Here is a 57671-nt window from a genome sequence, read left to right as displayed (position 1 = left end):
AAATTTAGCTCCTAATGATTCAGCTTGTTCTTTAGTTTCCATTCTAATATCGGTAGCTTCTACAACTGCACCTAAACGTTTTGCTGTTGCAATAGCTTGTAAGCCAGCCACACCAATACCATAAATAAGTACTCTTGATGGTGTAATTGTACCAGCAGCAGTCATCATTAAAGGGAAAATTTTTGTCATTTCATAAGCACCTTTTATAACTGCTTTATAACCTGCAAGGTTATTTTGAGAGCTTAATACATCCATATCTTGTGCTCTTGTTATTCTTGGCATTGCATCCATTGAAAATGCAGTAGCTCCTTTTGCAGCTATTGCTTCAATTAATTTTGTGTTTGAAATGTGAAATAATTGACTCATTAATATATGGTGACTGTCAATTAACTTTAAATCTTCTTCATCAAAAGGGTTGATTTTTATAAGTATGGTTGCTTCTTTAAAAACAACACCTCTTGCTTCTACGGTTACTCCAATTTCTGTATAGTCTGAATTTTTGTATGAAGAGGCTTCTCCTGCGCCTTCTTCAATAAGAATTTTAAAACCTTTAGCAATCAATTGTCCAGCAATTTTAGGGGAAATAGCAACACGCTTTTCACCATCTTTATGCTCTTTTAATATGCCTATTTTCATAAGATTAGGTTATTTTATAATTTATAGATTTGTTTTAATTATTTTAATTTTTAAAACTATTTTTTACATGAGAAATTTTAATTATTTGTAATTAAAATTGTAGTAGTTAATACTAACTATATAATGAATTGACAAAGGTAAACTTAAATATTAATTGATTACTAAAAGTTGATAAAAATCACACATTGTTAGAATCTATTAAAAATGACTGTTATTTGTGTATTTATGTAATTAATGTTACTATTTATTGTATGTTTTTTTAATTCTTAATTTAATTCTTGAAAATATTTAATATAGATATATTTGTAAAGCTTTAAAATTAAAGTAATGAGTTTAAAAATTACATTTTTAGGAACAGGAACATCACAAGGTATTCCTGTTATTGGTAGTAATCATCCAGTTTGCTTATCTTCAGATCAGCGTGATAAACGTTTGCGAGTTTCTATTTTGGTAGAATGGGAAAATTATAGATATGTTATTGATTGCGGTCCAGACTTTAGATATCAAATGTTAAGAGCTAACGTAACTAAAATAGATGGAGTTTTAATTACGCACGAGCATGCCGATCATATTTTAGGAATAGATGATTTACGTCCGTTTTGTTTTAAAATGGGAAAAGTTCCAATGTACGCTCTAGAAAGAGTAATTAAAGATTTATCTATACGATTTAATTATATTTTTAGAACGGAAAACAGGTATCCAGGAGCCCCAAGTGTTGAGCCTATTTTAATTGATAAATTACCTTTTAAATTAAATGGTTTTGAAGTTGTGCCTATTGAAGTAGATCATGGAGGACTAAAGATATTAGGATATAGATTTGGTAAAGTTGCTTATTTAACGGATGTTAAAACTATTTCTGAAATAGAAAAACAAAAACTTCAAAATTTAGATGTTTTAATTTTAAGTTGTATTCGGCATAAGGAACACCATTCGCATTTAAATCTAGAAGAAGCATTGGCACTTATTGAAGAGTTAAAACCAAAAAAAACATATTTAACACACATAAGTCATTTATTAGGTTTTCATGCTGAAGTTGAAAAAACACTTCCCAAAAATGTGTTTTTAGCGTATGATGAATTGGTGTTGAAAGTCTAAAAAAACACCGTATTATGTATAATTTGTAATAAATTTATACGGTGTTGTGCTTTTGTACTTTATTCCGATTTATAAACTTCTAATTCGATTTCTATCATAAATTCGGGGATTGCCAATTCTTTTACTCCAAGCCAAGAGCCAGTTGGAAATTGTTTGGTGTATATTTCAGATCTGTAACCTGCGTTTTCAAGAAACAATGGCATATTGGTTGTGAAAATATTTTCCACAACTACGTCATCAAATGTACAGCCATAGTGTTTCAGTATTTTTTCTAAATCTGTGTAGCAGTTTTTCATTTGTTGTCCTAAATCTCCAATTGCTGTCGGATTTCCTTCATTATCCATACTTACAGCTCCAGAAATTTTAATATCATTTCCAATTTTTACAGCGTGAGAATATCCGTAAGCTTTTTCTACTTCTGGTCGAAGCAAAAAGTATTCAGGTTTTTCAGATTGAACAACAACTTCTTTTTCTTGCGAAATTCCAGTAAATGCAAAAAGCATTATACCGCAAAGCAACACTGATAATCCAACTTTTTTAGCTTTCATAATTATTTGATTTAGGTTAGTTAATAGTTATATATCTACACTTAATAAGATATTAAATGATAGTGATGTTAAATTATGGGATTGTATGGTGGAGTTGTGTGAAAAAATTCTCTTTTTTTAGGTGTAAAAAGGAGATAATGATTTTTTTAATTAGTGTAATATAAAAAAAAACATGAATTTAAACAATTAATATTCTGATAATTAATTGTTTAATGAATTTAGTTCTTGTCCGTAATCAAATTGTAAATCTTCATGAACACCTTGAATTTTCTTTTTTAAGGCGCTAATTTCTCTATCAAAAATATTCTCTAAAACAGTATATTTTTTAATTGAAGGTTGAAAGTTTTTCATTTTTTTACAGAAGTAGAGTAGTAGCTCAATTTCTGTTTCTTTCTTTTTAGAGTAGCGTATATATTTTTTTATAATACGAAGAATTTTTCGCACACTTTTTTTAATGTAGAAGTACGATTTTGTGTTTATTTCATTAAACAATTCATCTACTTCATTTTTTACAGATTCAATAAAGCGTTCTTCGTTAGATTTTTCAAAAAGTAAATAGGTAAGTAGTTCTTTATTTTCTTTTTTAAATTTGGATAAACTTAAGCAGAGTTCTACTAATTCAGTTTGTGGAATGTGTTTTAATTCGTTTTTAAGTTCTTTTACCGAAGCAGTTTTCATAAATAATATATTAGGCAGAAAATAAATCAAACGATTCGGTTTCTTCGTAGTTTTCAGTATTTAAATTAAGAATAGAAGTTTCGTTTTTTAAATAGGAGGTTAAAATACGGTGCGCATCATTATTATCGTTATGTGGTTCTAATTTATCAATATAGTTTTTTACAGATGTTGAAAAATCTTTTTTTGAAGTATAGCCAAAACCTTTATAAATTCCCTTTAAAATTAAAATAAAGGCCATTTCGTTTTCAGTTCTTCCACTTTCTTGTATTACAAAATTCTGATTTTGAAATTGTATAGAATTTATAGCTTCGCTAACTCTTAAATTGTAAAGGGCAACACTTTCTTTTTCGCTACAAACACCTCTACATTTTTTTATTTGATGATGAAAACAAGAGGTAACATTAGATTGTAAATGGCAATATTTAGGGCACAATTCAAATTCGTCACATAACTTTTCTAAAAATTCTCGGCATTGTGTGGTATTGTAAAACTTTAATAATGGATTTGAAATTAATTTTAACTTATTGAAAGCTAAATGTTTAATTCCGTTTCTGTCCTCGTATGAGAATAATCCAATACTTTCTTGAGATCTGCGTTGTGCTCTATTAAATTTTGGATAAATCCTTTTTATTTCAGAAGATTCTAATAATAAAGCAATAAGCTCGTTTCCAGTTTCAGTAAATGTGATATTTGAAGTTTCTAAACACATGTTTACTTCTTTTTTTGCTTTATCGTAGAAATGACTTATAACACGTTTTTTAATATTGTTTGCTTTACCTACATAAATAATTTCGTTTTTTAGGTTTTTAAAATAGTATACTCCAGTGTTAGAGCTTAAACCGTCAATTATTTTTTTTGAGAGTAGTGGAGGTAATGTAGCTTGTCTAGATTTTGGATTTAAAAACGATTGAAATACTTGTTGATTATTATCTAATTTTAATAATTTTTCAAACAGAATGGTTGTAGCTTCGGCATCGCCTTTTGCTCTGTGCCTATCTTTAATTACAATGTTTTGAGTAGTGCATAAAGCTCCTAAACTATATGATTTTAACCCTGGAATTAATTTTCTAGACAATCTAACGGTACACAATTTTTTTCTTTTCCAACTAAAGCCTAAATCTTTAAATTCTTTATGAATAATGTTATAATCAAAATTAACGTTATGAGCTACAAAAATGCAGTTTTCAGTGATTTCATTTACTTTTTTAGCTATTTCAAAAAACTTTGGAGCATTAGCAACCATAGCGTTGTTAATACCTGTTAAATTTGTAATAAATGGAGGAATTGAACATTCGGGGTTTACAAGTGTTGTGTATTCATCAATTAATTGTTCTCCATTATGAATAAAAATTGAAATTTCTGTTATTTTATTTGTGTGTCCCGTAGTTTCAATATCAACAATTGCGTACATTAATTCAGTGTTTTTTGTAGTTCTTTTAATTCAACACCTAATTGAGTGAGCATATTTGCAATACTGCTTATTTTTAGTTCGTGCTCATCATATTCTTGTGTGTTTATACTGCATGTAAATTCCCAAATTTCTAAAACATCTTGAACTGGTAAATAATATGGATCGTATTTTTTATTGTCAGAAACCATTAAAAGCATATTGTGTTCTTCAATTTGTTTAAATACTCTTTTGTATACCATTCCTTCACTTTTAGAAAGAATAATATAGGTTTTTCCATTGTTAATATAATTTACATTTTCGATAAAACGTGCAACTATGTACGAGCCGCTTTTTACAGGTAGCATAGAATCTCCTTTAATTGGAAATGCTCTATGTGTTCCTGTTGGTAAAAAAGGAAGTTTAATTTTGTTTAAATGCTCTATATATTCTGGATCGGAATAACCACGCAAGTAACCAGCAGAAGCTTCTTCTGGAACAATTTCAATTAATTCTTCGTTTTCAGAATCTACAGTTATAGGAAATAATACTCTTTCATTTCCAATTTTTATAAAACTATCTTCTGATGTACTTGTTAAATCGTTTTTTATAAGTGCATCAATTGGAATGTTGAAAAAATTAGAAAGCTCTATTAAAAAATCTACTGGAGGTGTTGCTCTATCTTCTTCATAAGAGCTAATTCTTGAGCGTGGAACATTAAATTCTTTAGCAAATTGTTCTTGTGTTAAGCCTTTTAAAGCTCTTAAATGTTTAATGTTGGTAGTAAGTTTATTCATTAAGCTAAAATAATTGGAGTTGATTGCTAATAATTTTAGCTAATATATAAAAAAACTTTTACACACAAGTATAAGGGTTTTAAAATGTATTTAAATTTGCTTTACAGTTGTATGTTGTAACCAAAAAAAACTCTTACTACTTTTTAGTAGTAAGAGTTTTTATATATAATTAACAACGATATATTATTTGTTGTACATTTCTTTATAATATTGAGTTGCCATTCTTGCGCTTGTAAATTCAGGAATTACATCATCAATGCTGTTCCATACAATTTCTTGCCATTTTTTCTTTTTACCATAATATGTTGGTAAAACTTCATTTTCTAAAATGTCAAATAGATTAGCACAGTCTTGCTCGTCTTGTTCCCAAACTGGCAGTTTGTGATCTAATGCTGGTAACACAAAACAGTTTTTACCGTTTTTCTCAAATTCAGGAATCCAACCATCGTTAATAGATAAGTTCACTGAACCATTAAAAGCGGCTGTCATTCCACTTGTTCCAGATGCTTCACGAGTAATTCTTGGTGTGTTTAACCATATGTCAGAACCTTCTTTTAACAATCTAGATAAGTCCATTTCGTAACCAGTTAAAACAGCTAAATTTTTAGATTTTTTAGAGTAGTTTACTAAATGGTTAAAAATATCAATAGCATAGTAATCTTTTGGATAAGGTTTACCTGCCCAAATAATTTGTATTGGATATTTTTTATTTGATAATAGTTTTTCAAAACGTTCTAAATCGTATAAGAACATATCTGCTCTTTTGTAGCCTGCAAAACGTCTTGCCCAAACAATAGTAATTACGTTAGGATCAAATATTTTTTTAGTTTGCTCTAAAACTTCTTCAAATAATTCTTGTTTAAGTTCTTTTTTACGCTTTTTAAATTTTGGGGCACTTTTCTTTTCCCATGCTTCTTTAATTTCATCATCTTGCCAGAAATTTTGATTTTGTGCGTTTGTGATAGGAATTATTTCACTAATACCTTCGTAATCTTTCCACATATCGTTAGAAACAACAGCGTGTAGTTTAGAAACAGCATTTGAGCGTTTAGACATTCTTAAAGCAGAAACAGTATAATTAATCATACCATCGTTTACCATTTCTTTTCTTAATTCTTGTTCTGAAAGTGTTCTTCCAAAGAAACCACATCTGTTTAAATGACGGCCATCACGTTCTTCATTTCCAGCTTTTTCAGGTGTATGAGTTGTAAATACCATTTGGTCTTTAGTAACACCTTTATCACGTAAATAATAAAAAGCAGGTAATGCATGCCCTTCATTTAAGTGATAAATATCTGCACCTCCTAAAGCTTCAACAACTTTAGCTCCTCCAATACCTAAAATAATACTTTGAGAAACTCGTGTTAATTCATTAGAATCGTATAAATGATTTGTAATTGTTTTTGACAAGTGATCGTTTCCTTCAACATCTGTACTTAAAAAATACATTGGAACACATCCAAATATTTCTGGTTTTAATACGTATGCTCTAACTTTAACTCCTGGGTTATCATGTAAAGGTACTTCAACTTCAATTCCAGTATCTTCCAAAAAGCTATAAGATTTTTCAACAAAGTTAGCTCTCATTGTTTGATCTTCATTTCTACCTTGGTCATAGTATCCATATTTCCAAAGCATTCCAATACCAATCATATTTTGTTTTAATTCATATCCAGATCGCATATGTGAACCAGCTAAAAATCCTAATCCTCCAGAATAAATTTTTAAAGCTTGGTGAATTCCAAACTCCATACTAAAGTAAGCTACTTTTTTATCAAACTTTTTTGCTGGTTTATATGGGTGATGCCATTTACTATATTCGCTAGCCATAATTTTCATGATTTTAAATTAGCGGCAAATTTATGAATAATAAATTATTTTAATCTGTTGATAATTAACATATTTATCTATTTAATAGTTGCAAATTTTAAATTTTTATACATAAGTATGTTTATAAGTTAATATTAAAGAATATTAAGTTAACATTTATGTTGGAATTTAATTTGATCTAAAGGTGTTTATATAGAACTAAAAAAAAATGAATGGTGATTTATCTAAATTTTAATAATTATGTATAACTATTTGAATTAAAAATATTACTGAATAACTATTTAATGTTTAATTCTTGTGAGAAAAATACATTTAAAATTTCAAAATTTGATTTTTTTAGCATTTTATTCAAAAAAAATGAAGTGTATTTTACTGCTTACTAGAAAAAACATATCAAATTTCAATTGAAATTAAGCGTTAAACATGATAATTATCATAATAACTAAAAATAATTTAAAATATTTAAAATTACCCAGCTACTAATTTCAAACGTTTTAGTAGCTATACGCCTCATAAACAAAGGGTTTTTGGTGTTTTTTAAAATGTTAAAATAGGTATTTATTAGAACTAAATATTGTAAATTTGCAGTATAAATAAAGACTAGTAACTCTTAAAATTAAATAAAATTAAAACGATGGAAATAAAAAGTTTTAAAAAAGGAATTTGGACCAAAGCTGTAAATGTAAGGGACTTTGTAATTAACAATGTTACACCTTACCATGGAACTCATGAATTTTTAGTTGGACCAACAGAAAAAACTCAAAAATTATGGGAAGTTTGTAAGCAAGCTGTTGAAGAAGAGCGTCAAAATAATGGAGTTCGATCGTTAGATACTGAAACAATTTCAACGGTAAGTGCCTTTGAAGCTGGATATATTGATAAAGAAAATGAAGTAATAGTAGGTTTACAAACTGATGAATTACTTAAAAGAACAATGAAACCTTTTGGAGGTTTTAAAGTTGTTCAAAAAGCATTATCAGAACATGGTGTTGAACCAAACCAAAACTTAACAAACTTGTTTTCTAAATATGTAAAAACACATAATGATGGTGTTTTTGATGCATATACTGCAGAAATTAAAAAATTCCGTTCGTTAGGTTTCTTAACAGGTTTACCAGATAATTATGCTCGTGGTAGAGTTATTGGTGATTATAGAAGAATTGCTTTATACGGAATTAACTTTTTAATTGAAGCTAAAAAAGCCGATAAAGAAGCAATTACTGGTCCAATGACGGATGCTGTAATTCGTTTACGCGAAGAAGTTGCGGAACAAATTAAAGCATTAAAAGAAATGATTGAGCTTGGAGCAATTTATGGATTAGATTTATCTCGTCCTGCTGAAAACGCTCAAGAAGCAGTACAATGGACATATATGGCTTATTTAGCAGCTGTAAAATCTCAAGATGGTGCAGCAATGTCTCTAGGTAACGTTTCAACATTTTTAGATATATATATTGAACAAGATTTAAAAGATGGAGTAATTACTGAAGATGAAGCTCAAGAATATATCGATCAATTTGTAATGAAATTACGTATGGTTCGTCACCTACGTATGGCTGCTTACGATGAAATTTTTGCAGGAGATCCAACATGGGTAACTGAAGCAATTGGAGGTATGTTTGCTGATGGAAGAACTAAAGTTACAAAATCTTCATTCCGTTTCTTAAATACGTTATACAATTTAGGCCCATCACCTGAACCAAATATTACTATTTTATGGTCAGCTACATTGCCTCAAAATTTTAAAGATTATTGTGCAAAAGTATCAATAGATACTTCATCAATTCAATTTGAGAACGATAACTTAATGAGAGAAAACAGAGGTTCTGATGATTATGGAATTGCTTGTTGTGTATCTTACCAAGAATTAGGAAAATCTATTCAATTTTTTGGAGCACGTACAAATTTAGCTAAAACACTATTATTAGCTTTAAATGCCGGACGTTGTGAGTTTACAGGAACTGAAGTTGTAAAAGGAATTCCAGAATATACCGATGAGTATTTAGACTTTGATAAAGTAATGGCTAACTTTAAAATAGCAATGAAAGAAGTAGCACGTGTTTATAATGATTCTATGAACATTATTCACTACATGCACGATAAATACTATTATGAAAAAGCTCAAATGGCTTTAATCGATACTAATCCAAGTATTAATATTGCCTATGGTATTGCAGGTTTATCTATTGTTGCAGATTCATTATCAGCAATTAAATATGCTAAAGTGAAACCAGTTAGAAATGAAGAAGGTTTAACAGTAGACTTTAAAATTGAAGGTGAATTTCCATGTTATGGAAATGATGATGATAGAGTTGATGAATTAGCTTCTAAAGCAGTTGCTGATTTTAATAATGAATTAACACAGTTACCAGTTTATAAAAATGCTGAACCTACAATGTCAGTATTAACAATTACTTCTAATGTTTCATACGGTAAAAAAACAGGAGCAACACCAGATGGTAGAGCTTACGGAGTTGCATTTGCACCAGGAGCTAATCCAATGCACGGACGTGATAAAAACGGAGCAATTGCTTCATTAAACTCTGTTTCTAAAATTGACTATAAAGATTCAAAAGATGGAATTTCTAACACATTTTCAATTGTACCAAAATCTTTAGGAGCAACTGAAGAAGAAAGAATCGACAATTTAGCAACTACTTTAGATGGTTATTTCTCAAGAAATGCACAACACTTAAACGTAAATGTTTTAAATAAAGAAACATTAATTGATGCAATGGAAAACCCAGGAGAATATCCACAATTAACAATTAGAGTATCTGGTTATGCTGTTAATTTTGTTAGATTAACAAAAGAACAACAATTAGAAGTTATTACACGTTCGTTCCACGAATCAATGTAATTAACTGATAAATATTAAAATTGAGCATTCAAAAATTAAAATTATATCTATTTTTGGGTGCTTAATTTTTTTTAAATAAAACTACTACTACTATTAAAACTACAGAAAACACATTAAGAGTCCATTCAATAGAATCTTTTGGAACACATGATGGTCCAGGAATTCGCATGGTTATATTTTTACAAGGTTGTAAGCTAAAATGCTTATACTGCCATAATCCAGATACTATTGAAACGTCAGGTGGAACTGAATACAAAACTGACGATTTGGTTGAATTAGCCTTAAAAATGAAACCTTATTTTGGAAAAAAAGGTGGAGTTACCGTTTCAGGAGGTGAACCTTTATTACAATCAAAAGAATTGATTCCCTTTTTTAAAAGATTAAAAGAGGAAGGAATTCACACAAATATTGATACTAATGGAAGAATACTAAATCATTTTACTAAAGAATTATTAGATGAATATGCTGATTTGGTGATGTTAGATATAAAACACATGACTGAAGATGGTTATGAGTATTTAACAGGAATGCGTAATAAAGAAACCACATTTACCTTTGCCAAACATAGAGAAGCTTCAGGTAAAAATATGTGGTTACGTTATGTTTTAATTCCTGAAATAACTAACAAACCAGAATTATTACATGCAATGGGAGCGTATTTTAAAAATTACAAAACCATTGAAAAAATTGAAATTCAACCTTACCATAAATTAGGAATTCATAAATGGGAAGCATTAGGTTGGGAGTATCAATTAAAAGATGCTAGAGAAAATACAGAAAAGGAAATAGAAGACGCTGTCGCCATTTTGGAACAGTATTTTAAAGAAGTGAAAATAAATTAATAGTATGAATACCCCAAAAGAAGTTATAAGTATAGTTAGTCAATTGGCTTTAAATAAAGGAAAGTATAAGGTTAACAAAACTTTAGTACTTGCATTTTTAGCTGGAGCATATATTGCTTTTGGAGGTTTATTAGCTATTGTTGTTGGTGGTGGAACACCAGGTATTGCAGCAACTAACCCTGGAATTACAAAGTTTCTTTTTGGAGCAATGTTTCCTGTAGGTTTAATATTAGTAGTTGTAGTTGGAGCAGAACTTTTTACAGGTAATAATGCCTATTTTATTCCTACAATTCTAAATAAAAAGCAGCCAATAAAAGAGATGTTTAAAAATTGGGGATTGGTTTATTTTGGAAATTTTATAGGCGCTGTTTTTGTAGCATATGTAATAACACATTTAACACATATTGTAAGTGCTTCACCTTTTATTGATTCTGTGCATGGCATTGCAATTGGAAAAACAAGTCATACGTTTTTAGTTACTTTTTTAAAAGGAATAGGTGCAAATTGGCTTGTTTGTTTAGCCGTGTGGCAAGGTATGGCAGCTAAAAATACAATGGGTAAAATGGTTGCTATTTGGTTACCTGTAATGACCTTTGTTACTTTGGGTTTTGAACATAGTATAGCAAACATGTATTTTATTCCTCTTGCTATTTTTGAAGGAGCAGATATAACTTGGACAACGTTTATTGTAAAAAATTTAATTCCGGCCACACTAGGAAATATAGTTGGAGGTGTTCTTTTTGTAGGAATGCCGTATGGTTATTTATTTGGAAAAAGTAAGCTGTAAATTTTAAGTTATAGAATTTTTTTTTGAAAATGATAGCCTAAAATTTTGTAATCTTGCTTAAAGTAAAACTTATGAGATTTACTATTTTGCACTTAGGTATTAAGTTCTACAGTATTACATTTATTATTTTTTGCCCAGAGCTCAATTTCGTTTAAAAAATCCTTTCCAAAACCTTTAGATTGATAGCTAGAATCGATAATAACATTGTCAATTTCTAATTGTTTTCCACTATACAATCTTGTGGTTAACCAACCACTAGAAACTCCAATTAATTTAGCTTTAATATAAAAACCAAAACAATAATAATTTTCTATTTTAAACATCTCTTTTTGACGTTGTTCTAAAATTGTTTCTGAAATAGTAGGATTTAATTGTTTTACTAACAATAGAATTTTTGGAATATCTATAGGTTTAAGTATCTGAATCATTAATTAAGTTATAAATTAAGAATGTTAAAATTACAAAAACTTATTTATTGTGGATATTTGAGTTTTTAAAATTTTATGCTAATACTTTTTATTGTAGATTTAGAACTAATCAACGCTTAATTGTAGTTAAAAAATATAGTTCTGATTAGTGATACTAATTATTTTATAGTAATTTTACAGTACAATTTTTATGAAGAAAAAAGATATAATAAATTACCCAATAAAATTTGAACCTATTCTAAAAGAAAGAATTTGGGGAGGAGAAAAGTTAATTACTACGTTTAAAAAACAATCTAATAAAAATAATATTGGAGAAAGTTGGGAGATTTCAGATGTGAAAGGTGATGTTTCTATTGTTTCAAATGGAGCACTTAAAGGAACCACGTTAAAAGAATTAATAAAAACATATAAAGAAGATTTTGTAGGTAGTAAAGTCTACAAACAGTTTGGAGAAAACTTTCCAATTCTTATTAAATTTATTGATGCTAAAACACCTTTATCTATTCAGGTACATCCAAATAACAAATTAGCAAAAGAGCGCCATAATTCATTTGGTAAAAATGAAATGTGGTATGTTATGGATGTTGATAAAGATGCTGAACTAATTGTAGGGTTTAGTAAAAATGTTTCTGAAAAAGAATATGTTGAAGCATTAAATAAAGGGAAAGTTTTAGATATTTTAAATTCAGAAAAAATTATAACGGGAGATACTTTTTATATTCCAACCGGAAGAGTTCATGCTATTGGTGCAGGAACAGTTTTAGCCGAAATTCAACAAACTTCTGATGTTACTTACAGAATTTACGATTACAATAGAGTAGATGCTGCTACAGGTAAAGAGCGTGAATTGCATACTGAATTAGCTTTAGAAGCTATAGATTATAAACTATACAGTACATATAAAACAGATTATCAGTTAATAAAAAATGATTCGTCTAAATTGGTACATTCACCATATTTTAAAACAGATATTATACAATTGTCTGGAGAATTAATTAAAGATTATAGTCAGTTAGATTCCTTTGTAATATATATGTGTGTTGAAGGTGATTTAATACTTACATGCAATAATAAGGAGTATAAATTAAATAAAGGTGAAACTATTTTAATCCCAGCAGTTATTAATTCTGTAAGTTTAAAATCCGATAATTCAACACTTTTAGAAGTGTATTTGTAATTTTTTAACTTATTTAAAAACACCCAATATTATAGTTTAGTATCTGAAAATAAGATGATTAAAAACTAAAATCACTATTATTTTTAACTGTTTTGGACAATACATAATTTATTAAAATAAAATGTTTGTAAAGTAAAAAAAGCTTAACTTTAAACATTAAAATATCTGATATGGTTATAAATTATTGTCCAATTTCAGAGAAAGTATTAAATAAAAATAGTTATGAGACTTTACAACAAGTACATTCTTCCTAAAGTAGTTGATTGGACTTGTAGACAAAAATCTACCATGAACCAACGAATAGAGTTAATTTCATTAGCTACTGGTAATGTTTTGGAAATTGGAGTTGGTTCAGGTTTAAATTTACCTTTTTATAATGGAGATAACATCAAGCATTTAACTGGTATTGATCCATCAGTAGAAATGTGGAGAAAGAGGGTTGTAGATACAACAACCTTACCATTTGTGTTTAACTTTGAAAAAGCATTTGCCGAAAATATCCCCAAAAAAAATAATAGTTTTGATACAGTTGTTATTACATACACACTTTGTACAATTCCTAATATAAATAAGGCTTTTAAAGAAATACGAAGAGTTTTAAAACCACATGGAAGATTATTGTTTTGTGAACATGGTAAAGCCCTTAATAAAAATATTCAAAAGTGGCAGAATAGGATTAATCCGTTTTGGAAACGACTTGGAGGTGGATGTAATTTAAACAGAGATATTCCATTAATTATTGAAGAAAATGGATTTAAAATAACTAAAATGCAGGCAAAGTATATTGCTGGGTGGAAAATAGCTAGCTATAATTACAGTGGAATTGCTGAACCAAACTAATTTGTTTAAATAAGTAATACAATTATAGGGGAAAACTAAATAAAAATTAGAGGTTTCTGCTATAATTTTATTTTTGATTTATTGTTAATAAACCTTAAATAGAAAGGCAAAATTTGATTATAAAGTATAGAATTATTAATAATTATGAATGTTAAACATACATAAAAATATTGGTAAAGGTCAGTCTTTTCCTATTGGTGCATCCATACAAAGTAATGGAGTTAATTTTAGTATTTATTCTAAATATAGTACTGGAATTGAGTTATTATTATTTAATAATATAGAGGATAATAAACCAAGCCACATAATAGTTTTAGATAAAAAAAAGCATAAAACAGATTTTTATTGGCACATTTTTATTGAAGGACTTAAGGCGGAGCAAATATATGCATTCCGAGTGCATGGTCCATTTCTTCCAGATCAAGGCCTTCGTTTTAATCCAGAAAAAGTATTACTAGATCCTTATAGTAAATTAGTAGTTACTCCAAAAGGATATCAGCGCGATTTAGCTATAAAACCTGGTGATAACTTAAGCAGCGCCATGAAAAGTGTTGTTGTAGATACTAGCGTTTATAATTGGGAAGGAGATCACTATCCTCGTCGCTCTTTTTCAAAAACCATTATTTACGAACTGCATGTTAAAGGTTTTACAAAACATCCAAATTCAGGTATTGAAAATTCTAAAAGAGGTACCTACGCTGGATTAATTGAAAAAATACCCTATTTAAAAGATTTAGGTATTACAGCCATAGAACTTCTTCCTATTTTTCAGTTTGATGAGCAAGATGCTCCAAAAGGAAATATAAATTATTGGGGGTATAGTCCAGTATCTTTTTTTGCACCGCACAGCTCTTATTGTTCCTCTAAAAATATAATGGGACCTTTAGATGAATTTAGAGATATGGTTAAGGCTTTGCACAAGGCAGGTATTGAAGTTATTTTGGATGTTGTATATAATCATACTTCTGAAGGTGGAAAAAACGGACCAACTTTTAGTCTTAAAGGTATAGAGAATAGAACTTATTATTTGTTAGAAGGAGAAACTTATAGTTATGGTAATTATTCTGGCTGTGGTAATACTATTAATCCTAATAATTCGGTAGCACGAAGAATGATTATGGATAGTTTACAATTTTGGGTATCAGAAATGCATGTAGATGGATTTAGATTTGATTTAGCTTCTATTTTATCGCGTGATGAGTTAGGAGTTCCTCAAAAAAACCCTCCAATACTTTGGGAAATTGAATCAGATCCAATTTTAGCAGGAACTAAACTTATTGCTGAAGCATGGGACGCTGCTGGCCTTTATCAAGTTGGAACTTTTATTGGTGGTAAATGGAAAGAATGGAATGGTAAGTTTAGAGATGATGTGCGTAGTTTTATAAAAGGAGATGAAGGTGCTATCTCAAACTTTGCAGCCAGAGTATTGGCTAGTCCAGATATATATGGCAGTAAAAATAGATCGGTCGGAACAAGTATAAATTTTATTACATGCCATGATGGATTTACATTGAATGATTTGGTTAGCTATAGTGAAAAGCATAATGAAGCTAATGGAGAAAATAACAGAGATGGAAATAACGATAATTTAAGCTGGAATTGTGGAATTGAAGGGTTAACAGCAGATTCCTCTATTATAAAATTAAGGGAACAACAAATAAAAAATTTTATGGTGGTTACCCTACTTTCTTATGGTACTCCAATGCTTTTGATGGGTGATGAAGTTGGAAGAACGCAATTAGGAAATAACAATGCATACTGTCAGGATAATGAAATAAGTTGGTTTAATTGGGAGCTTTTAGAAACAAATAAACATTTATTTAGGTTTATTAAAATGTTGAATATGTTTAGGATAAATAGAGATTCTAGTAAAGACGATGTTGAGCCACCGTTATTAGAATTTCTTCAAAAAAGACGAAAAATAGACTGGCATGGTGTTCAATTGGATAAACCAGATTGGAGTTCAATATCGCACAGTTTAGCTGGTACCGTAAGAACCAAAAAGAATGATCCTATTTTGTATATTGTATGTAATGCTTATTCAAAGGATTTAGATTTTGAAATTCCAGAGCCTCAAAATTTTAAAAAAAAGAATTGGTATCGAATAATTGATACTTCCTTATCATCTCCTGATGATATTGTTTTACTTAATAAAACCAAAATTATTAACGGAAAGTATTATACTGTAAAAGCACGATCTATAATTCTTCTTATAGCTCCCTAATAATTTTTATTTTTAATTAATTTGTATAAACTTTATCTATAAATTTTGAATTTAATAATCTAGCAACTGCCATATAGTTTGGTTTAAATTTTATTTTATCACCAACTTTATATTTTAGGTGTCCTGCTTTAGTTTTATTATCGCCTACATCAATCACCAACATATCAGATGTAATACCTACAAACGAAATTGTAGTATCTTTAGTTTCAATATCTTCTTTATCAACATCTAACATTCCAAAGTCTAAAATAGCTTTGTACGATTTTTCTGTAATATCATTTTCTTTAAAATCAGAGGTGTGGCCTATGTTTGCATGGTTAATAATTCCATCAGGAACAAGATTTTTTTCTTCAAGTTCAATAATGTTCGCATAAAATTCAAAAGTATCTGTATTTAATTCTTTAAATTGCTTACCATCTAATGGGCTAACACCAAAAAAAGCAGCTTCTCCAATTCTAAAATGATTGATGTCTTTTGGTATGCTATTACTTTCTATTAAAGGAAGTGTTATTGAAGTACCACCCGAAATAAACTTTAAATTTTTATTAAACTTTGTATTAATAAGTTCTTTATACAGAAATAACTGAAGTAATTTATCAAATGTTGGTTCAACACCATACATACAGCCTAAATTTGATCCAATACCAATTACTTCAATATTTGATAAACGAAATACTTGATTGTAAAAATCTATAATGTTTTCTCTATTTACACCTTCTCTTAATTCCCCTAACTCAATCATAATAATAATTTTATGAGTTTTATTTTTTCTTTTAGCAGCTTTATTTAGTGCTTTAATGGTAGTTAGAGAAGTGTTTAAAGAGATATTTGCATATTCTACCACATCATCTACATAAATTTCAGCAGGAGGTTTTATATAGATAGTTTTTATATTTGGATTTACTTCACGAAGGTTTCTTAAACTAGTTATTCTAGAGTCACCAATTGAGTTAATTTTATCAATTACATCTTTTGTTAAAATTGTTTTTAAAAAAGTTTTATCGCCAGAAAATACTTTTGTAATTAAACTCCAGGCTATGTTATGTTTTTCAAAGTATTTACTTAAGAACATGATGTTGTTCTTTATTTTTTTTGAGTGAATTATTAGTTCTGCCACTGTGTTTTTTTAGAATAATAAAATTGAAATATTATAAAAGTTACTATTTATTTTCTTCTAGATAAAGTAGTTCTTTATATTGAGCTTTAATTAATTGCTCTCGTTTTTTTATAGATGGTTTTTTAAACTCTTTTCTTTTACGTAGCTCTTGAAGTACTTTAGTATTTTTATATTTTCTTCTATATCTTTTTAAGGCTCTATCAATGTTTTCGCCGTCTTTTACTTTTGTTATTAGCATATAATTATTTTTTAGTTTTATTTAACCTCATTTCTAAATAAGGGGTTGTAAACCCTAATTTTTCATATAGAAATTTGGCAGGATTATTTTTTTCTACGTGTAAAGCAATATCACCTTTGCAATTATCAATAGTATATTGCATTAGTTTTTTTCCTAGACCTTTGCCTCTGTAGTTTTTATGTGTAGCTATATAAACCAGTATGTTTTCAGGAATATACTCATCCATTCCCGTTTTATTAATAACTACAGCTCCAATAATGTTTTCATTTTCTTCCAAAGTAAATATGTAGCCACCCAAACCTGTTCGCTCTTTTGCAGCGTAGTCAATGGCTTTTCTAATTGCTTTTTTTGGGTCTCCATATTTTTCTAAATGTTCGAAAAGAAAATTTGAAACTTTTTCCATTTCTAATGGAGTTATTCTGTTAAAAGCATCGTATGTAATAAATTTCATATTTTAGTTTTAGATATATAAATGGCAGTCGTCTTCATTTTTAATTTCTCCATAATAAGTTTCTCTATATTTATGAAGTGTTTTTAGAGGGATTCCTAATAAGTATCTTTTAATATAAGTAACTCGGGTTATTAATCTTCCCATTTTTGGTGAAAACCTATTTTCAGTTCTAGTTTCTCTTTTGATATAAAATAATTTCATTTATTTAGATGTGTTTATACTACTATCAGCTACTAATACAACATTAGTATTGATAATAGAAATGTGAATAAATTACACATAAAGTGTATTTATATAATAAAAATTTATAGGGTAGTTACTGATTAATCAGTAGAAATGAAATTACGTTGTAGGTGGTATAAATTTATCCGATTGAACACGGAAAATAAGAAAGTTAAAACTAAAAATACGTTTATTTTTTTTGTCTTGAAGTTTTTTAATCATATGGAACAAAAGTACAAAAATATTCACAGTTTATCAATTATCTAAAGAAGTAATTTTAGAAATAAACTTTCAACTACTTTAAAAAGAGCTATATATTAGTGTAAATTGTTTTACTTTATAAAAGTATATAAATTTAAAAACGTTTAACATATTTTAAAATTAGTTAAACATTATGTATCTTTATCAAATAATTTAATAAAAAGAAATATGTTTGGATTATTTAAAAAGAAATCAGAAGAAGAAAAGCTACAAGCTCAATATCAAAAGCTTTTAGAAGAAGCACATAAATTATCTACCACAAATAGAAAAATGAGTGATCAAAAAATTTACGAAGCGGAAGAGGTGCTAAAGAAACTTGAAAACTTGAATTAATATAGTTTAATTTAAAATGGAAAACATAAAGAAGCCTGATAATGTAGTGTTCGATTCTAAAACTGAAAAATATGATGCAGCATTAAAACCTTATGCTACTTCAGTTGGAGCGCCAGTTATAACTACAACTGATACAATTGGATGGAAAAATAGAAGCATTAACAAAGTAAACCATAAAGTAGAAGCAAAATTTTTAGAGTTAAAAGCTGAATATGAGAAAATGATGCAAGAATTTGAGTACAATAAGCTCATTTTTGAAGCTGAATTTAATTTTGAACCTATTATTGGTGAAGTTTATTATTTATATAAAAGAGACAATGGTAAAACATTTTTATCTATTATAGCACCTCACGAATGTAGTTTTAACGCTTTGGGTATTTTTTATTTAAACACAGACCAAATTTGGGAAAAAATATAATTTTTTAATGTCTACAGAAACAAATCAATTTACAGAATTACAACTAGATCGTATTATAGAAATGGCTTGGGAAGACCGTACACCTTTTGAAGCTATCCTTTTTCAGTTCGGATTACTAGAAAAAGAGGTAGTTAAAGTAATGCGGAGCAATTTAAAGGAGTCTAGTTTTAAACGTTGGCGTAAACGTGTAAATAGTGGTGTTAGTTGTAAACATTTAAAAAAACGTAATTCAAATATTTCCCGTTTTAAATGTTCACGCCAAAAGGCAATTACAGGAAACAAGATAAGTAAACGATAAATGTAATTATCAAAATCAGACTATCTAAATTATAGTTTTATTACTTTTATTTGGTACTCTTTGTCTAAATAGATTTTTACTAGATAAATTCCTTTTTTGTTATGGGTTAAATCTAATTGTACTGCAGAGTTTGTTACTTTATAAGTATTGGATTGTACCAATTGTGAAACAGTATTAAATACGTTAACTTCAACTTCAGTTGTATCTGTTTCAATAGGAATTGAAACGAGACCTTTAGATGGGTTTGGATATGCAATTAAGCTATTAAATAATGCTATTTTTTGTGTGTAAACACCTTCACACTCATTTTTAGTTTTTACTGCAATAGAATCTCCAAAATTAACTTCTATATTAAAATTGTTTAAATAAGTTTCAAATTGAAATTTTTCATTTTTAAACACTTTATAGGGTAAAGTTCCTTTAGTAACTTCAACAGTTAGTTGTTTATTATTTAAACTAGATTTTCCTGAAATTTGAGTTGCTTCAGCTATTTCAATAGTATAACAATATGGTGATGTAACACCTATTGCTTCAATACAAAATTCATAGAATCCAGGTTCTAGATTATTTAGCGTTTTTTCAGAAGTAAAATTATATGTTTCACTATTAAAATTAAGTGTGTAATTTTGATTCTCAATAGCGGTAATTACTAATTGACCATTATTTGTATTGGGACATGTTTCTCCTATTACTTCAATTGTAAAGTTGTTAGAGTCTAAAAGCTCACAGCCATTTGCATCAACAATTGCTCCAGCTAAAGTATTTGGACAGTTATCATTTTCATCTAAAATACCATCATTATCACTATCATTTGGTGTTTCTGAAATAGAGGTTCCAAATACTCTTAACTCTAATAAGCTAATCCAATCTCCAGTATAAGTTTCAGAACCAGTAACTGTAATTTTAACAAAGCGTCCGTTAATACTAGAAAAAATATTAATATTAGGATTTAATTCTGTTGTTGGTGAAGTGTTTGCAGATCTATCTACAATAGTAGTATAAGTCCCATTTTCTGTAGATGAAGCCGCGATAGTATATTGATAATCTCTTTCTGAATATGTGACTAATTCTGTTCTTTCTAATGAATAAATTTCACCTAAATCTATAATAGCAGATTGCGGAAACCCAGAAACCGACCATCTTGTAGTTGTTAAGCCATCTACAAGGTTGGAAGCTACATTATCTCCATCGGGTGTCCCAGTTCCTGAAATTGATTTGTTTAAAGCAATATTTGAAATTAATGCAGAATTATATACGTTAATAATGCTTGTATCTGTATAACTTCCTTCTTCAGATGTTACTGTAATTGTAGTGCTGCCTTCTGAAACAGCAGTTATAACTCCATTTACATCTATACTAGCTACATTGTTGTTAGAACTACTGTAGTTAATTCCTGAATTTGTTGCACTTACTGGGCTAACTAATGCTGACAATTGGTAAGTGTTACCTACTAAAATATCCATAGTAGCTGGAGATACATTTAAACCAGTAACAGTAACATCATCGTGTTCAACAAAAAAATCATAAACTAAAACTTCTCCATAATTATTCGGATCATCGGTATCGTCTCCTTCTTCATCTGCATTACTTTGGGTATAATTTCCAACTTTAAAATAAGAATCGTTATAATCTATGTCCATAACATAATCATTACCATTGTCTTTTATTAAGTATGAAGCCGCATTTCCATTATTGTAAGCAGTTAAAAGGTTGCCATCTTCAGAATAATAACAATAATGTTTGCCTTCAACAACTAAAAAAATTACTTCATGAATGGTTCCTAAAGTGTAATTTGTTTTTATGGTTACATCGTCTCTTAAAACTCCACCATTAAACGATAGGAAAAGGTGAGAATCTTCAAGTCTCATAACCATTGCATCATCAATACCGTCATCTTTATTTCCATGTATTTGAGTAGCTACTAATTCGGATTTATTAATTGGTAAATGTGTTATAGCTTGTTTTACGTAAACCATGTGAGAACCTTCAGTAGTCCAATAAATATCAACGCTTCCATCTTGCACTCTTTCTCGAAGTTCTGATCGTATATTATCAGAATTTGGAGTTGTTCCATTATCACTTCTAATAGGTGTTTTAAAAACTATAGCATCTTCAGTATCGTTTACATAAAAATATTCATTATTAGGTTCACCACATAACGTTTTATCTTCTTCTCCGTTTGGATATGTAATTTTCCATTGATTACAATTAACCATAAGATCAGATGGTACTACTTGTGCTGTTAAGTAAGAATTAAAAAAAACTACTAAAACAAGCAGTTTAAAAAAAAGGATACGACTTTGAAAATATGTTTTCATTTTAAAATCTATTAGGTGCGTTAAAATTGGTTAACCAATTTTATGTTTGCAATATACTCAAAAATATTTTAAAAAATGTAGTGATGTAATAGAGTTAACAGATGAACATATTAAATCAATAAAAAGAACAAGAAAGTACAAATATTTTCATGTTTTATTGTCCTTTTCAAGAGTTACTTTTAATAAAAATTATAACAAAGCTATTCTAGAAATTTCAAATAGTACAAGTATACTTTCGGGGTCAAATAATTTATGTTTTTTAAAAAAGCGAAAAGGAAAATAGGAAATTTTAGGTTTTCAGAATATTTCTATTTATTAAATTAGCTGCTTAAAAAATATTCAAGTTATAAAATTTATGTATTTACTTTACCAATAATGTTTTCAACAGATTTTATTTTTTCAGATAAACATTTACTTTTACCTTTTCTTATATCAAATTTTAACGATGAATACACGCGATCACAATCTGGTTCTAAAACATTATAACACTGTTGAACAACAGCTAAAGCTTCAGCTAAAGTTTCTGTTTCTATAATAGTTCCCATTGCTGTAAGTTGATATGTAACTCCGCTTTCACGTATTAGTTTTATTATTCTACTTACATAAGGGCTTATACTTTCACCTTTGTTGGTTGGAAACATTGCAAATTCTAATAGTACTGACATTTATTTAATAGATTTTTTTGAGTCTACAAATATAGCGAAAGTGATAGGTTTTTATTCTTTAACAATAGAAAATGTAGAGGTGGAGCATTAAAAAATAGGTTAAAAGTAGTTCTAATAACTATTTTTTAACCTATTTTAAAGTTTAAAGAATTAATAAAATGTTATTCTTTAGTTTTAGCTTTTTTAGCGCCTTTTGGAATAGCATTTTTATAGAACTGATCTCTTAATTTATGATAGCCTTTATAACCAGCCATATTTGAAGGAATGTTATCCTTGTTCCATTCTTTCCATTTAGAAAGAAGTTCCTCTGCACGTTCAGAATTACTCTCAATAATATTAGAAGATTCAGATTTATCGTTTGAAAGATTAAATAATTCAGAATTTTTACTATCCTTATCTTTCACGTGTTTCATTCCATTAGAGTCTAGCACAGAAAAATTAGATCCACTTCTCCAAAATATAGCATTATGAGGAGCATCTTTTTGTTTGTTTAAAACAAAAGGAATTAAATCAACTCCTTCCATTTTATTCGAAGTTAAAGCATTAGCTCCTGCAACTTCTACAATAGTTCTAGATATATCTAAAGAATTAACCGGGTAATTGTATGTGCCAGCAGGTATTTTTGCAGGCCAAGAAGCAATGAAAGGAACATGGACACCACCATCATAAAAATTTCCCTTGCCACCTCTAAAAGGTTTATTGCTAGATCCATTTCCTTTAGTTGGTTGTTTTGCAGAAGAAATTGGACCACCATTATCACTTAAAAAGAATATTAAAGTGTTTTCATAGATTTCATTTTCCTTTAAAGCATTAATTACTTCACCAATTCCTCTATCCATAACATCTACCATTGCAGCATAAATTCGACGTTTTCTATCTTTAATATGGCTGTATCGTTCAATATCTGCTTTAGGAGCTTGCAAAGGCATATGCGGAGCGTTGTAGGAAACATATAAAAAGAAAGGATTATCTTTATTATCATTTACAAATTTTGCAGCATCTTTACTTAAAGCAGTTGTAAGGTAACCATCAAAACTTGCAGGTTTTTTGTTTCTAACAAGTCCTTGTAAATAGGCTTCCCAAACACGTTTTGTTAAATCAATTTGAAAATAATCGTGTCCACCACCTAGAAAACCATAAAAGTAATCAAACCCTCGATTGTTAGGATGATGTTTATCTGAAGCTCCTAAATGCCATTTTCCAATAGCTCCAGTTGTATAACCAACTTCTTGTAATCTTTCAGGAAATAGCTTTTCATCAGGGCTAATTCCCATCAATGGATTTGCTGGATCGTAAGCTGGATTAGTTTCAAATCCAAACCTATAGGGATAACGACCAGAAAGTAAAGCAGCACGACTAGGTGCGCAAAACGGATGGTTTGCATAACCTTGTTCAAAAATAACTCCAGTTTCGGCAATCTTATCGAGGTTAGGAGTTAGTATATCTTTTGACCCTGTAAAACCAGTGTCTTGATAACCCATGTCATCTGCCATAAAAATAATAATATTCGGTTTGTTAGTATTTTTTTGAGAAGCTACATTAAAAGTTATTAAAAGTGCTAATGTAAGTAGAGGTGCTATTTTTTTCATTGTTAATTAGGATATGCTCTTTGGAGTTCGGTTAATAAACATAACAAATATATATAATATTACAATTAACTTTATTCTAAATAAGTATGTTATTAATGTATATATTGTGTTTTTTTACATATAACATATAATAAAAAAGCTAACTAATTTATAGCTATCTTATTTATTTAATCCGTTTGTTTTTGAAATTGTTACAACAAAGTAATTTACTTGTTTTATGCGTAAAGGTTGTTTGGTTTTACTATAATTAGTATATTTATTAACCTTCTATCACATTTTCAGCTAATTAACATTGTTATTTTAAATAGTTTTCACTAAATTTGCACTCCTTTTTACGAGAACAGATTTGGAAAGGAAAAAAACTAATTTTTATATAAACAATCTCTTGGAGTTGTAATCGTTTAAAAATCTGTATAACAATAAGATACAAATAATAATCATCAGCAATATGTCTGAAGAAACAAAAAAAACTGAAGAGCAAGTAGAAGCTACTGAAGTACAAAAAACTGAAGCGCCAGCTACAGAAGAAGTAAAAAAAGAAGTTGAAGAAGTAGCAGAAGCTCCTAAAACTGAAGTTAAACCTGAAGAATTTTTAGAAAATTTTGACTGGCACAAATACGAAGAAGGTATTGAAGCTGTAGACGAAGAAAATCTAAAAGCTTTTGAAGCAGCTTTAGAAGGTACTTTAGGATTAGTTAATGAAAGAGAAGTAATTGACGGTACAGTTGTTAGAAAAACTGAACGTGAAGCAATTATTGATATTAACTCAAAATCAGAAGGTGTTATTTCATTAAACGAATTTCGTTACAACCCAAATTTAGCTGTAGGTGATATAGTTGAAGTATTGGTTGATAAAAGAGAAGATAGCACAGGTCAATTAGTATTATCTCACAAAAAAGCAAGAGTAATTAAAGCTTGGGATAGAGTTAACAACGCTCACGAAACTGGTGAAGTAGTTAACGGTTTTGTTAAGTGTAGAACTCGTGGAGGTATGATTGTTGACGTATTTGGTATTGAAGCTTTCTTACCAGGTTCTCAAATTGATGTGAAACCAATTAGAGATTACGATCAATACGTTGAGAAAACAATGGAATTCAAAGTTGTAAAAATCAACCAAGAATTTAAAAATGTTGTTGTATCTCACAAAGCACTTATTGAAGCTGATATTGAAATTCAGAAAAAAGAAATTATTGGTAAATTAGAAAAAGGACAAGTATTAGAAGGTGTTGTTAAAAACATTACTTCTTATGGTGTATTTGTTGATTTAGGTGGTGTTGACGGTTTAGTTCACATTACAGATTTATCATGGTCTAGAATTAACCACCCAAGTGAGGTTGTTGAATTAGATCAAACATTAAACGTTGTAATTCTTGATTTTGATGATGAGAAAACAAGAATTCAATTAGGATTAAAACAATTAAACGCTCACCCTTGGGAAGCGTTAGACGATACTATTAAAGTAGGTGATACAGTAAAAGGTAAAGTAGTAGTTATTGCTGATTACGGTGCATTTATTGAAGTAGCACAAGGAGTTGAAGGATTAATTCACGTATCTGAAATGTCTTGGTCTACACACTTACGTTCTGCACAAGACTTTGTAAAAGTTGGTGATGAAGTTGAAGCACAAGTTTTAACTTTAGACAGAGAAGAACGTAAAATGAGTTTAGGTATTAAACAATTACACCCAGATCCATGGGCTAATATTGCTGAAAAATACCCTGTAGGTTCAACACACACTGGAACTGTAAGAAATTACACAAACTTTGGTGTATTTGTAGAGTTAGAAGAAGGTATTGACGGATTAGTATATATTTCTGATTTATCTTGGACAAAGAAAATTAAGCATCCATCAGACTTTGTTGCTGTTGGTGATAAATTAGAAGTTCAAGTATTAGAATTAGATGTTGAAGGACGTAAATTAAATTTAGGTCACAAACATACTACTGAAAACCCTTGGGATAAACACGAAGAAAAGTATGCAATTAATTCACTTCACGAAGGTACTGTAAAAGACAAGAGTGATAAAGGTTTAGTAGTTACTTTAGAAGAAGGTGTTGAAGCATTTGTACCAAGCCGTTTTACAACTAAAGAAGATGGTTCTAAAATTGAAAAAGGAGAAACTTTACAATTCAAAGTAATAGAATTTAATAAAGAATTCAGAAGAATTGTGGCTTCTCATACATCAATATTCAAAGCTCAAGAAGAGAAGAATATTAGAACAGCTCAAAAGAAAGCCGATTCAGCTGAAAAAACAACTTTAGGTGATTTAGGTGGTGATTTAGCTGCTTTAAAGAAAAAAATGGAAGGAAAATAAAATTTTCATTCTATTAATATCATATTAAAACTGCATCAATTTTGGTGCAGTTTTTTTTTACCCTACATTTAAATAAAACTATATTTGTAGTTATTAAAAAAACACTATGTCGTTAATAAAATCAATATCGGGAATACGAGGAACTATAGGTGGAGTTGTAGATACTAATTTAACTCCAATAGATACTGTAAAATTTGCAGCAGCTTATGGAACTTGGTTAAAAAAGAATTCAAATAATAGTAAACTTACAGTTGTAGTTGGGAGAGATGCTAGAATATCAGGAAAAATGGTAAGTAGTTTAGTTTGCAATACATTAGTAGGTTTAGGAATAAATGTAATTGATGTTGGGTTATCTACTACACCAACAGTTGAGGTTGCGGTTCCGATGGAAAATGCTGATGGAGGAATAATTATTACAGCCAGCCATAATCCAAAACAGTGGAATGCACTTAAATTATTAAATGAAAAAGGAGAGTTTTTAAATGCTCAAAACGGAGAAGATGTTTTAAAAATAGCAGAAGATAGTTCGTATAATTTTTCAGAAGTGGATGATTTAGGAGTGTATAAAAAGAAACAAGGTTATATTCAAAAACATATAGAAGAAGTTATAAAATTAGAGTTAGTTGATGCCGAAGCTGTTAAACAAGCAAAATTTAAAGTTGTTGTTGATGCAGTAAATTCTACTGGTGGAATTGCAATTCCTGCTTTATTAAAAGAGTTAGGTGTTGAATGTGTGGAATTATATTGTGAACCTAATGGACAATTTCCACATAATCCAGAACCTTTAAAAGAGCATTTAACAGAAATTTCTTCATTGGTAGTTAAAGAAAAAGCCGATTTAGGAATTGTTGTAGATCCAGATGTAGATAGATTAGCATTGGTTTGTGAAGATGGCTCTATGTTTGGAGAAGAATATACATTAGTTGCTTGTGCAGATTATGTATTAAGTAAAGTAAAAGGTAACACGGTTTCTAACTTATCATCGTCTAGAGCATTGAGAGATGTTACTGAAAAACACGGAGGAACTTACGAAGCAAGTGCAGTAGGAGAAGTGAATGTAGTAAATTTAATGAAAGAGAATAATGCAGTTATTGGAGGTGAAGGTAATGGTGGAATTATTTATCCTGAAGCTCACTACGGAAGAGATTCTTTAGTTGGAGTAGCATTATTTTTAACGCATTTAGCTCATTTAAAAGTTTCATGTAAAGCATTAAGAGCATCGTACCCAAATTACTTTATGAGTAAGAAAAAAATTGAATTAACAAAAGATGTAGATGTAGATGCAATTCTTATTCAAATGGCCTCTAATTATAATAATGAAGACGTAAGTACTATTGATGGTGTTAAAGTTAATTTTGCTTCGGAATGGGTTCATTTACGTAAGTCTAATACAGAACCAATTATTAGAGTATATACAGAAAGTACATCGCAGAAAAATGCAGATAATTTAGCTGATAAAATTATTGCCGAAATTAAATCTATTTAAAAAAATAAAAATTTTTCATTATGAAAAAAATAGTAGTAGCATTTTGTATGCTAGCATCTATTGTTGTTTTTTCTCAAAACAAAGAAAAAAATCCATATAGAGATGTTGAGACTAATAAAGGTAAATTTTTCTTCTATTGGGGATGGAATAGAGCAAATTATTCTACATCTGATATTACTTTTGAAGGAGATGGCTATAAATTTAGTCTTGAAAATGTAAAAGCAGATGATAAACCAAAACCATTTGGAATTTATTATTTTAAGCCAGATGAATTAACTATTCCTCAAACAAATATGAGATTTGGTTATTATTTTCATGATAATTATTATGTTACTTTAGGAGTTGACCACATGAAATATGTGATGCGTAACAATCAATCTGTAAATTATAATGGAAATTTACCTGTTGGTAGTGAAATATATACTTCATCAGGTAGTATTATTAATTTAGATGAAGACTTTTTAACTTTTGAACATACCGATGGTTTAAACTATGTTAACGTTGAAATTAATAGAAGTGATGTTGTAGATGAATGGATTAAGTTAAAAACAAAAAACATTGATATTAACTTAATTGAAGGGTTTGGAGTTGGTGTTTTATATCCAAAAACAAATACTAAATTGTTAGGGAAAGAACGTTATGATGAATTTCATGTTTCTGGTTATGGAATTTCAGGACATGTTGGTTTAAATTTGACATTTTTTAAACACTTTTTTATTCAATCTAATATGAAATTTGGATATATAAAAATGAACGATATTAGAACAACAGCAAGTTCAACAGATTCAGCAAAACAAGATTTTACTTTTTTTGAGAATATGTACGTATTTGGATATAAATTTAATTTGTAGGAGCTTTATCTTTGTGTTTAAAGCGTTTATGCGTCCAAAAATAATAAGCAGGTTTAGTGTTAACTTGTTTCTCAACCTTATTTAAAAATATGTCGGTTAATTCATAATTGGCATATTTTTTTGCGTTTTCGGTAATTAGTTCAAAAGTAATTTCGTAATAACCACGTTTTATTTTTTCTACATTCATATAAAGAAAATTCATATCATACTTTTTAGCAAGCATCTCGGCTCCAGTATGAATAGGTAAGTTCTTTACTCCAAAAAATTGACCCCAATAATGTGTTTTTTTAAGTTGAGGTGATTGATCACTTAATAAACCATACATAGCTTGTATATTATTTGTATGATTGTAATCCATTTCCTTAATTATTTTTGATGTTTGTTTTAATAATACTCCAAATTTTCCTCTCGATTTTAAAATAGCATTATTTAAATAAACATTGTTTACTTTAGTATATGCAGCAACACCTTTATATTTTACTAATTGATTTAAACACATAATCCATTCCCAGTTAGCATAATGTGCACCTACCAAAATAGAACTTTTACCATTGTTATAGAGTTCATTTAAAAAATCAACATTGGTATATTTATATCTTTTATAGATTTGTTTTTCTGAAATAGTGAACGATTTTATCATTTCCATAAAAACATCAACAAAATGGTGATAGAACTTTTTTCTAATTAGTAAAAGTTCTTTTTCTTCTTTTTCAGGAAAGGCAAGTTTTAAATTATCTAAAACCACTTTTTTTCGATACCCAACAAGATAATATACTATTACATATAAGAAATCAGAAAATAAATAAAGAATTCTAAAAGGTAGAATCGATATAATCCAGATAAGTGGATAAACAAGTATATATATAATTAAATCCATAATTCGAAATGCAAATATCGGATTAAATTTTAAAATGAATGTCATAACTTTTTTATACATTCGTTTTTAATAAGAAAATAGACGTATGAATATAGATAAAGCACTTTTAGCAATTATAATTATTAACGTAATTGCTTCCATAAAAGGATTTAGTGATCAAGGATTTTTCGATAAATTTAAGTTTCAAATTGGAGCCATAAATAGAGGAGAAAAAATTAGAATGTTAACATCAGGTTTTTTACATGTTGATGTTATGCATTTAATTTTAAACATGTATGTATTGTATATATTTGCTCCAATACTTATAGGCAATTTAGGAGTAATTAAATTTTTAATTATTTACTTTGGAAGTTTGTTGGCAGGAAATTTATATACATTATTTTTTCATAAAGATGAATTGTATTACAGCGCAGTTGGAGCTTCAGGAGCAGTTGCAGGTGTAATTTATGGAGCTATTTTATTAGATCCAACCATGAAATTATTTATGATTCCGTTACCAATTCCAATACCAGGCTATATTTTTGGATTGGGGTATTTACTGTATTCTATTTATGGAATGAAAAAACAATTGGGTAATGTGGGACATTCAGCGCATTTAGGAGGTGCAATTGGAGGTTATGCTTTAATGTTGCTTGTATTTCCGGCAATATTCTCAATAAGTTTAACAACAGTACTACTTTTAGGAATTCCAATAGTGTTGTTACTTGTATTTGGGCATAAACTAAAATAAAAAAAGCCAAACTAAAAGTTTGGCTTTTTTTGAGCGAGAGACCGGGCTCGAACCGGCGACAGTCAGCTTGGAAGGCTGAAGCTCTACCAACTGAGCTACTCTCGCATTGGTGAGGCAAATATACAATGCTTTTGCATTTTAGCAAACGTTTTTTAAAAAAAAATAGAATAAATTTAATCTTTAAATATAGTTAGTTTAATATCAAAGTTTTAGAAAATAATACTTACTCAAACTTTTTTTTATGAAGGTGATTTTTGAAACAAATAGGTTGTATTTAAGGGAGTTTTTACCATTTGATGGAGCTAATTTCTTCCGTTTAAACAATAATCCAAATGTAATTAAACATACAGGTGATGTTTCTTTCAAATCTTTAGAAGAAGCAAACCAGTTTATTTTAAAATATTCTGATTATAAAATTAATGGATTTGGGCGCTGGGCTGTTTGTTTAAAAAATACGAATCAATTTTTAGGTTGGTGTGGATTAAAATATGATGAACCTAAAAATGAAGTTGATATAGGGTTTCGATTTTTTGAAAAAGAGTGGAATAAAGGTTATGCAACAGAATCTGCTATTGCATGTTTAGAATATGGTTTTAATGTTTTAAATTTGAGTAAAATAGTAGGTAGAGCATACAAAACTAACAAAGCTTCAATAAAAGTTTTAGAAAAATGTAACATGAGTTTTATAAAAGAATTTATGTATGATAATGAATCCGCAGTTTTATACCAAAAAATAAATGATAGAAGTTAAGCAAATTAGCACAGAAGATACGTACAAAATTCGTTTAGAAGTGTTACGTAAAAATATTCCCAAGCCATTTAAATTTGACGGTGATTTTGATAATGATACTATACATTTAGGAGCTTATAGTAATAATAATTTAATTGCAGTTTCAAGTTATATGAGAGTTATAAATTCTAACTTTAAAGGTTTTCAGTACCAATTAAGAGGTATGGCAACTTTAGAAAAGTTTCAAGGACTAGGAGCAGGAAAAGCCATGATAGAAAAATCATTTTTAATTTTAAAAAATAAAAACATTAACTGTATTTGGTGTAATGCACGTGAAATTGCTGTACCATTTTATAAAAAACTAGGATTTAATATTTTTGGCAGTAAGTTTGATATAGATTATATAGGTACACATTATGTAATGTATAAATATTTATGATAAAAAAAAGTTTGTTTTTAGTACTTTGTTGTATTCATTTTTTTGGATTCACTCAAAATAGTTATTCTGAAAAAGCTTTAACAGGTAGAGGCGATTTAGAGTTGGTTGGAAAAAATTATAAACTTCAGAAAGAGGTTTTAGATGCCTTTCAGCAAATGAAAAAAGCAGCGTTAAAAGATGGGATTAAAATTAATATTGTTTCAGCTTATAGAAGTTTTGAGAGACAAAAAAGTATTTGGAATAGAAAATACACTTCTTATATAAAAAAAGGTTATTCTCCAGAAAAAGCAATAGAGAAAATAATAGAATATTCTACTATTCCAGGAACTTCAAGACACCATTGGGGAACAGATATAGATATTATTGAAGGAGGTAAAAAGCATATTAAAAATGTATTGAATGAACGTAATTTTGAAGGTGATGGAGCTTACTCTAATTTAAAAAAATGGATGGATAATAACGCTAATACTTACGGTTTTTATTTAGTATATACCAACCAAGTAAATAGAAAAGGCTTTAAGTTTGAGCCATGGCATTATACCTATAAGCCAATTTCTAAACCAATGTTAAAACATTTTTTAAGTATAGATTATAAAAAAATATTAAAAAACAATAAACTTAAAGGCATTGAACATTTCACATCGCAATTTCTAAATAAATATAAAAAAGAAAATATTTTAGATATTAATCCAAATTGTTTTAACTAAAATATTTAAATTTAATAAAATTGTAGTATTTTAGCGAGCTGTAATTGATTAATAATCAATTGTAAAAGTTAATTTTTAATGCCGTTTAACTCCAAAATAATTAAATTGATAATACGGAAATTTTATATTTTCATCTTTTTTTATTCGCTAGTAATTTCAGCACAAGAATCCGTAAAATCATCAAAACTTATAGAGCAATTATCATATAGTATTACTGATAGTGCAAGAATATCTGTTAATTATAAATTAGGAGAATATTACTTAAATTCTAAAACAGACTCTTCATACTTTTATTATTTAAGAGCACTTCAATTAGCAGAAAAAATAAAAGACACTATAAGTAAAGGTTATATTCTTCATGATTTAGGTTATAAATATGATATTGACAGTAACCATAAAATAGCTTTAGAAACTTATTTTAAAGCTAAAGATAGATATATTTTAAATAAAGACTCTCTTGGAATAGCTCAAATTGAAAATAATATAGGTTATTGTTATATGCATTTATTTGATGAAGATAAAGCAATTGGACATTATTTAGAGTCTATAGCCTTGTATAGAAAATTTGAAGATGAAGAAGGTATAGCACTTAATTTAACTGATATAGCTAGTTTATATTACGATTTTGAAAATTATGATTTTGCAATAAAAAAATATAAGGAAGCATTAGAAATTTATAAAAAATTAAATGATTTAGAAGGTATATCTGGAACATACACAAACATAGGAGGAGCAGTTTCTGATAAAGGTAATTGTGATGATGGACTAGCTTACTTTATACAATCTATAGAGATTCAAGAAAAAATTGGAGACACATTAGGTTTAGCTATTAACTATAATAATATTGGAGATTGTTATATTCAAATGAAGGAATATAAAAAAGCGTTGGAATATTTTAAAAAGGCAACAGAATTTAATACAATAGCAAATAGTAGGGATCTTGAATCAATTATACATTTAAATAAAGCACAGGCTGAATTAGATTTAAAACAATATAAAAAGGCAATTGAGACATCTAAAAAAAGCCTTGAAATCTCAAAAAAAATTGGAAATACAAACTATTTAATAGATAATTACAAAAGTTTAGCTACTAGTTATGAAATGATTGGTAACAAAAAATTATCTTTAGAGTATTTAAAAAAATATAGAAAACTCCAGGATAGTTTAATAAAAAAGGATAATAAAAAGAAAATTAAATTATTTAACGCTCTTAATAATCTTGAAAAATCAGATTCTAAATTAAAAGAACTTCAAAGTAAAAAAGAGATAGCAGATTTAAAGTATAAAAATGAAAGAAAACTTATTTATTTTCTTATTGCTGCATCTACTATTTTTTGTATTCTACTTATTATATTAATTAATCAACAAGCAGAAAAAAAGAAGGCCTATAATTTACTTGCTTTTAAAAATCATCAAATAAGAAAAATGAATCAAGAAATAGAGATTCAACGTGATGATTTAAAATCTTTGAATGTTACAAAAGATAAGTTTTTTTCAATTATTGCACACGATTTAAAAAATCCATTTAATTCAATAAATGGGTTTTCAGAATTAATGATTGAAAATATTGGAATGTATCCAGAAGATAAACAATTAAATTTTTTAAAAATAATAAAAAAGTCTGCAGGACAAGCTTCTGAATTGTTAGATAATTTGTTGATTTGGGCAAGTTCTCAATCTGGTAGTTTAAAGTTTTCACCTTCAACAATTAACTTATACGATATAGTAGAAAGTGAAATTTCTTTATTGCATGTTCAAGCAGAAAAGAAAGAAATTTTAGTAAAAAATTCTATTGATGGAAATGTAAAAGTTTTTGCAGATGAAAATATGATAAAAACTATTATTAGAAATCTTTTATCAAATGCAATAAAATTTACAAAATTAGAAGGATTGATTGAAATAAATGCTAAATATACCAATAGCCATATTGAAATTATAATAAAAGATAATGGTTTAGGGATGAGTGAAGAAACAATTTCAACACTTTTTAGTTTAGAAAATAAACTAGTAAAAAAAGGTACAGCTAATGAACATGGTACTGGGCTAGGCCTTATTTTATGTAAAGAGTTTGTTGAAAAACACAATGGAGAAATTTGGGTAAATAGTAAGTTAAATAAAGGAACAGAATTTGTGTTTACGTTACCAAGTATAAAAAGTTAGAAAACAGTTTTTTGTTTACAATAAATTTACTTCAACTTATTTTAAATGTTTTTTAATTAATTGTAATAGATTGTTTAATTGAATAGGTTTAGAAATATAATCATTACAACCTGCATCTATAGCTTTTCGTTTATCATTACCCATTGCAAAAGCAGATTGAGCAATTATTACAACACTTTTACTTATTTTTCTAATATTAGAAGTTGCCTCAAAACCATTCATTATAGGCATTTTAAGATCCATTAAAATTAATTCTATAGTAGGGTTGTTAGTGAATATTTCAACAGCTTCTTTTCCGTTTGTGGCTTTAAAAATAGTGGAGCTATAATCTACTAAAACGGTTGTTAAATAAGACATTGTAATTTCATCATCATCTACAATTAGTATTGAATGTTTTTTCTGAATTTTAATGTTTTCTTTTTCACAATCTTTACTTATAATTTCGTTTAGTTGTTTAATATTTGAGGGAATAGTAAAATAAAATGTAGAACCTTCTAACTCCTTTGATTTTAACCAAATTTCACCACCTAACATTTCAACATACGATTTTGTGATTGATAATCCTAAACCTATCCCTTCGTATGCATTTTTGTCATGAATATCTGCTTGAACAAACCTATCGAAAATTGCAATTTGTCTATCTTTAGGAATTCCAATTCCGGTATCTTTTACATAAAACTCTAGCATATTTTCTTTTGTTCTATAACCAAATTCAATACTCCCTTTTTTACTGTATTTAATGGCATTTTTAATTAAATTACTTAAAATTGCGTAAAGTTTTTCTCTATCGGTATTAATTAAAAAGTCTTTATTTTTTGGGAGTGAGTTAAATTTTAAGGTTATTCCTTTATTTTCTGCTTCAGGTTTAAAAAATGTTTCTAAATATTCTAATTCTTTATAAATATTTATTTCAACTAGTTTAGGTTTTATTTGGCAAGTCTCTAATTTAGCAATATCCATTAAATCATTTAATGTACCAAGCATTCTTTCTCCACTTTTAGTAATTATATTAATAAACTTTTGTTGTTTTTCACCTGTAAGATCTTGATTTTTTAATAATTCAGAAAATCCCAAAATACCATTCATTGGTGTTCTTATTTCATGAGAAATATTATGAAGAAAAGCAGTTTTTAATCTGTCTGATTCTTTTGCTTTTTCTAAAGCTGCTTTAAGCTCGTCTTCAATTTTTTTATTTTGAATTGATTTTGCTATTTGGTCTGAAACAAATACCAAAAGATCCTTATCTTTATTATTATATATATTATTATTTTTATAGTGTTGGACTGCTAAAACACCACTTATATTTCCATTAATTGATAGAGGTACACCTAACCATTGATTAGGAATTGCACCAAGAACTTTAATTTTATTTGATTTAATTAATTTAGAAATAGTTGTAGAATCAGCTAATAAAGGTTTTTTTGTTTTTACAATATATTCAGTTAAAGAATTACCTAATGGAATACTTTTAAAACTATCTTTTTCATCGCTAAAAAAAGGTAGCGTTATTTTTTTACTTTCATTATCAACAAGTGCTACATAAAAATTTGTTGTATCTATTATTTCATGGAGTTCTATTTTAATTAAGCTTATAAGTTCATTTAAATTGTTTGCAGTATTAACTGTATTTGAAATATTATATAGTGTTTTTTGTATTTTTTGATTTTTTATATGTTCAGAAATATCACGTTGAATTGCTAAAAAACCAATTAATGTATTGTCAGAATTAATAATTGGGTCAAAGGTACTTTCAATAGGTACTATAGTTCCATCTTTACATTTGTTATTGTACTTGTAGTTAGAAATACTTTTTTTATTCAATAAAGTTTCCCAAAATATTTTGTAATTAAGTTGAATAGAGTCTTCAACCTTTAAAATTCTGGGTGTACATTTTCCAATAACCTCTTCAGGTTGGTAACCATATAATTCTGTAAATTTTGGATTTATAAAAGTAAAAATCCCATTTACGTCGGTCATAAAAGCAGCATCATTAGAATTTTTAAAAATCATATTCATTTTTAAAAGATTTTCTGATGTTTCTTTGTTAAGTTTAATTTCTTTTTTTAATTCTACAGTTCTTTCAGCAACCAGTTTTTCTAAATTTACATGGTATTTTTTAAGCTCTTTTTCAGAGTTATATCTATGAAGTGTATTTTTAACTGTTATAGGAAGCATTTTAAGATATAAACCATCTACATCTTTAATTAAATAATCATAAGCACCCTTTTTTAGAGCGTTAACTGCAATTTCTTCACTACCGGTACCTGTGGTAACAATTATTGGAATATCTATGTTTAATTCAAGAATTTCAAAAGCTGTTCCATCACCAAGAAAATAATCTGATACAATTGCGTCAAATTTTTCAGTTTTAATAAATTTTATAGCTTCTGAAATAGAATTTACTACAGTATATGTGTAATTAAATTCTGGAGATTTAGCAGAACGTTCAAATGCCATTTGGTCTACTTTATCATCTTCAATTATTAATAGATGTTTCATTTTTTTAGTAGTTAGTTTTGTTTGGTAATTCGCTTAATGTCCAGTATAATTCAATTGTTTTAATTACTTCAACAAATTGGATATAATCAACAGGTTTAATCATATAGCCTGCAACTCCAAGTTTATAGCTTTCAATTTTATCTTGTTCCGCTTTTGAGGTGGTTAATACTACTGCTGGTATTAATTTTAATAAATCATTTTTTTGTCTTTCTTGTAGAAATTCTATACCATTCATTTTTGGCATATTTAAATCTAATAGAATTATTCCAGGTTTGTTATTTTTAGAATTATTTAAAAATTCTAAACCTTCAATTCCGTTTTCACGTATATGAAGAGGGTTGGTAATATTAAGTTCTTTAAAAGCTCTTTTAATTGTTAACACATCAATTTTATCATCTTCTATTAATAAAATTGATAATTTTGATTTTTTCATAGTTGGTACAATTTATAAATTATTTATTAATTGGTAATGTAAAATAAAATGTTGAGCCTTTTTCTAATTCTGATTTAATCCAAATTTCACCACCATAAATTTGTAATATTCTTTTTACCAAAGTCAATCCAATACCTGTTCCTTCTTGGTTGTCACGTGATTCTAGACGTTGAAAAATTTGAAAAATTCTATCGTGGTATTTTTCTTCAATTCCAGGGCCATTATCAGACACATAAAATTGCCAGTTGTTATTAATTTTTTCACACCCAATATTAATAATACCTTTAGGTTTATCTATAAATTTAATAGCATTATTTATTAAATTTTGAAATAGTTGCCCAAAACGTGTGGGGTCTCCTGATATTTCAGGAAGTTTATGATCTATAGTTATTTTAATATTTTTTGGAGGATGTAATGATTGAATAACTTCTTTTACAATAGTATTTAAATTTATTGGGATTTCTTTTTCTCTAGCTTTTCCTGCTCTTGAATATTTAAGTACGCCTTCAATTAAGTTATCCATACGTTTAACTCTACTTACTAACATAGCTAAATGTTCTTTTCCTTCAGCATCTAATTTGTCTGAATAATCTACAGATACCCAATGGCTTAATTGACTAATAGCTCGTAAAGGAGCCTTTAAATCGTGTGATACAATTTGTGCAAAATCTCGAAGTTCTCTATTTGAAAACTCTAATTGAGCTGTTCTTTCAGCTATTTTTTCTTCTAAATCTTCAGTATATTTTAATATTTGATTTTTTAAATTGTTTTGATGAATTACAATTGCTAATTGATTACCAATTTCTCTTAATATTTTGATATTGTTTTTTGTAAATATTTTTATAGATTTTGAGAAAATTGCCATTGTTCCAACTAATACGTTTTCAGAAGTTAGAGGAATTACTATTACTGAATTTAATCCAAAATCCATTGCTTTTTTTACTAAACTAGATTTTATAGGTAAGTTGTTTAAATTTTTAATAATTTGATTATTACCCTTAAATAAAAGTTCTTTATCTAAAAAATCGAATTGTGAAGCTGGTACAAATTCATTAGGAACATTTAAATCTGGTATTTCCGTATTAACATTTAAAAATTTAAAGGCATCTATATTTTTATGATATTCAGTAATTGACGCATGGGTATATGGTATTATTTTTTTTAATTTAGATAACACATTAATTGCAATTTGCTTTGGGCTATCAGCATTTAAAATAGCAGAATCAATATTGTGTAATATTTTTAACCTTTTGTTGAATTCTAGTAGTGCTTTTTCGCTATTTTTTCGATCTGTAATATTTTGAAAAAATATTGCTAATCCATCATTTGAAGGAATTATTTTATTTTCAAACCACTCATCCATTGGAGAATAATAATCTTCAAAAATTATTGGTTTTTGAGTTTCTGAAGCTTTATAATAATTTTTATAAAAAGGTTGATTTATTCCTTCAGGAAATTCTTTCCATATATTTTTATGAATTAATTCTTCTGGTTTTTTTCCAAAAATTTCACCGGCTTTTTTGTTTACAAAATTATAATTCCACTCTGGATCTAAAGAAACAAAACCATCAGTCATGTTTTCTAAAGTATTTAATAGTATGTTTTTAGTTTTGTTTAATTCTATTTTAGTTTTTTTCTTTTCGGTAATATCTAACCCAATTCCAATTTTAGTACCATTTTCTAATATAATATTTGTCCATTCAGTATTTAAAACGTTTCCTTTTTTAGTTGTTAATGGAAATTCTTTCCATTCATTTGGGGCTTTTAACATAAATTCTTCTGCTTGTTTTCTAATTTTAGGATCTGGATAAAAAAGTTCCATAAAATTAATTTCTGAATTATCTTTAGCTGTTACTCCAAGTTTTGTTTTAAATTCTTTATTTAAAAATAGCATTTCAATATTAGGGTCATACAAGGTTAGCATTACCGGAATATTGTCAATAATAGCTTTTAATTGAGTTTTTTCATTTAATAAAGCACTTTCAAGTGTTTTGCGTTCTGTAATATCTTTTACAATAGCTAAAATAGTACCATCAGGCATTGATGTTGCTGTAACATCAGCTGAAAATTCAGAACCATTTTTTCTTTTAAATCTCCATTCTTTAGAGTGTGTTTTATTAGAGATTATAGTTTTTAAGGCTTTATTGATATTTTTTATTTCATTTTCTATAAGAATTTCTGAAGAGTGAAAGGAGGTAATTTGCTTATGTGTATACCCTAACATTTTACACATAACAGTATTTGCATCTATATACCAACCATCTTTATTTGCTATTAAAATTCCTTCAGGTGCATATTCAAATAAGGTTCTATATTTTTCTTCGTTGAGTATTAATTTTTTTTCAGCTTCAACTTTCTCTGTAATATCGTATATAATTCCTTCAAAATGAGTTATATTATTTGAAACATCTTTTCTAATAAAAGAGTCATCCTGAACCCATTTAATTTTATTTTGTTTAGTTATAATTCTATAAGGAAGATGACTAAATTTTGTTATTTCAGGGTTATTTTTTGCAGTTCGAACTTCTTTTATAACTCTTTCTAAATCATCGGGATGAATTAATATTTTATAATCTATAGTGCCTTCCAAAATATCTTGTTCACTATAACCACATAATTCTACCACATTTTTAGATACATATTCAACAGTCCAATTTTCATCATTTTTCCATAAAAAAGCAACAGATGGACTTCTATTAATAATAGTAGTAGCTTCATCTAATTTATTGGTTTTTGAAATGTTTTCTTGATAAATATGTTCATACTTTTGACGAAATGTGAGTGTGTGAAAAATATCTTTAAAGGCTTTATCATGGATTTCAAGTATTAAATTTTTATTTTCAACAAATTTTAGATAAAGCGTATATAAAATGGCGTAAATTAAAGCTGCAAAACTTTTTGAAACTAATCCAGATATAATTATTGGGTAGATTTTTTTAGTTCCATAAAAAGCAATAAATGTAAATAAAATAGTGTCTATAGCTATAATAGAAACCATAGAAATTAGTATTCTAAAAAATAAATGTTTTGTGTATTTAGATATTGTTTCATATAAAAAAATAATACTAAAAGTATCTATAAACAATAGTATGGTTCCAGTTATTAGTATTTTTCTATTTTGAATAAAAACTTCTTTAGGAATATTAAAAATATTAAGTGTTCTTTCTCCATCTAAATTAATACTTACCATAAATTGTAAAATAGACAATACAATATTAGCAGATAAAATGGCATAAATTATTTTCCTAGCTTCTAATGCGTCTTCTTTAATATAAACAATTAAAATGGCAAATAAACTACCTGTAAACATTACTGAAGAACCTGAAGAAATATAAACTCCTTCCATTATTTCAAAATAAAGTGCATTCGCTAAAAATACTTGCATATATTGAAAAACACCTAAAGCAGTATATAATAAACTTAAACCAAAAATAGTTCTTAATCTAAAAAGAGATAATAGGAGTGTAGCAACTATGAAACATTGAAGGAATAAAAATAAAATTTGATCAAAATAAATGTTAGGCATAGAGTTGTTTTACTATATTTTAATAAGATTTATGCAATTAATTTTCATAAAAATACACAATAATTTAAATTAATTTTAATTTATAAATAAAAAACTCAAACAATCTGTTTATCTATTTTAATTTATGTAATAGTCATCTAAAGTGTATGTTACCTATAATAATTTGAGAGACTTAAGTAAAAAACAAAAAGATATTTGAATATCTAGTCTAGTTAAACTCAACAAAATAAAATGTACACAAGTAATTTTATACAATAAACGTAGGACTATTTTTATTAAATATGTCTTATATATATATAGGTGGTATATTTAATTCTATTTTAATTTTTAGAATAGTTTTTATGTAATAAAAGTATATATGTTTTATACAATAAATAGGTTTGTTTGAATGTAGATAGAGTTTTTAAAAAACATAAGTGGTACTATTCTGAACTTAAGTGTTAAGTCCTAAATTTTAATATCTATATTTTAGCATGTAATTAAATTAAACTTAAGCTAAATAGATAAAAAATGAAGAACTTTTATTACGTGCTATTACTAATTCCTTTTTTAGCAAATGCCCAAATAGACAAACCTTTTTTTAGAAAAATTGCAAATAAAAAGGTGATTTCTAACCAAGCAATTGAATGGAAAAACTTTGGACCAGGAATGTCTGGTTACAACGAGGAATTTTGGTGTCATCCTACAGATACAAATGTAATGTTTATGGGGCCAGATATGCATGTTGCATATGGAAGCTGGGATAATGGGAAATCTTGGCAAACTATAAAAGACAGCGATGGATTTGGAAAAGGTTTAGAACGTGTGCTTGATATTGTGTTCTCAACTAAAAACCCAGATTTTGGTCTTGCTTTAGAACGAAGAGGGAAAATATTTGAAACAAAGGATAAAGGAAGATCTTGGAGTTTAGTTTATACAATTCCAGAAGCAAAAAAAGGAGGAACTAATGTACATACTCAAATAGTAATTCATCCAACAAATGATGATATTTGGTTTGTAGGAGCTGGAGATTTTTGGAATGTAAAAGCGAATCATAGGTCAAAAGAAAATATTCACGGAAAAAAACATCCTAGAGCAAAATACGGATATGTTTTAAAAACTACCAACCACGGTAAAAGTTGGAAAAAAGTAGCAACAGATATTTCTAAAGATTTAGATGTAGCTCGTATTATTTTTAACCCTGCGAATCCAAAACAAGTATTTATAGCCACAAATTACGGAGTTTTTGTAAGCAATAATGGTGGAGATAAATGGGAGTCTAGTGGAAAAGGCTTACCAAATAATTTGCCTCGTGATTTAACATATCATTACAACCCAAAAACAAAAGAGTTCACTTTATTTTTGGTTGAACAAACTATTTACGAGCCAAAAGGAATAAGTATTTCAACAAAAGGTGGTGTTTATAAAAGCACTAATAATGGTAAAAGTTGGGAAAACATCACTGGTAATTTAGGAGTTAATTTTAATAAAATTAATAATGGTTCTCATAGAAATAATTATCATAAAGCGTTAAGTTATTTTTTAGGTGAAAATTCAAAAAAACTATATCCAAAGTTTCCAGAGAATACTTATTCTATATTTAATAGAATTGTAGTTAACCCAATAAATAAAAACGAAATTTATTTGGTTGCTAATCAACGTCACGATAAAAGTTTTGGTCCTGGAGATGCTTGGAAAACTGAAGATGGTGGAAAAACTTGGATAATTTGTGCTCGCACAGGTGAATATTGGTTAAATAAAACCGATAAAGCATATTGGGAAGCTAAAGGAAATCCAATAGGTGTAAATGTTGAATTTTCACACGTTAGCCGTTCTTATGAAGAGTTAAGCGAAACTAGATTTGGTAGTCGTTCATTAGCAATAAATTCAAAAGGAGAAGTAATTATTGGCGTTGGTCAACAAACACAACGATCAAACAATGGTGGAAAATCTTGGCAACAAATTGATGATATTGAAACTTCACCAGGTAGTAATGCATGGATTGGTCGTGGAGATAGTGATTTACCCGGAAGGTTTATGTTATTAGAAACAGGAATAAAAGAACGTTATTTACTTTGTTCTGGTGAACATGGTTTATGGCAAACAGCTGATTTAGGTGATTATCCAGATAAAGAAGCAGTAGCAGTAAAACAAATTGAAGGTCAAGTACACGATCACAGTGGAAATCATGGAGCTCATTCTATTTCAACAGTTGCAGTTCATCCAAATAATCCAAATACAATTTACATTCTTTCTTGGAGACAAGAACACAGAGGTAAATTACGAAGAACTACTGATGGAGGTAAAACTTGGGAAAATATTTCAACCATTTTTGAAGGTAAAAACAATAGCTATCAAGGGTTAGCAATGACCTACAATTTAACAATTGATCCAAACAATCCAGATAACATGTATTTTACCTCAATTAGAAGAACAATTTCTGAAGTTGGTAATTCCGTAAAAGAAAATGTATTAACAAAAGGAGGTTACGGTGTATACAAATCTACAGATGCTGGTTATACATGGAAATTACACAACAATGGATTACCAGAAAAATCAAGTGTTAGAAGATTAAAAATGGATCCAAACAATTCAAATATTTTATACGCTTGCTTAAACAAATTTCAAGGAAAAGAACCAGATGGACTCTATATTTCAAAAGACCAAGCAAAAACTTGGGAAAAAATGGAAATTCCTTCAGAAATTCAAGGTGTAAATAACTTATTTATAGATAGAAAAACAAAAGATATGTTTTTATCTGCTGGTTATAGAAACGGACTTTCTGAATCTGGAGGTGTTTGGAAAAGTACAAATAATGGAAAATCTTGGAATAAATTTTTTATAGCTCCTTATGTATGGCAAACAGAGGTTTCACCTGTTGATTCTGATATTATTTTAGTAACAGCTCCTGCACAAATTCAAACTAGATTTGATCAATTTAAAAACCCTGGAATTTATTTAACCAGAAATGGAGGTAAAAGCTGGGAGAAAATAAATAAAGGAATAGGTCAACCAGATAAAATGGTAGATGTAAAACCAGATCCGTATAACAAAAATATTATTTGGAGTGCAGCTTGGGGAAGTGGATGGTTTAAGGCAATACTAAAATAGAAGTATAACCTTTCATTCTTGCAAAGGCTGGAATCTATATAGTATTACTTTAAAATAAATAATTACAAAATATAAAATAATGAAAAAATCACAAATTAGTAATATAGTTTTAATAGTATTGATCTTTTCATCTTTCTTATCAAAAGCCCAAACTGTAGATTTTTCTTATATGAATAAGGAGTTACCAATTGATGTAAGAGCAAAACTATTAATTTCTCAAATGACATTGGATGAAAAAATTAGTCAAATGACATCTGATGCGGCAGCAATTCCAAGGTTAAAAATCCCTAAATATCATTGGTGGAGTGAAGCCTTGCATGGTGTTGCAAGAAACGGAAAAGCTACTATATTTCCACAAGCAATTGGTTTAGGTGCAACATTTGATCCTGAATTAGTAAAAGAAATGGCAGATGCTATTTCAACAGAAGCAAGAGCAAAATTTTCTATTGCACAACAAAAGCAAAATTACAGTAAATATGCTGGTTTAACATTTTGGTCACCTACAGTAAATTTATTTAGAGATCCTAGATATGGTCGAGGGCAAGAGTGTTATGGAGAAGATCCTTTTTTAATGTCTAAAATTGGCGTTGCCTTTGTAAATGGTTTACAAGGAGACGATCCAAATATGTTAAAAACAGCAGCTTGTGCAAAACATTTTATTATGCATTCTGGACCAGAACACGGTAAAATGACATTTAATGTTGATGTTTCAAAACAAGATTTGAACGAAACTTATTTCCCTGCATTTAAAGCATTGGTTGAAGATGCTAAAGTTGAAGGTGTAATGACTGCATACAATATGGTATATGGTAAACCTTCAGTTACTAGTGAGTTTTTAATTAAAGAAACGCTACGTGAAAAATGGAAATTTGATGGGTATGTAACTTCAGATTGTGGTGCAATACATGGTGTGTCTGGAAAACAAGGATACGCTAAATCAGCAGTTGAAGGCGCTTCATTAGCATTAAAAGCTGGAGCAAATTTAAATTGTGGAAGTGCTTATAAACAATTAAAAAAAGCGCTTGAAAAAGGGTTAATTACAGAAGAATTAATTAATCAAAGAGTAACTCAACTGTTTAAAACACGTTTTCGTTTAGGTTTATTTGATAAAAACAATAATCATCCTTATACTAAAATAGGACCAGAACATATTCATAGTAAAAAACACATTGAGTTGGCTCGTAAGGTTGCTCAAAAATCAATTGTTTTATTGAAAAACAAAAACAACACTTTACCATTATCACCTGACATTAAAGTACCTTATTTAACAGGTCCTTTTGCAAATTCTAACGATGTTTTATTAGGTAGTTATTACGGGGTTAGTCCTAATATGGTATCAATTTTAGAAGGAGTCACGGATGCACTTGCATTAGGAACTTCGTTAAATTATAGAACAGGCGCTTTACCTTTTCAAATCAATCCAAATCCAAAAAACTTTGGACCATTTGTAGCTGCACAATCTGATGCTGTTATTTGTGTAGTAGGTACTACACGTTATTTAGAAGGAGAATCAGTTGATGCGATTGCTTCAACTTGGGGAGGTGATAAAGAGTTTTTAACCTTACCAGAAAATCAAATTAAATACATTCATCAATTAGTTGAAAAGAAAAAAGATGCTCCTCTAATTTTAGTAATTGCTAGTGGTGGACCAGTTTCTTTAGAAGGTATAGAAGAACATTGCGATGCTATTATGCAAATTTGGTACCCTGGAGAACAAGGTGGAAATGCTGTAGCCGACATTTTATTCGGAAAAGTATCTCCTTCTGGAAAACTGCCAATTACATTTCCTAAAAATACGGCTCAACTTCCTGATTATAGTCATTATTCTATGAAGGAAAGAACTTATAAGTATATGACTTCAGATCCAATGTATCCTTTTGGATTTGGACTAACATACTCTAATTCTACTATTAATAATTTAGAATTAAATAAAACAAAACTGAAGAAAAAAGATGATTTAAATATTTCTGTAACTATTGCAAATAATGGAGAAATGGATGCTGAAGATGTAGTGCAATTATACGTTTGTCCAGAAAGTACTTCAGGTGGAATTCCTTTAAAAAGTTTAAAAGCATTTAAACGAGTTTCATTAAAAAAAGGTAAAAGTCAACAAGTTTCTTTTTCATTAAGTTCTGAAGATTTAAAAGTTTTTAATGAAGATGGTGAAAAAGTTTGGAGAAAAGGAAACTATACTATTGTTGTAGGTAATGCTTCTCCAGGAGATTTGAGTGTTAAATTAGGAGCAGCAATACCTCAACAAGCAACCATTCAATTGAAATAAAATATCTAATGAATAAATATTTCTCTATTACATTTCTTGCTTTGATTTTTGTGCAAACTAGCTTTGCACAAATCAAAGTATTTGAAAATCCTAAATCAAATAAATCTGTTAAAATAGTTCAATGGGAAGTAAATGATTTGGTTTTTCAAACACGAAAAGAAGTACATTCTCCCCATAAAAAAACTGCTTTTGCAGTTGTGTCTGGAAAAGATGGAGAACAAAAAATACCATTATTTTACAATGGAAATAAAGAATGGGTTTTTCGTTATTCAAGTTCAACCATTGGAGAAAAAACATATGTTTTAGAATCTGAATTGAGAGATTTAAATGGAAAAAGAGGAAAGTTTATAATATCCGATAACAAAAAAGAAAATCGTCACGGTGGAATTGTAAAAAATAAAGAAGATAAAAGGCATTTTTATTATGAAGATGGTTCGCATTACTTCAATTTGGCGTTTGAATGTGATTGGTTGTTTGCTTTAGATTATGGAGAAAAAGAGATTTCTAAAACAAAACATCTTTTAAACTTAATTAATCAAAATGGATTTAATCAAGTAGTGATGAATGTTTACGCTTATGATCCTGATTTAGATTGGGTTAAAGATGAACGTTTGAAAGAAAATCCTCAACACAATTATGGAGCTAGAGAAGATATCTTTCCATTTTTAGGGTCTAATTCAAACCCAGATTATAGCGATTTAAATTATGATTTTTTCAAACATTTTGATAAGGTTATTTCTGAAATGCACAATAAAGAAATTGTAAGTCATTTAATGATTTATGTTTGGAATAAGCGTGTTTCTTGGCCAGAAGTAGGTTCAGATGCAGACAATATGTATTATGATCATATAATTAAAAGATACCAAGCTTTTCCAAATATTATTTGGGATGTATCGAAAGAGGCAACAAATAAAATTGCAGTTGCACAAAATAAAAACATAGTTCAACATATTGAAGAACGTATTGAACGAACCAGAAAAGTTGATGCTTTTAATCGATTATTATCAGTACACGCTTATAGTTTTTGTAAAAATCACAAGGATGATGTTGATTTTATATCCACACAAGATTGGAAATTATCGCTTCATAAAAGTATGTTAAATGTATATAACCTTTTTCCAGATAAACCTGTATTTAATATTGAACACGGAGGTTATGAAGAATCTCCATACAATGTTTTTCCCGGAGGTTATTCCAATGCCGAAGAATGTTTAAGAAGAAATTACGAATGTCTATTTGCTGGCGTTTATACAACCTACTATTGGCAAGCAACTTCTTGGAATGCGATTATTCATAACCCATTTGAACTACCAGAAGAATTTAAGAAACCTCACTTTGAGTATTTTAAATACATGAAGGGTTTATTTAGTAAAATAAATTTTGAGAAGTTTAAACCTGTTACAAAATACAATCCAAGATCATACACTTTAGTAAATAATGAAGAAGGAATTTTAATGCAGTATTTCCCTAAAGAAGTTCATAGTGATGATATTAAGCGTCATTTGGATACAGAGTATAAGTATTCGAATGCAACCAAACAATGGTTTAATACCATTACCGGAGAATATACAGAAGAAGTAAAATTAGAATTTGAACATAAATATGGCTTCTGGGATTTTCGTCCTTGGAGAAATGAAGCAGATGCTATTTTAATTATCAGAAATTTAGAGCCAAATTAATAACTTATAAAAGATGAATTTTTTAAAAAAGTTAACATACGTATTATTAACATTATTGTTAGCATGCAATACAACTAACAATGAAGTAGTTGAAACAGTAAAAACAGCACCATTTTCTACACCTGAAATTGATAAGAAAGTAGATGATTTAATGTCTAAAATGTCAATGGATGAAAAATTAGCTCAAATACAAGGAACACGTATTAGAGATATTATGGTGGATGGAAAAATTTCTGTTGAAAAATTTAAAGAACATATTCCTTATGGAATTGGGCATTTTTGTCAGTTTTCTTCTGGTCAAGATTTGGAGCCTAATGAATTAAGAGATTTAGTTAGAGAAATTCAACATTTATTAGTAACAGAAACCAGGTTAAAAATACCAGCAATATTTCATGAAGAAGCAATTACTGGTTTTGCAACAAAAGGAGCAACAACATTTCCTCAACAAATTGGTGTTGCCTGTACTTGGAACCCAGAATTGGTAACTAAAATGACCAAGTCAACTTCAGTTAGTATGAGAGCTGCAGGAGCAACTTTTGCCTTATCTCCAATGTTAGATATTAGCCGAAGCGCACACTTTAATAGACATCAAGAAAGTTATGGTGAAGATGCTTATCTAACTTCAAAAATGGGAGTTTCTTTTGTAAAAGGTTTACAAGGAGATGATTTTAGAACTGGTGTTGCGGCAACTGTAAAACATTTTGCAGGTTATGGAACAGCTAACAATAATTCAAAAGAATTATATGAAGAATATTTAATGCCACACGAAGCTTGTATTAAAATTGGTGGAGCCAAAAGTGTAATGCCTTCTTACGGAGTTTATAAAACAATTCCTGTGGTAGCAAACCAAATTATGTTAGATAGAATGCTTCGTAGAGAAATTGGTTTTGATGGTTTAATTGTGAGCGATTACGGTTCAATAAATATGCTGTATAAAAAATACAAAGTAGCTAAAGATTCTGTTATGGCTGGTGCTATGGCTTTAAATGCTGGAGTGGATATTGAATTGTCTTCACCAACAATGTACCCTAAATTAGATGAAGCTTTAGCTCAAGGTCATGTTACCGCAGAACAAATTAACACAGCTGTAAAGCGTTCTTTAATTATGAAGGCTCGTTTAGGCTTGTTAGATAAAAATCCAACTTTTGGAAAGGATGGGAATTTAGATTTTGATCCACCTGAAAATAGAAAATTAGCCTATGAAACAGCGAGTCAATCTATTGTTTTGTTAAAAAATAACGGAGTACTTCCAATAAAAAATGATGTGAAAAAGATTGCGTTGGTTGGTCCAAATGCTGCCGCAGTTCACGGACTTTTAGGTGATTATACCTACCAAGGAATGCGTGCTTTTTGGAAACAATCGGAGTTTGATAGTAACAACCCTAAATTAGTAACTTTAAAAGAAGGTTTAGAAAACAGATTAGGTAAAAATGTCCAACTTTCTTATGAACGTGGTTGTGATTGGAGTGCAAAATTAGAAGCCAAAATAGACAAAAAGAGTTTTGGCGATAGTAGAATTGAAAAACTAAAACTTTTAACTATTAAAGATCAGCCTCAACCAGATTTACAAAATGCATTAAAAATCTCAAATGACAGTGATGTAATTATTGCCGCAATGGGTGAAAACTTGTACTTAAATGGTGAAGGTAGATGGAGAAATGGAATTGGATTGCCGGGTCAACAAGAAGCTTTTGTTCAAAAGTTAATTGCAACAGGAAAACCTGTTATTTTGGTAATGTTTAGCGGAAGACAAGAAGAAATTAGTAAGTTAGAAGGTAAATGTGCAGCCATTATTCAAGCTTGGTTCCCAGGAGAAGAAGGTGGAAATGCTGTTGCTGATATTTTACTAGGAAATGTAAATCCTTCAGGAAAGTTATGCGTTTCATATCCTAAAACTCAAGAAAAGGTTGAAATTAATTATAAAGATGGTTATCCAAATAAAGCATTAATTCAATATCCTTTTGGTTATGGGTTATCATATTCAACTTTTGAATATTCGGATTTTAAAATGGACACTAAATCTAACCTTACAGATACTCGTTTTTCAATTTCATTAAATTTAAAAAATACAAGCAAAGTTGATGGAGATGAGATTGTACAATTATATGTTTCGCCGGTTAATTCAAATTCAGCAATGAAACCAATTCAATTAAAAGGATTTGAAAGAGTTTCATTAAAAGCAGGAGAGGAAAAAACAGTTACGTTTAATGTTTCGCCTCAACAATTAGCACAATACAAAAACAACGAGTGGATTATTGAATCTGGTGAATATGTGTTTAAAATTGGAGCTTCATGTACAGATATTAAATTAAGCGGAACTATTGATTTACAAGGAGAAGATGTAATTCTAACTAATGGAAGACAAGTTTTCTTTACTAAAAATGAAATTAAATAATAAAACTGGTAAGTACAATTATTTTGCTTTTAAAGAATAACACTATTAAAGGAAAAATTGTTTATGGAGAGATTGCACTTAAATGGTTTTTATAACATAATTAATATTAACTTAACCTTATTATTATGAAACTAAAATTACTAATACACAAAATTACATTTCTTGTTTTTATGGGTATTTCATTTTTTTTGAATGCACAGGAATATGGCGATAACTTTGTGGTTTTTGAGGGAGAAGCAACAACTAATTCATTTTCAGCAACAGGTGAGTGGAAAGTTAGAACTCCAGCAGACGGAGTAACTTATCAGGAGTATGTGGATGATCCAACACCTGGAATAGAACCATTTTATGATACTTATATTGAATACAAAGGAGGTTGGGATAATGCCGTAGATGAATTGGAATATACGTTTATTTGTCCTAAATCTGGAAATTATCAAGTTTCTATGCGTATGCATTCTCCTTTGAGAGATGGTGAAGCTGCTGATCAGCGTAACGATGTAAGAATTAAAATGGAAGGTAATTTTGTAACTGCTTCTACAGTTTTTTCTACGGAGCAACTAGAAACCTACGAAAAATACTTTGGTAGAGCTGCAAATAAATGGGGAGCTTTATATAATTTAGATATTCATAATACACAACAGAATCCGCCAAGATATGCGCTTACTGAAGGTGAAGAATATACATTAAAAATGAAAGGACGCTCACCAACAACTTGTATAGATTATATTGTAATTTATGAATTGGCAGGCGAAGCAAATGTGTGGGTAAGTGGAGGAGAAGATTTAGCATTGGTATTGCCTCAAACTCATAGACCAGGATTAGGACTTGTTGATCCAACCGATTTAACTGTAGTTCCTGAAACTGCTGATGTACGAGAAGGAGAGTCTATACAGTTGAGTATAGATTGGCAACCTTCTAATGCAAAAAAAGATGTGACTTGGTTATCTTCTGATACAAGTATTTTTACAGTTGATGAAAATGGATTGGTTACTGCAGTTGGAGAAATTGGAGAAACAGCAACTATAACGGCAACAAGTGATATTGATGGTAGTTTATCTTCAAGTAGTGTGTTAACCATTGTTGAGTGGTATGCTATAACTATAGAAAATGTAACTGTAACTCCTGAAGAAAATAATATTGTTGAAACTGAAGAACTTCAATTAACTGCAACAATTACACCTTTAGATACTGATGATACTGCATTAACTTGGTCAAGTAGTGATTCGGGTATTGCATCTGTAAATCAAAACGGATTGGTAACAGGTGTTGGGATTGGAAGCGCTATAATACGTGCAACTTCAATAGTAGATAATACAAAATATGATGAAGTTACAGTAAATGTGGCAGAGCTTGTGGAACCTTCTGTTACTTTTGATGATACTTCAAAATATAAAGATGGAATTTTTTACGTAAATGGTACTATTGATGTAACTGTAAACTATAATGCAGGTTCTTTTGAAACGGTAGATGACAAAATTAGATTTTATTTTAGACATATAGATGAAAATTGGAGCGTAGTTGAAGATATTGATGTAATTGATGTTATCGAACATAATGGTACTAAATCAGGTACTGCTTCTGCAACATTACAATTGGCAGATATTTTACCGAGTGCAGATTTACTTGATGGTCATTTTTACTTTTTATTTGTAAAAGCTTTTTATACAAATGGAGTTTCAGCTACAATGGGAATACAACCAATTCAAGTAGAAGCAGAAACAGCTTCTGTAAGTATTTTTAAAGATGTTATTGGTAAAATATATCCTAATCCTGCTTCAGAAAATATTTTTATACAGACAGATAAAGACCTTTCAAATTCCTATTATTCAATATACAGTAGTATCGGAAATTTGGTAAGTTATGAAACGGTTAACAATCAAAATAAAAAAATTAATATTTCAAGCTTACAATCGGGAATTTATATTTTAAAAGTTGAAAATGAGCATTTTTCTGCATCTCAAAAAATAATTATTAAATAATAATATGAAATTAAATATATTCAAAATTTTGGTTCTAGTAGCAATTTTTTATAGTTGTAATCAAACTAAAAAAAATATAAAAATAATTTCAGAAACTAAAACTGAAAAACCTTTAAGTATTGATGTTATTGTTCCAGAACACGGAATGGCAGATCCACATGCGTGGGTTCAGAACGATTCGCTTTACGTTATTTGCGGTCACGATGAATCTTGGGAAGGTAAAGGTTCTTTTAGAATGGATCGTTGGGAAGTTTGGTCTACAGGAGATTTAAAAAATTGGAAATTTCATAGAAATATACTTCCAAAAGATACTTACATTGGAGATCAACCAAACTGTTGGGCTGGTGATATTTGCGAAAGAGATGGGAAATATTATTGGTTTTTCTCAAACAGAAATATAGACACAGGTGTTATGGTTGCTAATGAAATAACAGGAGAATATAAAGATTTATTAGGAAAACCATTGTTGCCAAAAGGAATTGTACCTGTTCACCCTTATGATCCTGAAATTTATATTGAAGATGACGTTTATACTATATGTTTTGGTTCGGGAACTTATTATATGGCAACGTTGGCTAAAAACATGAAATCTCTAGATACTGAACCTAAAGATATCATAATTCAAGATAAAAATGGAAACAGATTAAATGCTGAAGATAAACCTACATTATTTAAACGCAATGATTGGTATTATTTAGTATATGGAAGTAGATATTCAATGTCTAAAAATTTATATGGACCTTATGAGTTTCAAGGAGATTTTTTAAGAGGAGGACATACTAGTTTTTTTGATTGGAAAGGGCAAAAATACGTACTTCAAGAAAATCATGACATAAGTGCATTTTACCGTGGAGCAAGTTTAAAACCAGTAAATTTTAATGAAGATGGAACTATAATAATTCCAGCAGATGATAGAATGTATCCTGAACCTGGAAGGCCTTTTGAATTTAAAAATAGTACTATGGGTTGGAAGGCACTAAAAGGTACTACTGTTGAATTTAAAGATGGTAAATTAAAAGGAACTATATCAGCAAAAAATGCTGTTATAAGAAGTGCTCCGTGGTTATATACAGATACTAAATTATGTTCAAAGGTTACATTTAATATTAAAAATAATAGTAACGCCAATCAGATGAAATTTTCAATTTTCACCAGAAATAAAAGTGGTGATTTTTGGAGAACAGAAACAGGTGAAGTTGATTGGGATTCAAAAGAATGGGTTACCATTCCAATTTCAGCAAATGATACTGAATTTAAATCGTATACCATAAACTTAAATCAGTTTAAAGAAATTAATGAACGTTTAATGCAAGTGGCAGTTCAACCTGCAGCAAATATTGATTCAGGTTCTTGGGAAATAGAAGAAATTAGAATTGAATAAATTTATAGTATGATTAAAAAGCTATTGATAAGTTGTATCGTTTTTGTTCAGTTAACAGGATGTGTAGAAAAAACAACAGAAGTTAAAACTGAAAAAGGACCTAATGTTGTTCTTATACTAACAGACGATTTAGGAATTGGCGATTTAGGTTGCCATGGAAATCCTTGGTTAAAAACACCAAATATCGATTCGTTTTATAGTGAAGCTGTTCGAATGACTGATTTTCACGTGAGTCCTTTATGTACACCAACACGTAGTGCAATTATGACTGGGCAATATCCAATAAATAACGGTGCTTGGGCTACATTTAAAGGTAGAGATGCTTTAACTAGAAATACGCAAACAATGGCTAATATATTCAAAAATAACGGATACAAAACGGCAATGTTTGGTAAATGGCATTTAGGAGACAATTATCCTGTACGCCCAACAGATTGTGGTTTTGATACAGCAATTCATCATTTAGCTGGCGGCGTTGGTGAATTGTCAGATTATTGGGGAAATAGCTATTTTGATGATGTGTATTATGTGAATAATGAGCCAAAACAATTCGAGGGTTATTGTACCGATGTTTGGTTTAATGAAACCAAGAAATATATTGATAAAAACAAAGATAGTGAGCAACCATTCTTTGTCTATTTACCTACAAATGCACCACACGATCCATTGATAGTAGCCGAAAAATATGCAGAGCCTTACAAACAATTTGAAGGCAAAGAAATTATTAACGCCAATCTTTATGGTATGATTGCTAATATTGACGAGAATTTCGGAAAATTTGATGCATTTTTAAAAGATCGGAATTTAGATAAAAACACCATTCTTATTTTTATGAGCGATAACGGAACGCGTTATGGTTATAGTGCAGATGGTAAACTAGGTTACAATAGAGGTTACAGAGGTATAAAAGGAAGTAAATTGGAAGGCGGACATATTGCTCCATTTTTTATTCGTTGGCCAAATGGAAAAATTGAAGGTGGAAAAGATATTAATACACTTACGGCTCACGTAGATTTAGTTCCAACATTAGCAAAATTATGTGGACTTTCAATTCCGGAAGACATAAAATTAGATGGAGTTGATTTTTCTTCATTGTTGAAACCTCAAAGTGGTGAATTAGACGAAAGGACTGTATTTCTACATAACCGTCAAGATTGGAGACCTCCAATGGATGAAGATCAAACGTGTATTTTAAAAAATCAATGGCGTTTGGTAAACGGAAAGCAGTTGTATGATATAATAAAAGATCCAAAGCAGAAAAATGATGTTGCTGTCGAAAACCCAGAATTAGTAAAACAGTTGTTAGCAGATAATTCAGAATTTTTAAAAGCCACAAAACAAAATCCAATTTATAGTGAACTTCCAGTTCATGTAATTGGAAATGATACTCAAGAAGAAATTAAATTAACAATTCAACATGCCATTGGTGAAGGTGGAGGTATTTGGAAGCCAGAGCAAGTTTCCGAAGGAATGAAAAATATAAATAATACACATGCAATAGAAGTTGAACAAGATGGAGAATATCTAATTTCTTGTAGAAGATGGCCAAAAGAATGTTCAGGTCCAATTTGGGGAATTCCTGCAATAAATCCGAAAGGATTATTTAATTATAAATCAATACATCCAGATAAAGTTAGAATTCAAATTGCAAATCAAATTTTAGAAAAAGAAATAAAAGTTGATGATGAAGAAGTTCTATTTAAAGTTAAATTAGAAAAAGGAAAAACATTGTTAATAAATGATTTTATAGAAGGTGATAATATGTATGGAGTATACTATACATACATAAGTAAATTAAATTAATAGAAATCAAAAAGACCAAAATGAAAAAAGTAATTTTATTAATATTGACAAGTTTTAGTCTAGTATTAACTCTAAAAGCACAAAACCAACCAAATATTTTATGGATTGTAACAGATGACCATAGAGCAGATGCCATTGAGAGTTATAATAAAATATTAACTGGAAAAAAGAGTAGTGCTTTGGGGTATGTATCATCACCAAACATAGATAAGCTTGCATCTGAAGGTACATTTTTTATAAACGCTTACAACAATTCTCCAGCCTGCGGCCCTTCAAGAGGCTCCATGATTAGTGGTAGATATCCATTTAGAAATGGACATTATGGTTTTGAACAGAGTCATCAAGAACCAGATTTTGTAAAACCTACTTTCCCTCAAACTTTACAAAAAGAGGGTTATGTTACAACAGTATTTGGTAAAGATGGTGCCTATATTTTTAAATGGGGACCAGGTCAAGGTTTTAGAGATGCTGGCCATTATAATTATGAGGTTAGTTTTAAACACGATTTACAGAAACATGATATAGGTGATTTTTGGAATCAACCAAGGTATAAAAAAGGTACTTGGAAAAATTTAGGAACTGAAGAAAGAGTTAAATATTCAGATGGTACAATTGTTAATTTCTTAATTAGTAAAAAAGATGGAGAAATTTCAGCAGAAGATATTAAAAAGAAGAATGATGTTGAAAAAGAGTTTGAAATTTTAAGGTCGTATACCAGATACAATAAAGATTTAATAATTGGTGGTGAAAATCCACAACCTGCTGGAGAAACAATTGATGCTAAAATTGTTGAAGAAATGAAACTGTATTTAAAAAATGAAAATACAGAATTTAAAACAACGTGGGGAGAAACTCGAAAAGGAGTAAATCCAAATAAACCTCTACTTGTTAATTTAGGATTTCATTTACCTCATACTCCAGTTTTACCTCCAAAAGAATTTAGAGATAAATTCAAAAAGAAGAACTACAAAATTCCAACCTTTAAAGAAAGTGAATTAGATAAATTACCGCCTCAAATTCATCAATTATACAGAAACTTGAATTTCAGTAAAATGACGAATAAAGAGAAGCAACAAGCAATTCAAGATTATTATGCCTTTTGTGCTTATGGAGATGCTTTAATTGGTGAAGGAGTTGAAGCTTTTAAAAATTATTGTGAAAAGAATAATCAAGAGTATTTAATCATTTTTACTGTAGGTGATCATGGTTGGCAATTAGGAGAACAAGGAATTGAAGCTAAATTTGGACCTTGGGATAAATCTACAAATGGCGCTATGATTGTGGTTTCATCAGACAAAGCAAAAGTTCCAGAAGGGTTAGTTCAAAAACAATTGGTAGAATATGTAGATATTGCGCCAACAATTCTTTCAACTTCAGGAGTTGATATTTCAAGTGAAAAGTATAATTATTTAGATGGTGTAAGTTTATTTGATTTTATAAATAACAATAAAGAAAAGCGTGATTATATAATTGGAGAAATAAATTTAGTTGCAGGTCATCGTGCTTATTTAAGATCAAGAGATTTTGCGTTTTCAATGCGAACAAGAACTTGGGCTAAAAATAGAGAACCAAACGAAAATATAAAATGGGCTTTAAATTGTCCAGTTGAAAAAGCGGAATTGGTTTTATATGATTTAAGAAAAGATCCAAATGAACGTAACAACGTTGCTAATGATAAAGCTTACAAAGAATTAGCTGTTTGGTTTAGAACTAAACTTGGAAATATTGTTTTAGGTGATGGTCGTGTTGAATGCGATTGGTCAAAGGCCAATACCTATAACATTAGTAATTTTGCTGAAGGAGCTCATAATGGAAAATTAGATATACCATCTGAAATTATTCCAAACAATTAATAAAAAAATAGATATAATTTTTTAAAATGAAACTAAAAAAAACAATATTAAAACTACTTTTTGTATTAGTATTAGGTAGTTCGGTTTTTGCACAAGAAAGGGTACACGATTTTAATTTTGATTGGAAATTTAAATTAGTAGAAGATACAACAATTCCAACCCAAATTCCTTTAGAAGATTCAAAATGGAGAGATATTCGTTTACCACACGATTGGAGTGTAGAACACTCTTTTAGAGATGATTTAGAAGGTTGTACAGGCTATTTACCCGGTGGAGTTGGAGTGTATCAAAAACATTTTAAAACTCCAATAAATATAGCCAATGAGAAAGCTTATGTTTTGTTTGATGGTGTATATTGCAACGCTACATTTTGGTTAAATGGGAAAAAGTTAGGTGAAAATCCATATGGTTATTCT

At 28.8% G+C, this 57671-nt stretch carries 45 protein-coding genes and 1 tRNA gene (2 of these 46 cut by a window edge); 27 read left to right on the top strand and 19 right to left on the bottom strand.

Translation table 11 applies throughout. From position 1 onward, the window contains the following. Window positions 1-636, bottom strand: the 5' portion of a protein-coding gene (locus R3X25_RS12195; RefSeq protein WP_317675198.1) for an NAD(P) transhydrogenase subunit alpha. The gene continues 471 nt to the left of window position 1, outside the view; the window shows 636 of its 1107 coding nt (coding positions 1-636); its start codon is at window positions 634-636; the stop codon falls past the left edge of the window. Between the two features lie 327 nt (window positions 637-963). On the opposite strand from R3X25_RS12195, the gene R3X25_RS12190 reads away from it, so the two are divergent. Continuing rightward, a complete protein-coding gene (locus R3X25_RS12190; RefSeq protein WP_317675197.1) occupies window positions 964-1731 on the top strand; it encodes an MBL fold metallo-hydrolase in 768 nt (255 codons plus the stop codon). A 59-nt stretch (window positions 1732-1790) separates the two neighbouring features. Here the strand turns inward: R3X25_RS12190 and R3X25_RS12185 are convergent, their stop codons facing one another. The 5 genes from R3X25_RS12185 to glgP form a co-directional block, all read right to left on the bottom strand. Then, the gene (locus R3X25_RS12185) at window positions 1791-2234 is read right to left on the bottom strand and encodes a RidA family protein (protein WP_317675403.1); all 444 of its coding nucleotides are present in this window, start codon (window positions 2232-2234) and stop codon (window positions 1791-1793) included. Window positions 2235-2480: 246 nt separating this feature from the next. Continuing rightward, a complete protein-coding gene (locus tag R3X25_RS12180; RefSeq protein WP_317675196.1) occupies window positions 2481-2957 on the bottom strand; it encodes a hypothetical protein in 477 nt (158 codons plus the stop codon). Window positions 2958-2967: 10 nt separating this feature from the next. Beyond that, window positions 2968-4368 (bottom strand): exonuclease domain-containing protein, encoded by a 1401-nt coding sequence (locus R3X25_RS12175; RefSeq protein ID WP_317675195.1) that lies wholly within the window; start codon window positions 4366-4368, stop codon window positions 2968-2970. Then, complete coding sequence (locus R3X25_RS12170) at window positions 4368-5141, bottom strand: XRE family transcriptional regulator (RefSeq protein ID WP_317675194.1); 774 nt, start codon at window positions 5139-5141, stop codon at window positions 4368-4370. Before R3X25_RS12170 ends, R3X25_RS12175 begins: the two co-directional genes overlap by 1 nt. A 183-nt stretch (window positions 5142-5324) precedes the next feature. Continuing rightward, window positions 5325-6971: an alpha-glucan family phosphorylase gene (glgP, locus tag R3X25_RS12165; protein WP_317675193.1), complete on the bottom strand. Its 1647-nt coding sequence runs from the start codon at window positions 6969-6971 to the stop codon at window positions 5325-5327. A 634-nt stretch (window positions 6972-7605) separates the two neighbouring features. On the opposite strand from glgP, the gene pflB reads away from it, so the two are divergent. From pflB to R3X25_RS12150, 3 genes are all read left to right on the top strand, one after another. Next, entirely contained in the window at window positions 7606-9831 is a 2226-nt protein-coding gene (gene pflB, locus R3X25_RS12160) for a formate C-acetyltransferase (protein ID WP_317675192.1), read from the top strand. Window positions 9832-9998: 167 nt separating this feature from the next. Continuing rightward, entirely contained in the window at window positions 9999-10673 is a 675-nt protein-coding gene (gene pflA, locus R3X25_RS12155) for a pyruvate formate-lyase-activating protein (protein WP_317675191.1), read from the top strand. 4 nt (window positions 10674-10677) lie between these two features. Beyond that, window positions 10678-11460 carry a formate/nitrite transporter family protein gene (locus R3X25_RS12150; protein WP_317675190.1) on the top strand — a complete coding sequence of 261 codons (783 nt, stop codon included), beginning with the start codon at window positions 10678-10680 and terminating at the stop codon, window positions 11458-11460. A gap of 92 nt (window positions 11461-11552) precedes the next feature. On the opposite strand, the gene R3X25_RS12145 is transcribed toward R3X25_RS12150, so the two are convergent. Next, on the bottom strand, window positions 11553-11888 hold the full coding sequence (locus R3X25_RS12145) for a GNAT family N-acetyltransferase (protein WP_317675189.1): 336 nt from the start codon (window positions 11886-11888) through the stop codon (window positions 11553-11555). A 190-nt stretch (window positions 11889-12078) separates the two neighbouring features. Between R3X25_RS12145 and R3X25_RS12140 the strand changes: the two genes are divergently transcribed. The 3 genes from R3X25_RS12140 to glgX all read left to right on the top strand — a co-directional run bounded on the left by R3X25_RS12140 (window position 12079) and on the right by glgX (window position 16129). Beyond that, the gene (locus R3X25_RS12140) at window positions 12079-13065 is read left to right on the top strand and encodes a type I phosphomannose isomerase catalytic subunit (protein ID WP_317675188.1); all 987 of its coding nucleotides are present in this window, start codon (window positions 12079-12081) and stop codon (window positions 13063-13065) included. A 222-nt stretch (window positions 13066-13287) separates the two neighbouring features. Beyond that, on the top strand, window positions 13288-13905 hold the full coding sequence (locus tag R3X25_RS12135) for a class I SAM-dependent methyltransferase (protein ID WP_317675187.1): 618 nt from the start codon (window positions 13288-13290) through the stop codon (window positions 13903-13905). Window positions 13906-14053: 148 nt separating this feature from the next. Then, window positions 14054-16129 carry a glycogen debranching protein GlgX gene (gene glgX, locus R3X25_RS12130; RefSeq protein WP_317675186.1) on the top strand — a complete coding sequence of 692 codons (2076 nt, stop codon included), beginning with the start codon at window positions 14054-14056 and terminating at the stop codon, window positions 16127-16129. A gap of 16 nt (window positions 16130-16145) precedes the next feature. On the opposite strand, the gene R3X25_RS12125 is transcribed toward glgX, so the two are convergent. From R3X25_RS12125 to R3X25_RS12110, 4 genes are read right to left on the bottom strand one after another with little or no spacing between them, the layout of a single operon-like run. Beyond that, window positions 16146-17246 carry an alanine racemase gene (locus R3X25_RS12125; protein WP_317675185.1) on the bottom strand — a complete coding sequence of 367 codons (1101 nt, stop codon included), beginning with the start codon at window positions 17244-17246 and terminating at the stop codon, window positions 16146-16148. 43 nt (window positions 17247-17289) lie between these two features. Further along, window positions 17290-17484, bottom strand: coding sequence for a 30S ribosomal protein S21 (gene rpsU / locus R3X25_RS12120; protein ID WP_317675184.1), 195 nt, complete (start codon window positions 17482-17484; stop codon window positions 17290-17292). 4 nt (window positions 17485-17488) lie between these two features. Next, entirely contained in the window at window positions 17489-17935 is a 447-nt protein-coding gene (locus R3X25_RS12115; RefSeq protein WP_317675183.1) for a GNAT family N-acetyltransferase, read from the bottom strand. 9 nt (window positions 17936-17944) lie between these two features. Then, window positions 17945-18136: a hypothetical protein gene (locus R3X25_RS12110; RefSeq protein ID WP_317675182.1), complete on the bottom strand. Its 192-nt coding sequence runs from the start codon at window positions 18134-18136 to the stop codon at window positions 17945-17947. A 450-nt stretch (window positions 18137-18586) separates the two neighbouring features. Between R3X25_RS12110 and R3X25_RS12105 the strand changes: the two genes are divergently transcribed. The 3 genes from R3X25_RS12105 to R3X25_RS12095 are packed head-to-tail and all read left to right on the top strand — an operon-like array spanning window position 18587 to window position 19467. After that, the gene (locus R3X25_RS12105) at window positions 18587-18751 is read left to right on the top strand and encodes a Lacal_2735 family protein (RefSeq protein WP_317675180.1); all 165 of its coding nucleotides are present in this window, start codon (window positions 18587-18589) and stop codon (window positions 18749-18751) included. Between the two features lie 16 nt (window positions 18752-18767). Next, entirely contained in the window at window positions 18768-19169 is a 402-nt protein-coding gene (locus R3X25_RS12100) for a DUF2452 domain-containing protein (RefSeq protein WP_317675178.1), read from the top strand. Window positions 19170-19176: 7 nt separating this feature from the next. Then, a complete protein-coding gene (locus R3X25_RS12095) occupies window positions 19177-19467 on the top strand; it encodes a TIGR03643 family protein (protein ID WP_317675176.1) in 291 nt (96 codons plus the stop codon). A 29-nt stretch (window positions 19468-19496) separates the two neighbouring features. Here the strand turns inward: R3X25_RS12095 and R3X25_RS12090 are convergent, their stop codons facing one another. From R3X25_RS12090 to R3X25_RS12080, 3 genes are all read right to left on the bottom strand, one after another. Then, window positions 19497-21785, bottom strand: coding sequence for a polysaccharide lyase family 7 protein (locus R3X25_RS12090; RefSeq protein WP_317675174.1), 2289 nt, complete (start codon window positions 21783-21785; stop codon window positions 19497-19499). Between the two features lie 353 nt (window positions 21786-22138). Further along, window positions 22139-22450 carry an MTH1187 family thiamine-binding protein gene (locus R3X25_RS12085; protein ID WP_317675172.1) on the bottom strand — a complete coding sequence of 104 codons (312 nt, stop codon included), beginning with the start codon at window positions 22448-22450 and terminating at the stop codon, window positions 22139-22141. 161 nt (window positions 22451-22611) lie between these two features. Beyond that, entirely contained in the window at window positions 22612-24039 is a 1428-nt protein-coding gene (locus tag R3X25_RS12080; protein WP_317675170.1) for a sulfatase-like hydrolase/transferase, read from the bottom strand. A gap of 448 nt (window positions 24040-24487) precedes the next feature. On the opposite strand from R3X25_RS12080, the gene rpsA reads away from it, so the two are divergent. The 3 genes from rpsA to R3X25_RS12065 all read left to right on the top strand — a co-directional run bounded on the left by rpsA (window position 24488) and on the right by R3X25_RS12065 (window position 28690). Next, complete coding sequence (gene rpsA / locus R3X25_RS12075; protein ID WP_317675168.1) at window positions 24488-26353, top strand: 30S ribosomal protein S1; 1866 nt, start codon at window positions 24488-24490, stop codon at window positions 26351-26353. A 106-nt stretch (window positions 26354-26459) separates the two neighbouring features. After that, complete coding sequence (gene glmM, locus R3X25_RS12070) at window positions 26460-27839, top strand: phosphoglucosamine mutase (RefSeq protein WP_317675167.1); 1380 nt, start codon at window positions 26460-26462, stop codon at window positions 27837-27839. Between the two features lie 20 nt (window positions 27840-27859). Further along, complete coding sequence (locus R3X25_RS12065) at window positions 27860-28690, top strand: hypothetical protein (protein WP_317675166.1); 831 nt, start codon at window positions 27860-27862, stop codon at window positions 28688-28690. Here the strand turns inward: R3X25_RS12065 and R3X25_RS12060 are convergent. Beyond that, on the bottom strand, window positions 28680-29567 hold the full coding sequence (locus R3X25_RS12060; protein WP_317675164.1) for a lipid A biosynthesis acyltransferase: 888 nt from the start codon (window positions 29565-29567) through the stop codon (window positions 28680-28682). The two genes, R3X25_RS12065 and R3X25_RS12060, sit on opposite strands and share 11 nt — an antisense overlap. 85 nt (window positions 29568-29652) lie before the next feature. Between R3X25_RS12060 and R3X25_RS12055 the strand changes: the two genes are divergently transcribed. Continuing rightward, window positions 29653-30297, top strand: a complete 645-nt coding sequence (locus tag R3X25_RS12055) for a rhomboid family intramembrane serine protease (RefSeq protein WP_317675163.1) — start codon at window positions 29653-29655, stop codon at window positions 30295-30297. Window positions 30298-30329: 32 nt separating this feature from the next. Here R3X25_RS12055 and R3X25_RS12050 read toward each other — a convergent pair. Then, window positions 30330-30402, bottom strand: a tRNA-Gly gene (locus R3X25_RS12050). Window positions 30403-30538: 136 nt separating this feature from the next. On the opposite strand from R3X25_RS12050, the gene R3X25_RS12045 reads away from it, so the two are divergent. The 4 genes from R3X25_RS12045 (at window position 30539) to R3X25_RS12030 (ending at window position 34333) form a co-directional block, all read left to right on the top strand. After that, entirely contained in the window at window positions 30539-31048 is a 510-nt protein-coding gene (locus R3X25_RS12045; protein ID WP_317675161.1) for a GNAT family N-acetyltransferase, read from the top strand. Then, window positions 31035-31466, top strand: a complete 432-nt coding sequence (locus R3X25_RS12040; RefSeq protein WP_317675159.1) for a GNAT family N-acetyltransferase — start codon at window positions 31035-31037, stop codon at window positions 31464-31466. The genes R3X25_RS12045 and R3X25_RS12040 overlap by 14 nt, the downstream gene beginning before the upstream one ends. Then, the gene (locus R3X25_RS12035) at window positions 31463-32173 is read left to right on the top strand and encodes a M15 family metallopeptidase (protein ID WP_317675157.1); all 711 of its coding nucleotides are present in this window, start codon (window positions 31463-31465) and stop codon (window positions 32171-32173) included. Before R3X25_RS12040 ends, R3X25_RS12035 begins: the two co-directional genes overlap by 4 nt. 105 nt (window positions 32174-32278) lie before the next feature. Then, entirely contained in the window at window positions 32279-34333 is a 2055-nt protein-coding gene (locus tag R3X25_RS12030; RefSeq protein WP_317675155.1) for a tetratricopeptide repeat-containing sensor histidine kinase, read from the top strand. Window positions 34334-34369: 36 nt separating this feature from the next. Here R3X25_RS12030 and R3X25_RS12025 read toward each other — a convergent pair whose 3' ends face one another. Genes R3X25_RS12025 through R3X25_RS12015 form a run of 3 tightly spaced genes read right to left on the bottom strand, consistent with a single transcriptional unit; the run spans window position 34370 to window position 40791 of the window. Further along, window positions 34370-36832, bottom strand: coding sequence for a response regulator (locus tag R3X25_RS12025; RefSeq protein ID WP_317675153.1), 2463 nt, complete (start codon window positions 36830-36832; stop codon window positions 34370-34372). 4 nt (window positions 36833-36836) lie between these two features. After that, window positions 36837-37265: a response regulator gene (locus R3X25_RS12020; RefSeq protein ID WP_317675151.1), complete on the bottom strand. Its 429-nt coding sequence runs from the start codon at window positions 37263-37265 to the stop codon at window positions 36837-36839. 19 nt (window positions 37266-37284) lie between these two features. Further along, window positions 37285-40791, bottom strand: a complete 3507-nt coding sequence (locus R3X25_RS12015; RefSeq protein WP_317675149.1) for a PAS domain S-box protein — start codon at window positions 40789-40791, stop codon at window positions 37285-37287. A gap of 510 nt (window positions 40792-41301) precedes the next feature. Between R3X25_RS12015 and R3X25_RS12010 the strand changes: the two genes are divergently transcribed. From R3X25_RS12010 to R3X25_RS11970, 9 genes are all read left to right on the top strand, one after another. Further along, window positions 41302-43881 (top strand): VPS10 domain-containing protein, encoded by a 2580-nt coding sequence (locus R3X25_RS12010; protein ID WP_317675147.1) that lies wholly within the window; start codon window positions 41302-41304, stop codon window positions 43879-43881. 79 nt (window positions 43882-43960) lie between these two features. Next, complete coding sequence (locus tag R3X25_RS12005; RefSeq protein ID WP_317675145.1) at window positions 43961-46162, top strand: glycoside hydrolase family 3 C-terminal domain-containing protein; 2202 nt, start codon at window positions 43961-43963, stop codon at window positions 46160-46162. 8 nt (window positions 46163-46170) lie between these two features. Next, complete coding sequence (locus R3X25_RS12000; protein ID WP_317675143.1) at window positions 46171-47841, top strand: DUF4038 domain-containing protein; 1671 nt, start codon at window positions 46171-46173, stop codon at window positions 47839-47841. A gap of 13 nt (window positions 47842-47854) precedes the next feature. Further along, window positions 47855-50236 (top strand): glycoside hydrolase family 3 N-terminal domain-containing protein, encoded by a 2382-nt coding sequence (locus R3X25_RS11995; protein WP_317675141.1) that lies wholly within the window; start codon window positions 47855-47857, stop codon window positions 50234-50236. Between the two features lie 125 nt (window positions 50237-50361). Then, complete coding sequence (locus tag R3X25_RS11990; protein WP_317675139.1) at window positions 50362-52218, top strand: Ig-like domain-containing protein; 1857 nt, start codon at window positions 50362-50364, stop codon at window positions 52216-52218. Window positions 52219-52222: 4 nt separating this feature from the next. Beyond that, window positions 52223-53599, top strand: a complete 1377-nt coding sequence (locus R3X25_RS11985) for a family 43 glycosylhydrolase (protein WP_317675137.1) — start codon at window positions 52223-52225, stop codon at window positions 53597-53599. Between the two features lie 9 nt (window positions 53600-53608). After that, window positions 53609-55402 (top strand): arylsulfatase, encoded by a 1794-nt coding sequence (locus R3X25_RS11980; RefSeq protein ID WP_317675135.1) that lies wholly within the window; start codon window positions 53609-53611, stop codon window positions 55400-55402. A gap of 20 nt (window positions 55403-55422) precedes the next feature. After that, a complete protein-coding gene (locus R3X25_RS11975; protein WP_317675133.1) occupies window positions 55423-57255 on the top strand; it encodes a sulfatase-like hydrolase/transferase in 1833 nt (610 codons plus the stop codon). A gap of 26 nt (window positions 57256-57281) precedes the next feature. Next, a protein-coding gene (locus tag R3X25_RS11970; protein WP_317675131.1) for a glycoside hydrolase family 2 TIM barrel-domain containing protein crosses the window boundary here: on the top strand, window positions 57282-57671 show its start. Its footprint extends 2127 nt past the window's final position; the window shows 390 of its 2517 coding nt (coding positions 1-390); it begins with the start codon at window positions 57282-57284; its stop codon lies beyond the right edge, outside the window.

It is taken from the genome of Lutibacter sp. TH_r2, assembly GCF_033101135.1.
Taxonomy (GTDB): domain Bacteria; phylum Bacteroidota; class Bacteroidia; order Flavobacteriales; family Flavobacteriaceae; genus Lutibacter.
Note: the sequence above shows the minus strand (reverse complement) of the source record. Positions and strands in the feature narration are given on the sequence as shown.

Coding starts and splice junctions, on each gene's coding strand:
- R3X25_RS12190 (WP_317675197.1), top strand. CDS start 964: ATGAGTTTAAAAATTACATTTTTAGGAACAGGAACATCACAAGGTATT.
- R3X25_RS12185 (WP_317675403.1), bottom strand. CDS start 2,234: ATGCTTTTTGCATTTACTGGAATTTCGCAAGAAAAAGAAGTTGTTGTT.
- R3X25_RS12180 (WP_317675196.1), bottom strand. CDS start 2,957: ATGAAAACTGCTTCGGTAAAAGAACTTAAAAACGAATTAAAACACATT.
- R3X25_RS12175 (WP_317675195.1), bottom strand. CDS start 4,368: ATGTACGCAATTGTTGATATTGAAACTACGGGACACACAAATAAAATA.
- R3X25_RS12170 (WP_317675194.1), bottom strand. CDS start 5,141: ATGAATAAACTTACTACCAACATTAAACATTTAAGAGCTTTAAAAGGC.
- glgP (WP_317675193.1), bottom strand. CDS start 6,971: ATGGCTAGCGAATATAGTAAATGGCATCACCCATATAAACCAGCAAAA.
- pflB (WP_317675192.1), top strand. CDS start 7,606: ATGGAAATAAAAAGTTTTAAAAAAGGAATTTGGACCAAAGCTGTAAAT.
- pflA (WP_317675191.1), top strand. CDS start 9,999: ATGGTTATATTTTTACAAGGTTGTAAGCTAAAATGCTTATACTGCCAT.
- R3X25_RS12150 (WP_317675190.1), top strand. CDS start 10,678: ATGAATACCCCAAAAGAAGTTATAAGTATAGTTAGTCAATTGGCTTTA.
- R3X25_RS12145 (WP_317675189.1), bottom strand. CDS start 11,888: ATGATTCAGATACTTAAACCTATAGATATTCCAAAAATTCTATTGTTA.
- R3X25_RS12140 (WP_317675188.1), top strand. CDS start 12,079: ATGAAGAAAAAAGATATAATAAATTACCCAATAAAATTTGAACCTATT.
- R3X25_RS12135 (WP_317675187.1), top strand. CDS start 13,288: ATGAGACTTTACAACAAGTACATTCTTCCTAAAGTAGTTGATTGGACT.
- glgX (WP_317675186.1), top strand. CDS start 14,054: ATGTTAAACATACATAAAAATATTGGTAAAGGTCAGTCTTTTCCTATT.
- rpsU (WP_317675184.1), bottom strand. CDS start 17,484: ATGCTAATAACAAAAGTAAAAGACGGCGAAAACATTGATAGAGCCTTA.
- R3X25_RS12115 (WP_317675183.1), bottom strand. CDS start 17,935: ATGAAATTTATTACATACGATGCTTTTAACAGAATAACTCCATTAGAA.
- R3X25_RS12110 (WP_317675182.1), bottom strand. CDS start 18,136: ATGAAATTATTTTATATCAAAAGAGAAACTAGAACTGAAAATAGGTTT.
- R3X25_RS12105 (WP_317675180.1), top strand. CDS start 18,587: ATGTTTGGATTATTTAAAAAGAAATCAGAAGAAGAAAAGCTACAAGCT.
- R3X25_RS12100 (WP_317675178.1), top strand. CDS start 18,768: ATGGAAAACATAAAGAAGCCTGATAATGTAGTGTTCGATTCTAAAACT.
- R3X25_RS12095 (WP_317675176.1), top strand. CDS start 19,177: ATGTCTACAGAAACAAATCAATTTACAGAATTACAACTAGATCGTATT.
- R3X25_RS12090 (WP_317675174.1), bottom strand. CDS start 21,785: ATGAAAACATATTTTCAAAGTCGTATCCTTTTTTTTAAACTGCTTGTT.
- R3X25_RS12085 (WP_317675172.1), bottom strand. CDS start 22,450: ATGTCAGTACTATTAGAATTTGCAATGTTTCCAACCAACAAAGGTGAA.
- R3X25_RS12080 (WP_317675170.1), bottom strand. CDS start 24,039: ATGAAAAAAATAGCACCTCTACTTACATTAGCACTTTTAATAACTTTT.
- rpsA (WP_317675168.1), top strand. CDS start 24,488: ATGTCTGAAGAAACAAAAAAAACTGAAGAGCAAGTAGAAGCTACTGAA.
- glmM (WP_317675167.1), top strand. CDS start 26,460: ATGTCGTTAATAAAATCAATATCGGGAATACGAGGAACTATAGGTGGA.
- R3X25_RS12065 (WP_317675166.1), top strand. CDS start 27,860: ATGAAAAAAATAGTAGTAGCATTTTGTATGCTAGCATCTATTGTTGTT.
- R3X25_RS12060 (WP_317675164.1), bottom strand. CDS start 29,567: ATGGATTTAATTATATATATACTTGTTTATCCACTTATCTGGATTATA.
- R3X25_RS12055 (WP_317675163.1), top strand. CDS start 29,653: ATGAATATAGATAAAGCACTTTTAGCAATTATAATTATTAACGTAATT.
- R3X25_RS12045 (WP_317675161.1), top strand. CDS start 30,539: ATGAAGGTGATTTTTGAAACAAATAGGTTGTATTTAAGGGAGTTTTTA.
- R3X25_RS12040 (WP_317675159.1), top strand. CDS start 31,035: ATGATAGAAGTTAAGCAAATTAGCACAGAAGATACGTACAAAATTCGT.
- R3X25_RS12035 (WP_317675157.1), top strand. CDS start 31,463: ATGATAAAAAAAAGTTTGTTTTTAGTACTTTGTTGTATTCATTTTTTT.
- R3X25_RS12025 (WP_317675153.1), bottom strand. CDS start 36,832: ATGAAACATCTATTAATAATTGAAGATGATAAAGTAGACCAAATGGCA.
- R3X25_RS12020 (WP_317675151.1), bottom strand. CDS start 37,265: ATGAAAAAATCAAAATTATCAATTTTATTAATAGAAGATGATAAAATT.
- R3X25_RS12015 (WP_317675149.1), bottom strand. CDS start 40,791: ATGCCTAACATTTATTTTGATCAAATTTTATTTTTATTCCTTCAATGT.
- R3X25_RS12010 (WP_317675147.1), top strand. CDS start 41,302: ATGAAGAACTTTTATTACGTGCTATTACTAATTCCTTTTTTAGCAAAT.
- R3X25_RS12005 (WP_317675145.1), top strand. CDS start 43,961: ATGAAAAAATCACAAATTAGTAATATAGTTTTAATAGTATTGATCTTT.
- R3X25_RS12000 (WP_317675143.1), top strand. CDS start 46,171: ATGAATAAATATTTCTCTATTACATTTCTTGCTTTGATTTTTGTGCAA.
- R3X25_RS11995 (WP_317675141.1), top strand. CDS start 47,855: ATGAATTTTTTAAAAAAGTTAACATACGTATTATTAACATTATTGTTA.
- R3X25_RS11990 (WP_317675139.1), top strand. CDS start 50,362: ATGAAACTAAAATTACTAATACACAAAATTACATTTCTTGTTTTTATG.
- R3X25_RS11985 (WP_317675137.1), top strand. CDS start 52,223: ATGAAATTAAATATATTCAAAATTTTGGTTCTAGTAGCAATTTTTTAT.
- R3X25_RS11980 (WP_317675135.1), top strand. CDS start 53,609: ATGATTAAAAAGCTATTGATAAGTTGTATCGTTTTTGTTCAGTTAACA.
- R3X25_RS11975 (WP_317675133.1), top strand. CDS start 55,423: ATGAAAAAAGTAATTTTATTAATATTGACAAGTTTTAGTCTAGTATTA.